General features: G+C 42.4%; 64 protein-coding genes and 1 pseudogene (2 of these 65 only partly in view). 43 read left to right on the plus strand and 22 right to left on the minus strand.

Features of this window, described 5'->3' with window-relative positions:
• Positions 1-2,057, minus strand: partial view of a S8 family peptidase gene (locus GPA07_RS02415; RefSeq protein ID WP_157291971.1) — the 5' portion only. It extends 370 nt beyond the left edge of the window; the window shows 2,057 of its 2,427 coding nt (coding positions 1-2,057); it begins with the start codon at positions 2,055-2,057; its stop codon lies beyond the left edge, outside the window.
• 492 nt (positions 2,058-2,549) lie between these two features.
• On the opposite strand from GPA07_RS02415, the gene GPA07_RS02420 reads away from it, so the two are divergent.
• The 6 genes from GPA07_RS02420 to GPA07_RS02445 all read left to right on the plus strand — a co-directional run bounded on the left by GPA07_RS02420 (position 2,550) and on the right by GPA07_RS02445 (position 8,520).
• Entirely contained in the window at positions 2,550-2,828 is a 279-nt protein-coding gene (locus GPA07_RS02420) for a hypothetical protein (RefSeq protein WP_008359603.1), read from the plus strand.
• Positions 2,829-2,880: 52 nt separating this feature from the next.
• Entirely contained in the window at positions 2,881-3,714 is an 834-nt protein-coding gene (locus GPA07_RS02425; protein ID WP_157291972.1) for a PRD domain-containing protein, read from the plus strand.
• 254 nt (positions 3,715-3,968) lie between these two features.
• The gene (locus GPA07_RS02430) at positions 3,969-5,357 is read left to right on the plus strand and encodes a sucrose-specific PTS transporter subunit IIBC (RefSeq protein ID WP_008359600.1); all 1,389 of its coding nucleotides are present in this window, start codon (positions 3,969-3,971) and stop codon (positions 5,355-5,357) included.
• Positions 5,358-5,376: 19 nt separating this feature from the next.
• Positions 5,377-6,834, plus strand: coding sequence for a glycoside hydrolase family 32 protein (locus tag GPA07_RS02435; protein ID WP_157291973.1), 1,458 nt, complete (start codon positions 5,377-5,379; stop codon positions 6,832-6,834).
• A 199-nt stretch (positions 6,835-7,033) separates the two neighbouring features.
• A complete protein-coding gene (locus tag GPA07_RS02440) occupies positions 7,034-7,288 on the plus strand; it encodes a hypothetical protein (protein WP_008359596.1) in 255 nt (84 codons plus the stop codon).
• A 155-nt stretch (positions 7,289-7,443) separates the two neighbouring features.
• Complete coding sequence (locus tag GPA07_RS02445) at positions 7,444-8,520, plus strand: chitobiase/beta-hexosaminidase C-terminal domain-containing protein (RefSeq protein ID WP_071168392.1); 1,077 nt, start codon at positions 7,444-7,446, stop codon at positions 8,518-8,520.
• Positions 8,521-8,567: 47 nt separating this feature from the next.
• Here GPA07_RS02445 and GPA07_RS02450 read toward each other — a convergent pair whose 3' ends face one another.
• Complete coding sequence (locus GPA07_RS02450; RefSeq protein WP_008359592.1) at positions 8,568-9,377, minus strand: bifunctional hydroxymethylpyrimidine kinase/phosphomethylpyrimidine kinase; 810 nt, start codon at positions 9,375-9,377, stop codon at positions 8,568-8,570.
• 116 nt (positions 9,378-9,493) lie between these two features.
• Entirely contained in the window at positions 9,494-9,799 is a 306-nt protein-coding gene (locus GPA07_RS02455) for a general stress protein (RefSeq protein ID WP_008360980.1), read from the minus strand.
• A gap of 127 nt (positions 9,800-9,926) precedes the next feature.
• Between GPA07_RS02455 and GPA07_RS02460 the strand changes: the two genes are divergently transcribed.
• Positions 9,927-10,757, plus strand: a complete 831-nt coding sequence (locus tag GPA07_RS02460; protein ID WP_157291974.1) for a glycosyltransferase family 2 protein — start codon at positions 9,927-9,929, stop codon at positions 10,755-10,757.
• On the plus strand, positions 10,754-11,434 hold the full coding sequence (locus tag GPA07_RS02465) for a uracil-DNA glycosylase (protein WP_008360976.1): 681 nt from the start codon (positions 10,754-10,756) through the stop codon (positions 11,432-11,434). The genes GPA07_RS02460 and GPA07_RS02465 overlap by 4 nt, the downstream gene beginning before the upstream one ends.
• A 33-nt stretch (positions 11,435-11,467) precedes the next feature.
• Here the strand turns inward: GPA07_RS02465 and GPA07_RS02470 are convergent, their stop codons facing one another.
• A complete protein-coding gene (locus GPA07_RS02470) occupies positions 11,468-12,826 on the minus strand; it encodes an aldehyde dehydrogenase (RefSeq protein WP_071168393.1) in 1,359 nt (452 codons plus the stop codon).
• Between the two features lie 170 nt (positions 12,827-12,996).
• On the opposite strand from GPA07_RS02470, the gene GPA07_RS02475 reads away from it, so the two are divergent.
• The 3 genes from GPA07_RS02475 (at position 12,997) to GPA07_RS02485 (ending at position 15,112) form a co-directional block, all read left to right on the plus strand.
• The gene (locus tag GPA07_RS02475) at positions 12,997-13,329 is read left to right on the plus strand and encodes a YwdI family protein (protein WP_071168394.1); all 333 of its coding nucleotides are present in this window, start codon (positions 12,997-12,999) and stop codon (positions 13,327-13,329) included.
• Positions 13,330-13,362: 33 nt separating this feature from the next.
• Positions 13,363-14,670, plus strand: coding sequence for a purine/pyrimidine permease (locus GPA07_RS02480; RefSeq protein WP_157291975.1), 1,308 nt, complete (start codon positions 13,363-13,365; stop codon positions 14,668-14,670).
• Between the two features lie 70 nt (positions 14,671-14,740).
• On the plus strand, positions 14,741-15,112 hold the full coding sequence (locus GPA07_RS02485; RefSeq protein ID WP_008360968.1) for a DUF423 domain-containing protein: 372 nt from the start codon (positions 14,741-14,743) through the stop codon (positions 15,110-15,112).
• Between the two features lie 41 nt (positions 15,113-15,153).
• Here GPA07_RS02485 and GPA07_RS02490 read toward each other — a convergent pair whose 3' ends face one another.
• From GPA07_RS02490 to GPA07_RS02500, 3 genes are all read right to left on the minus strand, one after another.
• Positions 15,154-15,771, minus strand: coding sequence for a cupin domain-containing protein (locus GPA07_RS02490; protein WP_071168396.1), 618 nt, complete (start codon positions 15,769-15,771; stop codon positions 15,154-15,156).
• A 131-nt stretch (positions 15,772-15,902) separates the two neighbouring features.
• Positions 15,903-16,433: a spore coat protein GerQ gene (gene gerQ / locus GPA07_RS02495; RefSeq protein WP_008360964.1), complete on the minus strand. Its 531-nt coding sequence runs from the start codon at positions 16,431-16,433 to the stop codon at positions 15,903-15,905.
• 151 nt (positions 16,434-16,584) lie between these two features.
• The gene (locus GPA07_RS02500; protein WP_008360962.1) at positions 16,585-17,259 is read right to left on the minus strand and encodes a hypothetical protein; all 675 of its coding nucleotides are present in this window, start codon (positions 17,257-17,259) and stop codon (positions 16,585-16,587) included.
• A 176-nt stretch (positions 17,260-17,435) separates the two neighbouring features.
• Between GPA07_RS02500 and GPA07_RS02505 the strand changes: the two genes are divergently transcribed.
• The 11 genes from GPA07_RS02505 to GPA07_RS02555 are packed head-to-tail and all read left to right on the plus strand — an operon-like array spanning position 17,436 to position 27,589.
• The gene (locus tag GPA07_RS02505) at positions 17,436-18,206 is read left to right on the plus strand and encodes a glycosyltransferase family 2 protein (RefSeq protein WP_071169213.1); all 771 of its coding nucleotides are present in this window, start codon (positions 17,436-17,438) and stop codon (positions 18,204-18,206) included.
• A gap of 6 nt (positions 18,207-18,212) precedes the next feature.
• On the plus strand, positions 18,213-19,625 hold the full coding sequence (locus GPA07_RS02510; protein ID WP_008360958.1) for a capsular polysaccharide export protein, LipB/KpsS family: 1,413 nt from the start codon (positions 18,213-18,215) through the stop codon (positions 19,623-19,625).
• Positions 19,626-19,646: 21 nt separating this feature from the next.
• Positions 19,647-20,825: a DegT/DnrJ/EryC1/StrS family aminotransferase gene (locus tag GPA07_RS02515; protein WP_157291976.1), complete on the plus strand. Its 1,179-nt coding sequence runs from the start codon at positions 19,647-19,649 to the stop codon at positions 20,823-20,825.
• Positions 20,822-21,697 carry a GNAT family N-acetyltransferase gene (locus tag GPA07_RS02520; RefSeq protein ID WP_071168398.1) on the plus strand — a complete coding sequence of 292 codons (876 nt, stop codon included), beginning with the start codon at positions 20,822-20,824 and terminating at the stop codon, positions 21,695-21,697. The genes GPA07_RS02515 and GPA07_RS02520 overlap by 4 nt, the downstream gene beginning before the upstream one ends.
• Before the next feature lies 1 nt (position 21,698).
• A complete protein-coding gene (locus tag GPA07_RS02525) occupies positions 21,699-22,823 on the plus strand; it encodes an N-acetylneuraminate synthase family protein (protein ID WP_157291977.1) in 1,125 nt (374 codons plus the stop codon).
• Complete coding sequence (locus tag GPA07_RS02530) at positions 22,813-23,553, plus strand: cytidylyltransferase domain-containing protein (protein ID WP_157291978.1); 741 nt, start codon at positions 22,813-22,815, stop codon at positions 23,551-23,553. The genes GPA07_RS02525 and GPA07_RS02530 overlap by 11 nt, the downstream gene beginning before the upstream one ends.
• Positions 23,550-24,578 carry a PseG/SpsG family protein gene (locus GPA07_RS02535; RefSeq protein ID WP_157291979.1) on the plus strand — a complete coding sequence of 343 codons (1,029 nt, stop codon included), beginning with the start codon at positions 23,550-23,552 and terminating at the stop codon, positions 24,576-24,578. The genes GPA07_RS02530 and GPA07_RS02535 overlap by 4 nt, the downstream gene beginning before the upstream one ends.
• A gap of 2 nt (positions 24,579-24,580) precedes the next feature.
• A complete protein-coding gene (locus tag GPA07_RS02540) occupies positions 24,581-25,321 on the plus strand; it encodes a sugar phosphate nucleotidyltransferase (RefSeq protein WP_071168402.1) in 741 nt (246 codons plus the stop codon).
• Positions 25,318-26,283 (plus strand): dTDP-glucose 4,6-dehydratase, encoded by a 966-nt coding sequence (gene rfbB, locus GPA07_RS02545; protein ID WP_071168403.1) that lies wholly within the window; start codon positions 25,318-25,320, stop codon positions 26,281-26,283. Before GPA07_RS02540 ends, rfbB begins: the two co-directional genes overlap by 4 nt.
• Positions 26,284-26,286: 3 nt before the next feature.
• Positions 26,287-27,141, plus strand: a complete 855-nt coding sequence (gene rfbD / locus GPA07_RS02550) for a dTDP-4-dehydrorhamnose reductase (RefSeq protein ID WP_157291980.1) — start codon at positions 26,287-26,289, stop codon at positions 27,139-27,141.
• On the plus strand, positions 27,134-27,589 hold the full coding sequence (locus GPA07_RS02555) for a dTDP-4-dehydrorhamnose 3,5-epimerase family protein (protein WP_008360938.1): 456 nt from the start codon (positions 27,134-27,136) through the stop codon (positions 27,587-27,589). The genes rfbD and GPA07_RS02555 overlap by 8 nt, the downstream gene beginning before the upstream one ends.
• 58 nt (positions 27,590-27,647) lie before the next feature.
• Here the strand turns inward: GPA07_RS02555 and GPA07_RS02560 are convergent, their stop codons facing one another.
• Complete coding sequence (locus GPA07_RS02560; protein ID WP_157291981.1) at positions 27,648-28,868, minus strand: MFS transporter; 1,221 nt, start codon at positions 28,866-28,868, stop codon at positions 27,648-27,650.
• Positions 28,869-29,013: 145 nt separating this feature from the next.
• Between GPA07_RS02560 and GPA07_RS02565 the strand changes: the two genes are divergently transcribed.
• Positions 29,014-29,493 carry an Lrp/AsnC family transcriptional regulator gene (locus GPA07_RS02565; RefSeq protein WP_157291982.1) on the plus strand — a complete coding sequence of 160 codons (480 nt, stop codon included), beginning with the start codon at positions 29,014-29,016 and terminating at the stop codon, positions 29,491-29,493.
• 15 nt (positions 29,494-29,508) lie between these two features.
• On the opposite strand, the gene GPA07_RS02570 is transcribed toward GPA07_RS02565, so the two are convergent.
• Positions 29,509-30,669 (minus strand): MFS transporter, encoded by a 1,161-nt coding sequence (locus tag GPA07_RS02570; RefSeq protein WP_157291983.1) that lies wholly within the window; start codon positions 30,667-30,669, stop codon positions 29,509-29,511.
• 71 nt (positions 30,670-30,740) lie between these two features.
• Positions 30,741-31,511 carry a hydrogen peroxide-dependent heme synthase gene (hemQ, locus tag GPA07_RS02575; RefSeq protein ID WP_008362086.1) on the minus strand — a complete coding sequence of 257 codons (771 nt, stop codon included), beginning with the start codon at positions 31,509-31,511 and terminating at the stop codon, positions 30,741-30,743.
• 240 nt (positions 31,512-31,751) lie between these two features.
• Here hemQ and pta point away from each other — a divergent pair, with 240 nt between their 5' ends.
• The 12 genes and pseudogenes from pta (at position 31,752) to GPA07_RS02635 (ending at position 39,932) form a co-directional block, all read left to right on the plus strand.
• Entirely contained in the window at positions 31,752-32,723 is a 972-nt protein-coding gene (pta, locus tag GPA07_RS02580) for a phosphate acetyltransferase (RefSeq protein ID WP_008362084.1), read from the plus strand.
• Between the two features lie 171 nt (positions 32,724-32,894).
• Entirely contained in the window at positions 32,895-33,305 is a 411-nt protein-coding gene (locus GPA07_RS02585; RefSeq protein WP_406566798.1) for a YwqH-like family protein, read from the plus strand.
• 1 nt (position 33,306) lies between these two features.
• Complete coding sequence (locus tag GPA07_RS02590) at positions 33,307-33,585, plus strand: YwqI/YxiC family protein (RefSeq protein ID WP_071168407.1); 279 nt, start codon at positions 33,307-33,309, stop codon at positions 33,583-33,585.
• 11 nt (positions 33,586-33,596) lie between these two features.
• Positions 33,597-35,405, plus strand: coding sequence for a T7SS effector LXG polymorphic toxin (locus tag GPA07_RS02595; RefSeq protein WP_157291984.1), 1,809 nt, complete (start codon positions 33,597-33,599; stop codon positions 35,403-35,405).
• A gap of 15 nt (positions 35,406-35,420) precedes the next feature.
• Positions 35,421-35,789 carry a ribonuclease toxin immunity protein CdiI gene (gene cdiI / locus GPA07_RS02600; RefSeq protein ID WP_008362291.1) on the plus strand — a complete coding sequence of 123 codons (369 nt, stop codon included), beginning with the start codon at positions 35,421-35,423 and terminating at the stop codon, positions 35,787-35,789.
• A gap of 203 nt (positions 35,790-35,992) precedes the next feature.
• Positions 35,993-36,661, plus strand: a pseudogene (locus tag GPA07_RS02605) (pre-toxin TG domain-containing protein); the annotation flags it as partial.
• An 8-nt stretch (positions 36,662-36,669) separates the two neighbouring features.
• Entirely contained in the window at positions 36,670-37,107 is a 438-nt protein-coding gene (locus tag GPA07_RS02610) for an SMI1/KNR4 family protein (RefSeq protein ID WP_008355101.1), read from the plus strand.
• 255 nt (positions 37,108-37,362) lie between these two features.
• A complete protein-coding gene (locus GPA07_RS02615; RefSeq protein ID WP_157291985.1) occupies positions 37,363-37,638 on the plus strand; it encodes a hypothetical protein in 276 nt (91 codons plus the stop codon).
• 33 nt (positions 37,639-37,671) lie between these two features.
• Positions 37,672-38,067 (plus strand): SMI1/KNR4 family protein, encoded by a 396-nt coding sequence (locus GPA07_RS02620; protein ID WP_157291986.1) that lies wholly within the window; start codon positions 37,672-37,674, stop codon positions 38,065-38,067.
• A 216-nt stretch (positions 38,068-38,283) separates the two neighbouring features.
• Positions 38,284-39,129 (plus strand): octanoyl-[GcvH]:protein N-octanoyltransferase, encoded by an 846-nt coding sequence (locus GPA07_RS02625; RefSeq protein ID WP_008355094.1) that lies wholly within the window; start codon positions 38,284-38,286, stop codon positions 39,127-39,129.
• 42 nt (positions 39,130-39,171) lie between these two features.
• Positions 39,172-39,657 (plus strand): tetratricopeptide repeat protein, encoded by a 486-nt coding sequence (locus GPA07_RS02630; protein WP_157291987.1) that lies wholly within the window; start codon positions 39,172-39,174, stop codon positions 39,655-39,657.
• A 41-nt stretch (positions 39,658-39,698) separates the two neighbouring features.
• Positions 39,699-39,932 (plus strand): DUF5970 family protein, encoded by a 234-nt coding sequence (locus GPA07_RS02635; protein ID WP_008355090.1) that lies wholly within the window; start codon positions 39,699-39,701, stop codon positions 39,930-39,932.
• Positions 39,933-39,966: 34 nt separating this feature from the next.
• Here GPA07_RS02635 and GPA07_RS02640 read toward each other — a convergent pair whose 3' ends face one another.
• Entirely contained in the window at positions 39,967-40,767 is an 801-nt protein-coding gene (locus GPA07_RS02640; RefSeq protein WP_071168413.1) for an RsfA family transcriptional regulator, read from the minus strand.
• A gap of 242 nt (positions 40,768-41,009) precedes the next feature.
• Between GPA07_RS02640 and GPA07_RS02645 the strand changes: the two genes are divergently transcribed.
• From GPA07_RS02645 to GPA07_RS02655, 3 genes are all read left to right on the plus strand, one after another.
• Positions 41,010-41,231: a YuzB family protein gene (locus tag GPA07_RS02645; RefSeq protein ID WP_003215259.1), complete on the plus strand. Its 222-nt coding sequence runs from the start codon at positions 41,010-41,012 to the stop codon at positions 41,229-41,231.
• A 168-nt stretch (positions 41,232-41,399) separates the two neighbouring features.
• A complete protein-coding gene (locus tag GPA07_RS02650) occupies positions 41,400-42,701 on the plus strand; it encodes an HD domain-containing protein (protein ID WP_008355085.1) in 1,302 nt (433 codons plus the stop codon).
• A 30-nt stretch (positions 42,702-42,731) separates the two neighbouring features.
• The gene (locus GPA07_RS02655; protein ID WP_008355083.1) at positions 42,732-43,232 is read left to right on the plus strand and encodes a YwgA family protein; all 501 of its coding nucleotides are present in this window, start codon (positions 42,732-42,734) and stop codon (positions 43,230-43,232) included.
• 92 nt (positions 43,233-43,324) lie between these two features.
• Here GPA07_RS02655 and GPA07_RS02660 read toward each other — a convergent pair whose 3' ends face one another.
• The 8 genes from GPA07_RS02660 to ssuE are packed head-to-tail and all read right to left on the minus strand — an operon-like array spanning position 43,325 to position 48,842.
• Positions 43,325-44,068, minus strand: a complete 744-nt coding sequence (locus GPA07_RS02660; RefSeq protein ID WP_157291988.1) for an amino acid ABC transporter ATP-binding protein — start codon at positions 44,066-44,068, stop codon at positions 43,325-43,327.
• Positions 44,065-44,775: an ABC transporter permease subunit gene (locus GPA07_RS02665; RefSeq protein ID WP_071168415.1), complete on the minus strand. Its 711-nt coding sequence runs from the start codon at positions 44,773-44,775 to the stop codon at positions 44,065-44,067. Before GPA07_RS02665 ends, GPA07_RS02660 begins: the two co-directional genes overlap by 4 nt.
• A gap of 16 nt (positions 44,776-44,791) precedes the next feature.
• Positions 44,792-45,634 carry a transporter substrate-binding domain-containing protein gene (locus GPA07_RS02670; protein ID WP_071168416.1) on the minus strand — a complete coding sequence of 281 codons (843 nt, stop codon included), beginning with the start codon at positions 45,632-45,634 and terminating at the stop codon, positions 44,792-44,794.
• Between the two features lie 17 nt (positions 45,635-45,651).
• Complete coding sequence (locus tag GPA07_RS02675) at positions 45,652-46,416, minus strand: amino acid ABC transporter permease (RefSeq protein ID WP_008355076.1); 765 nt, start codon at positions 46,414-46,416, stop codon at positions 45,652-45,654.
• Positions 46,417-46,428: 12 nt separating this feature from the next.
• On the minus strand, positions 46,429-46,992 hold the full coding sequence (locus tag GPA07_RS02680; RefSeq protein ID WP_008355075.1) for a GNAT family N-acetyltransferase: 564 nt from the start codon (positions 46,990-46,992) through the stop codon (positions 46,429-46,431).
• Between the two features lie 35 nt (positions 46,993-47,027).
• Positions 47,028-47,282: a glutaredoxin family protein gene (locus tag GPA07_RS02685; protein ID WP_008355073.1), complete on the minus strand. Its 255-nt coding sequence runs from the start codon at positions 47,280-47,282 to the stop codon at positions 47,028-47,030.
• Positions 47,282-48,307, minus strand: coding sequence for an LLM class flavin-dependent oxidoreductase (locus tag GPA07_RS02690; protein WP_008355070.1), 1,026 nt, complete (start codon positions 48,305-48,307; stop codon positions 47,282-47,284). Before GPA07_RS02690 ends, GPA07_RS02685 begins: the two co-directional genes overlap by 1 nt.
• Positions 48,291-48,842: an NADPH-dependent FMN reductase gene (gene ssuE, locus GPA07_RS02695; protein ID WP_008355067.1), complete on the minus strand. Its 552-nt coding sequence runs from the start codon at positions 48,840-48,842 to the stop codon at positions 48,291-48,293. The genes GPA07_RS02690 and ssuE overlap by 17 nt, the downstream gene beginning before the upstream one ends.
• 150 nt (positions 48,843-48,992) lie before the next feature.
• Between ssuE and GPA07_RS02700 the strand changes: the two genes are divergently transcribed.
• Positions 48,993-49,874 (plus strand): LysR family transcriptional regulator, encoded by an 882-nt coding sequence (locus GPA07_RS02700; protein ID WP_008355065.1) that lies wholly within the window; start codon positions 48,993-48,995, stop codon positions 49,872-49,874.
• 42 nt (positions 49,875-49,916) lie between these two features.
• Here the strand turns inward: GPA07_RS02700 and GPA07_RS02705 are convergent, their stop codons facing one another.
• Positions 49,917-51,245 (minus strand): LLM class flavin-dependent oxidoreductase, encoded by a 1,329-nt coding sequence (locus GPA07_RS02705; protein ID WP_008355062.1) that lies wholly within the window; start codon positions 51,243-51,245, stop codon positions 49,917-49,919.
• Between the two features lie 374 nt (positions 51,246-51,619).
• Here GPA07_RS02705 and GPA07_RS02710 point away from each other — a divergent pair, with 374 nt between their 5' ends.
• Complete coding sequence (locus GPA07_RS02710; protein ID WP_008355060.1) at positions 51,620-52,432, plus strand: zinc-dependent metalloprotease; 813 nt, start codon at positions 51,620-51,622, stop codon at positions 52,430-52,432.
• A gap of 52 nt (positions 52,433-52,484) precedes the next feature.
• On the opposite strand, the gene GPA07_RS02715 is transcribed toward GPA07_RS02710, so the two are convergent.
• Positions 52,485-52,670, minus strand: a complete 186-nt coding sequence (locus GPA07_RS02715) for a 2-hydroxymuconate tautomerase (protein ID WP_003214939.1) — start codon at positions 52,668-52,670, stop codon at positions 52,485-52,487.
• A 113-nt stretch (positions 52,671-52,783) separates the two neighbouring features.
• On the opposite strand from GPA07_RS02715, the gene GPA07_RS02720 reads away from it, so the two are divergent.
• Both GPA07_RS02720 and GPA07_RS02725 read left to right on the plus strand, forming a co-directional pair.
• Positions 52,784-53,440, plus strand: a complete 657-nt coding sequence (locus GPA07_RS02720; RefSeq protein WP_198303834.1) for a site-2 protease family protein — start codon at positions 52,784-52,786, stop codon at positions 53,438-53,440.
• 12 nt (positions 53,441-53,452) lie between these two features.
• The gene (locus tag GPA07_RS02725) at positions 53,453-53,971 is read left to right on the plus strand and encodes a YwhD family protein (RefSeq protein ID WP_007497712.1); all 519 of its coding nucleotides are present in this window, start codon (positions 53,453-53,455) and stop codon (positions 53,969-53,971) included.
• A 125-nt stretch (positions 53,972-54,096) separates the two neighbouring features.
• Here GPA07_RS02725 and GPA07_RS02730 read toward each other — a convergent pair whose 3' ends face one another.
• A complete protein-coding gene (locus GPA07_RS02730) occupies positions 54,097-56,166 on the minus strand; it encodes a transglycosylase domain-containing protein (RefSeq protein ID WP_157291990.1) in 2,070 nt (689 codons plus the stop codon).
• Positions 56,167-56,382: 216 nt separating this feature from the next.
• Between GPA07_RS02730 and speE the strand changes: the two genes are divergently transcribed.
• Positions 56,383-56,898, plus strand: the 5' portion of a protein-coding gene (speE, locus tag GPA07_RS02735; RefSeq protein ID WP_008355040.1) for a spermidine synthase. The gene runs 315 nt beyond the window's last position; 516 of the gene's 831 nt are visible here — the first part of the coding sequence; the start codon lies at positions 56,383-56,385; its stop codon lies beyond the right edge, outside the window.

Here is a 56,898-nt window from a genome sequence, read left to right on the forward strand (position 1 = left end):
ATTGTGATACTGCCTTGATACGTTCCTTTTTTCGTTTTTCCATAATTCACTTGTACCGCGGAAGTAAAGGAGCCAGTGGAATTGCCTTTGACTGTGATTTTTTTCGTTCCGTTTGTGCTGATGCCGGTGCCATCGAATGTGTAATCAATGGTATAGGTTTTCGGTGCTTTTGAAAGGTTTTGTACCTTGAATGTCTTCGTTTTGATTTGAACGCCTTTTTCTTTTAAGAAAGTGCCGTACGAATAGCTGGCATCAGAAACGATAGAAGACGCTTGGAGTGATTCGATGATTCGAACACTGCCTGTTCCCTGAGTGTTATGAGGGAACGGGCTGCCATTTGGGTCAAACAGTTTTTCCGCTGTATTCATCATCAATGCTTTGATTTGTTCCGTAGAATACGATGGTTTTGCTTGTTTGATAATCGCTGCCACTCCTGCCACATGTGGAGATGCCATGCTTGTTCCTTGCTTAGAACCATATCCGTATGGCTGAGAAGGATCGTGTGTCGGAATTGTACTGACAATACTCACGCCAGGTGCTGAGAGATCTGGTTTGATCATCCAAGTATCCACAACAGGTCCACGGGATGAGAAGTCGGCTACCTGCTCACTTAGTTCTTTCACAAATTGAATGGAGAACGTCGTTGTATTGTTTCCAGCCTCAATGGCTTTAACAAGCGCTGTTCCTTCCGCTTTTGAAAGCTTAATCGTAGGTAGAGCAAGACCTGGTACATCCACAGGAATTTCTCCATCTACATTGTTATACATCACAACGCCGATCGCACCAGCGGCTTTTGCATTGTCCACTTTATCCACAAAGGCGATGGCTCCACGTTCAATCACCGCAACCTTTCCTTTGACATCGATGTTTTCAAATGCTTTTTCGTCACCGATTCCTGCTGGGACAAGTGTGACTTGCTTTTGATCAAGTGCCTTTAAATCACTTTCTTGATAGTAGCCCATGATTTTTGCCGTTGAATAGTTCGGGAATTTTACATTGTATAGACTGTACGGAAGCTGAGTTGCTCCGACAGAAATAGCATCTCTTGATGTTCCAGGAGAGCCAACCGTCCAGCTGTTCGGCCCGCTGTTTCCATTTGATGTAACAGCGACAACGCCTTCAGACATAGCCCAATCAAGTGCAATGCTTGTTGCATAATCAGGGTTATTCACACTGTTTCCAAGAGACAGGTTCATGACATCTGCTCCGTCAGTGACAGCCCGGTCGATGCCTGCAAGGACGTTTTCAGTTGTTCCTGATCCGCCTGGTCCAAGTACACGGTATGCAAGGAGGGTGGCATCTTTTGCGACACCTTTCATTTTCCCGTTTGCTGCAATCGTTCCTGCAACGTGTGTGCCGTGATCTGTAGATTCGCCTCTAGGATCTCCTTTAGGTGTTTCTTGTGGAGAATAATCATGATCGACAAAGTCATAGCCTTTGTATAAACCGAAGTTTCCTTTTAAATCAGGGTGGGTATAGTCTACTCCAGTATCAATAACAGCGACTTTTACCCCTTTTCCAGAGTAACCGGCATCCCAAGCTTTTGGTGCACCGATAAATGGAGCGCTTTTATCCATCAGTGGAGAGACATCTTCATTTGGAAGCTGGACGCTTTCCTTTTTCACTTCATCTGTTTTATATGTAACATCCGGGTAAACGGCTTTCACTCCATCCACTGCGAGCAGCTTCGGAATTTCGTTTGCAGGAAGTTTCATCGAAAAACCAGAGAAGACTTTTTCATATTCTTGACGAACACTCGCTTTATCTAGCTTTTTGAGTGCTGCATTCTTAACTTTTGTTCGAGATTTTTTAAGAGAGGCTTTCGTTTGTGCTTCGCCTTCTTGTTTGGCTTCAACTAAGGATTTTTCTTTTAATTCAACAATGACAGTGGTTTGTTTTCTAGAGTTGACATTGATTTCGCCGAAGATTTCTGCTTTTTCCAGTTCCACCTGTTTGTTTGATGGAGCGGCAGCAGCCTGTTGACCTGAAAAGAATGTGGATAAGGTAAAAATAGTGGAGAACAATAGAACAGAAGAACGAGAGATTACTTTTTTCAATTAATTTTCCCCTTTCTAGCTGTGTATTTAGGGAGATAGCCTTTCTTTTTGTGGATAAATAGGAAAGATTCACTGCCCGTTATTAAGTATTCAATATGATGAACCCAATCCCTTTACTAAAATGGTCTTATTTTACATAGTCATAAAGAACTATTTTGTTTATAAAGTCTCACTTATACACAATGATCTGTTGATAACTTGATTATTCGGATATATATATGGAATATAAAAAAATCACATACACAAAATCTAGTGAGAGGGTGTTGATATGTGGATAAACCCTGTTGATAAGATGTGTTTATCTTTGGGATAGTGTGTGCATAATATTTTCATTGGAACATGATGATCTTCTGCACTTTTCAACAAAACTTCTGAAAACTAGTTCGTTTTTTCACCCAGATTGTGACAAACCTCTCTCTTTTCTCGGGATATGATAGGAGCAGTTATTTTGCTAGAGCTGCTAGATTCTAAGAAAAGTGGAGGGAATGTTCAGTGAAGAAATGGAAGAACTGGTTCAGTGTATGGTTTGGTTTCATGATGAATGTGCTTGTGAATCCTGGTGTCATGATGAAGCAGCAAGGATGTAAAGTAGCCGCTGTGGATGTGGGATTCTTTCAAACGGTGAGAGGGAGACAGCAAGAGAAACTGGCAGAGGAAAACAAGAAGAAGCGCAGGATCGAGCGGAAGTTTCAGGAAAGTCTGATGATGCTTTATGAAAAGACAACGAGAGAGGCGCGTGCTGGTCCGCTCTTACCTTTACAGAAAAGTTGAAACAGGGTAAAATCCCACATAAGAAACGTTATCTGGTGGGAGAGGATACCCCTTGAAGATATATAAAATCTTGAATAATAATGCAGTGGTTGTAAAGGAGGGTGATCAGGAGAAAATTGTGATGGGACCCGGAATTGCATTTCAGAAGGGGAAAAATGACGTCGTTCCCGTTCAAAAAATAGAGAAAATTTTTGTTGTGCGTGAAGAAAATGAGAAATTTAAGCAAATTCTTGCGACATTGCCAGAAGCGCATATTGAGGTGGCAGAGCATATTATCAGTTATGCAGAGGGTGAACTCATGATGCCGCTCAGTGATCATATCCACATATCACTGACAGATCATTTATCCTTTGCCATTGAACGCGTTCAAAAAGGCATTGTCTTATATAATAAATTGCTTGGTGAGATCAAAGTCTTATATAAGCAGGAATATGAGATTGGAAAGTATGCGATTCGTTATGTAAAGGAGCGGCTTGGGGTTGACCTGCCGGACGATGAGGCAGGATATGTGGCTCTTCATATTCATACGGCCAAAATGAATACGGAGTCCATGAAGAAGACGGTTAAATACACAACGATGATCAAAGAAATGATCGAGTATATTGAGCGCGATTTTGAGCGCTCGATTGATGAAGACAGTATTTCTTATCAGCGGCTTGTGACACATTTGAGGTATGCGTTAGGCAGGTTGGAATCGAATGAAGCATTTCAAATCATGGACGATGATATGCTGATGTTTATCCAAACAAAGTATGATTCAGCTTACCAGTGTGCGCTTGGACTTGCTGATTTTCTGAAAAATGAATATGGACTTCATCTCCCTGAATCGGAGATCGGCTACATCACGCTGCATGTCCAGCGTCTGCAGGATGCCGAATTGGTTTAATGGTTGTGCCTGTCCGCAGGCTTTTTTTTATGCACACTACTCTTCTTAGTGTATATGGGTCATTTGATTCGGAAAAATAGGTTGACGAAGGTCGTACTCTTATACTATGATGAAAGCGTAATCAAAATTCAATATCGTGGGATTGTGACTGTCAGGCAGGCAAGACCTAAAATTTGCGTAACGAGGGGACGTGTATGTCCTTTGATCGTTGGTGAATTTTAGGTCTTTTTTGATTTTAAAAAGGGGGAGACAACATGGATTATCAAAAAACAGCCAAAGAATTAACAACATTATTAGGTGGAAAAGAAAATATCATCAGTGCAACGCATTGTGCCACACGACTCAGATTGGTGATGAAAGATGAGGATTTGATCGACAAAGAGGCCATTGAAGAGCTTGATGGTGTGAAGGGTGCCTTCTCAAGCTCGGGTCAATTCCAGATTATATTTGGAACTGGATCTGTCAACAAGGTATATGAGCCATTTGCTCGTGAGACCGGTCTTGAGACAGACGACGAGAATCAAAAGCCTGTCAGCCATGATGAAGCAGTGAAACAAAAAATGAATCCACTTGCACGTTTTGCTAAGACGCTATCGAATATTTTTGTGCCGATCATTCCGGCAATTGTTGCAAGCGGTCTATTAATGGGTCTTTTAGGCATGATGAAAGCCTTCAACTGGGCTGATCCAAGCTCCGCGATCTTCCAAATGCTTGATATGTTTTCAAGTGCTGCCTTTATCATATTACCGATTTTAATTGGGGTCAGTGCAGCGAAAGAGTTTGGTGGAAACCCATATTTAGGGGCTGTCATTGGGGGAATCATGATTCACCCGAACCTGCTGAACCCATGGGGACTGACAGAGGCGAAACCAGAATATATGCATTTATTCAATTTTGATATTGCGCTTCTTGGTTATCAAGGAACAGTCATTCCAGTGTTGTTGACTGTGTATATCATGTGTCTGATTGAAAAGAATTTGAGAAAAGTAGTGCCAAACAGTATTGATTTACTGGTGACTCCGTTTGTGACGGTGATTGTGACTGGATTTGTGACGTTTATTGCTGTGGGACCGCTAGGAAGAATACTCGGTACTGGAATCTCGAATGCCCTCACATATGTTTATGATCATGCAGGATTTTTAGCAGGACTCATTTTCGGAGGAACCTACTCGTTAATTGTACTGACAGGGGTTCACCACAGTTTCCATGCCATTGAGGCAGGACTGCTGAATGATATCGGACGTAACTATTTGCTACCGATTTGGGCAATGTCCAACGTTGCTCAAGGCGGGGCAGGATTAGCTGTCTTTTTCTTAGCAAAGCGTGCGAAAACGAAAGAAATTGCGCTCCCAGCAGCATTTTCTGCTTTCTTAGGTATTACGGAGCCAGTCATATTCGGTGTGAACCTTCGCTATCGTAAGCCGTTTATTGCGGCAATGATTGGAGGCGCATTAGGTGGAGCGTTTGTCGTCTTTACGAAAGTCGCAGCCAACGCTTATGGCTTAACGGGTATTCCGATGATTGCGATTGCAGCTCCATTAGGTTTGCAAAATGTGGTAAATTATGTTATTGGTATGTTAATAGCTGTTGCTGTTTCATTTATTCTTACCATCATCTTTAAAGTAAAAGAAGTCGAAAAATGATCAAGGAGTGGTCACAGTCATGACAACTACTGACGCAGCACTTCGTCAAAAGGTAGCAGACCGTATTCGAAACTATGAGCATTTGGTGAAAAAAGACGTGTACCGCCAGCATTTTCATTTGATGCCGCCAGTCGGTCTTTTAAATGACCCGAATGGATTGATTCAGTGGAAGGGAGTCTACCATGTGTTTTATCAGTGGCAGCCATTTAAAACAGGTCACGGTGCAAAATTTTGGGGTCACTACACATCTACCGATCTAGTGAATTGGAAGCATGAAGAAGCTGCTCTCACGCCAAGTGATTGGTTTGATCAAAATGGCTGTTATTCTGGAAGTGCAGTCATTGATGATGGACGTATGTATGTGATGTATACCGGAAATGTGCGTGATGAGCAAGGGAATCGTGAGACCTATCAATGTTTAGCTGTTTCAGAGGATGGGATTCATTTTCACAAAAAGGGTGTCGTGGCGACTTTGCCAGAAGGATTTACCGCACATTTTCGTGACCCGAAGGTGTGGAAGAGAAATGGTCAGTGGTTTATGGTCCTGGGTGCACAAAGCGAAGACCTTAAAGGACATCTTGTATTATTCACAGCTGATACATTAGACAATTGGACGTTTCAGGGCATTATTGCAGGCAGTGGAAAGAACGGATTAGGCAATTTCGGATATATGTGGGAATGCCCAGATTTGTTTGAATTAGACGGCCGGGATGTATTGATCGTGTCACCACAGGGACTGGAGCCTGACGGATTAAAATACCACAATACACATCAATCTGGTTATTTTGTTGGTACATTAGATGATAGCTCCTACCAATATACACATGGAGCGTTTGAGGAGCTGGATCGCGGCTTTGACTTTTATGCGCAGCAGACCTTTCAAGATGAATCAGGCAGGCGTATTTTAATGGGATGGATGGGTGTGCCCGATCAAGGAGAAGAGCATCATCCGACAATCTCTTATCAATGGATCCATTGCTTAACGATTCCAAGAGAGCTTCGTTTAGATGATGAGGGACGTCTAATTCAAAAGCCAGTAAGTGAACTTCAATCCATGCGGACAAATGAACAAGAACATGTTTTTCACATTAAGCGTTCCGTTCATTCCATTCCTGTACAAGATATTACGAGAGCCGAGATATTGATTGATCAGATTGAAACACAAAAAGGATTTGAATGCTGTATTCGTGCAGCTGCCCGTATCATTTATGATAAAGATGAGGGGAAACTGACGTTAGAGAGAGATCGATTTGAAGATCGAACAAAGGAAGTTCGTGAAGTAGAAATGAAGGAATTACGGGATCTGCATATCTTTATTGATGCATCATCCATTGAGATTTTTGTAAACGGAGGACGGGAAGTATTTACCTCACGTTACTTTCCTTCCCCGGGAAATAAATCAATCTCGATAAGTGGCAGAAATGAAACGAAGCTTAAACTGAAGACGTGGCATTTACAAACAAAAGCAGGTCATTGATCTGCTTTTTTCTAGTGAGATCAGCCTGAATCTTAGAACCTATAGAGTGTTAAATCAAGGGCTCACTCCGGTGACGGGGAGCGGTTTGATGACGTTTTACATATATGATAACAGGTTGAATTATGATATCATTTTAAAATATATACAGCTGAGGCTGACGTTTATCCAAATGCGGTAGGACAAAAAAGGGGTTGTTTACTTGAATTCAAAACAGCAGCCGACGACTAGAAAACGCTTGGAGACAATGGCAGATCATGTTGAAGATAAACGTGAAGAATATAAAGAATTGCTGATTCAAGTCCAATCTATTCTCGGTGAACCTTCTCTAGAGCAGGAAGAATTAAAAGAGAAGCTGTCAGATACGTATAAACAAATGAAAGAATATGCCTTATTTGTTGAATCCATTGAAGCCTTTATTCGAAAAATGGCGAAAGAATCCGATCAGCAAAAGTAGGGATTGATGTATCGTAAAAGAGTGTACTCGTAAGCGAGTATGCTTTTTTATTTTAGTCCGAGGATTCAGGAAAATAAATGAAAGCGTTGACATTTCTTTTGATATCGTACAAAATAAATAAAAATTCGTATGAGCACATACAGGAGGACCATAAAATGAATCATACAACGAAGAAATATCTGATCACCTTTATTATTTTCCTATTTTCAATGAGTTTTCTCTATCCTTCCGTTTCATCTGCCCGAACTCAACACACGTCATTTTTTAAACCTACTGCCTCAGTACCGTCTGGTGAATATTATCGGTCACAAGAGGTGACTCTGCATTCTCCAGTGCGAAAGGCTTCTCTTTATTACACAACAGATGGTAGCCAGCCGACAGCCCAAAGTCAGTTATATAATAAGCCTATTCATATAGATAGCGATACGACTTTGAAGGTAAGCGTTTATAAAAATAAAAAACACCTTGCCACGTCTACGTACAATTATCGTTTTGTCACACGAGAGGACATTGCCTCATCTTTTTTATCTTTTGAATATGAAGGAATGCCTTATCGACTGTATATTCCGAAAGACCGTAAGCAGGGTAAATCCTATCCTCTCGTTCTGTTCTTACATGGAGGCGGGGAGAGAGGAACAGATAATCAAAAGCAGTTACTTGCAAATGATGGTGCAGTTTTATGGGCTTCTCCTGAAGTCCAAAGGAAACATCCTTCGTACGTACTAGCACCCCAGGCGCGAAATGCTGTCGATGGAGGATTTGCATTAACAAGAAATTCACAAAATGAAATCGATCTGACAAATGTGTTTCAATTCTCACCAGATTTACGCAAAGCTTATGAAGTTCTTCAGCACGTGATAGCTTCTTATCGGATTGATCAAAAAAGGATTTATTCGACTGGTTTATCACAGGGCGGATTTGGCTCGTATCAGTTGAACATCACATATCCTCGTTTGTTTGCAGCGATGATTCCGATTGCTGGAGGTGCAGATCCAAGCAAGGCTGGAATTCTAGCGCACAAGCCAATATGGGCATTTCATGCAGAAGATGATTCCATTATACCTGTCAGTTATGCAAGAAACACAATCCAAGCCATTCAAAAAGCTGGTGGTCATCCGCTTTACACGGAGTATGCCAGCAAGTATGGATATGATCATGCATCATGGACGCCTGCATATGAAACGCCAGGCTTAACAGATTGGTTATTTGCACAGCGACTAAGCTTTCGATAAACAAAAAAAACCGATTCACCCAACAAGGCGAATCGGTTTTTGCTGTTTTATTTGTCAAAACGATGTGCGGAATGTTTCGTCGGTCCGATGTATTCGTTTAGTTGGAAAGAGCCCTTGATGGCAGCTGTGATGAATTCTTTTGCTGCATAAATGGCTTCTTTCACGTCTGAACCGTTCGCTAGTTCAGCTGTGACTGCTGCTGAGAATGTGCAGCCTGCGCCGTGTGTGTACTCTGTGTCGATCTTATCAGATTCAAGGCGTTCGAAGGTTTGTCCATCATAAAGCAAATCAATCGCTTTATCTTGGCTTAGCTTACCGCCGCCAGTGATGACCACATACTTTGCACCAAGTTCATGGATTCGTTTTGCTGCTTCTTCCATTTGTTCAATCGTTTTGATTTCACCGATTCCACTTAATTGACCTGCTTCGAAAAGGTTCGGTGTGATGACGGTTGCCAGTGGGGCGAGCATTTCGCGCAGTGCTTCAGCGTGCTCAGGGTACAGGACTTCGTTCGCACCCTTACAAACCATGACAGGATCAATGACGACATTTTTTAAATCATATTTTTTGATCGTTTCAGCTGCAAGTTCAATGACGTCAACCGTTGGCAGCATGCCTGTTTTCAGCGCATCTACACCAATGCCTTCTACAATGGTAGAAAGCTGCGCACGAATGGTTGCCGTATCGATTGGAAACACCTGATGATCCCAATTGTGATGAGGATCCATGGCAACGACAACGGTTAAAGCTGTCATCCCGTAGACGTTTTTTTCTTGAAACGTTTTTAAATCTGCTTGGATACCTGCACCGCCGCTTGAATCCGAACCTGCGATGGTGAGAGCTTTATTCATAGACATAGTTGCTGAACCTCCAATGTGATGTGTAACAGTTACTGTACTAACCCTTATTATAATCAGCTTTTCCATTTATCACAATGAAACGGCATAAAAAAGCGATCCACTCTTCGAGGAACTTATCTTTTACAAATCACCAATTTCCCTTTTTTCAGCTCCTCTAAAAGTGTTAAGGCTAACTCCTGATCGGCGCCGGTCGACATCATTTTGGCCATGAGCTCATCATCCCGGGTGCGAATGACATTGGCGATTTGATCTAAAATCCCTTGATCGACAGCTGTCATGCTTTTGGCATCTGTATATTCTGTTACGGTATCAGAGCGTTCTGGATCGTACGCAAAGACAAAGACATCGTCCTTTGCTGACTGTATATGTTCGATGATCTGTTTTGCTTCTTGACTATTCTCAACCGTGAAATATTCCATCGTCATCACTCCTTTTCATCAAAAATTCCCATTTTCTCGTCAAATCAAACCGCCTTTTATATCATGAGAAGAAAGCCGATTTATGTTTTAATGAAAAAGACGAATCTATTAAAGGAGTTAGGCCGATATGAAGATTTCTTTATTAATTGTGACACATAACCGGCTGGGCGCATTGTGTGAGCTGCTTGAATCCATCTCGAGACAAAGCGTACAGCCTTTTGAAATTGTCGTTGTAAATGATGCAGGAGAGCGGGTGGATGTCATTCAAGAACTCTATCCAGAGCTGCCAATCCGCTTGATTCATTTAGATGAGAATGTCCAGCATGTGAACGCAAGAAATGTTGGAGTGCGGGAGCTGACAGGTGACGTCATTATGCTGAGTGACGACGATGATTATTTTACACCTTGTCATATTGAACGTATGAGCAAGGCGCTGGAAGACGCCGATTTTGTTTTTTCTGATGCAGAAATTGTTTCGTTTGAAGAAAGAGGGGCGACCCGTTTTCCGGTATCAAGACGTTTGTTTGCTTATACAGCGGATATTGAGGATATGCGTGTCTTTTCTACATATGTCCCTTCTGGCAGTATGTATAAACGCCGCATCCATGATGAAATCGGTTATTTTGATCCAGCCATGCATCATTACTGGGATTGGGACTTTTTCTTGCGGGTCACGCAGCATGCACGAGTCAAACGGGTGCCTGTAGCGAGTGTAATCTATGCGTTCTTTGATGGGGGTGGCAATCAGTCTAGTGATCTCGGTGAAACAAGAAAGAACTACTTAGATGACTTGAGTGAAAAGCACCAGTTGGGTGATCTGCCGACAGCGAACTTTGCTGTCCTATTAGAAGAACCAGCGATGAAAAAAAGAGAATCAGAGAGTGACATAGTATGGGATGGAAAACCGATGATCTCAAGACTGGCACAGCTTCAGACAGAAGGAGGAGAACCGCAATGAAGCCTTTTTTAAATGATAGCTGGTGGACTTTGATGAAGAGTGAGTTTGAACAGCCGTACTATCAGCAATTACGTGAGTGGGTGAAGCATGAATATCGCACACAGACGGTCTTTCCAAAGCCAGATGACATTTATCGTGCCCTTCATTTGACGCCATATGAAGACGTGAAGGTGGTGATTTTGGGACAAGACCCTTATCATGGCCCAGGACAGGCCCATGGATTAAGCTTTTCTGTTCAGCCTGGAGTCAAACACCCGCCATCTTTGAGAAATATTTTTCAGGAGCTAAAGGATGATCTCGGCTGCCCTGTTCCAAACCATGGCTCACTTGTCAGCTGGGCAGAGCAGGGTGTACTGCTGTTAAACACTGTGTTAACTGTCAGAAAAGGTGAAGCGAATTCGCATAAAGGCAAGGGCTGGGAACGTGTGACAGACCGTGTCATTGATGTGCTGAATGAGCGAGATCAGCCAGTCGTCTTTGTCTTATGGGGCAGACATGCTCAAAATAAAAAAGAACGCATTGATCAAGGCAAGCATTACATCATTGAATCACCTCATCCAAGTCCTTTTTCTGCGAGAAACGGATTTTTTGGCAGCCGGCCTTTTTCACAAGCAAATGCGTATTTAAAGCAAATAGGGCTTGATGAGATCAACTGGTGTATCAAGGATATCGAATGAAAATAGGACGAGGGGAGAGCCCCTTCGTCCTGTTTATTTTAAAAATTTGCGGACAATCTCGAGTCCGTTTTTCGCATTTGGATAACGGAAGGAAAAATCGAAGCGATTGGTCTGGCGCAGGACACTTTTTTCATGCGTAAAGGTGAAAAAGCTTTCCTTTCCATGATATCGTCCCATGCCGCTTTCACCGACGCCTCCAAATGGCAAGTAAGGGGTGGCCACATGCATCAGCGTGTCATTGATGCAGCCTCCGCCAAACGAGAGGTTGTCTAGGACATATGCTTCTGTTTCTTTACTTGTTGTAAATAAGTAAAGGGCGAGCGGCTTTGGTCTAGCCTTGACCATGTCAGTGGCCTCATGCAGGGAATCAAATGTCATGACAGGCAAAATAGGTCCGAAAATTTCCTCCTGCATCACGGGGTCTTCCCATGTGATGTGATCTAAAATGGTCGGTGCGATTTTAAGCTCTTGTTCATTGCGCTGTCCACCCGTCACAATCGTACCATTTGAAAGAAATTGTGAGAGCCTGTCAAAATGACGCTGGGTGACATTTTTTCCAAAGTGCGGATTTGTTTCGGGTTGTTCACCGTAAAAGTCACGGATACAGGTGACCATCTCCCGCAGAAGGTCCTCTTTGATGGATTCATGAACAAGTAAATAGTCTGGTGCAATGCATGTTTGACCAGCATTGGTGAATTTGCCAAACGTGATTCGCTTGGCAGCGAGCTTGATGTCTGCATCAGGCATGACAATGCAAGGACTTTTTCCGCCAAGCTCAAGTGTCACAGGTGTTAGATGCTTTGCGGCGGCTTCCATGACGACTTTGCCGACCGCCACACTGCCGGTGAAGAAAATATAATCAAAGGGCAGCTTCAGCAGCTCTGTACTGACATCCACACCGCCTTCAACAACCGCTGCAAGATCTTCTTTAAACACACGTTCCACAATTGTACCAATCACTTTGGAAACTTGCGGCGTTAATTCTGATGGTTTTAATGTGACGGCATTACCCGCAGAAATGGCTCCAACTAATGGAGAAAGGGCCAATTGGAAAGGATAGTTCCAAGGGGCAATAATGAGAACACTTCCGTACGGTTCCTTGATGATCATGCTTTTCGATCCAATATGGGTCAGAGGTGTTTTCGCTCGGGATGGCTTGGCCCACTTGTGCAGATGTTTGACGGTATGATTGATTTCTTCATATACCATTCCAATCTCTGTTGTGTATGCTTCCTGTTCGGATTTATGTAAATCATGGGCTAAGGCTTGTAATATGTCCTTTTCATGATGTTTAATGGCTGTTTTCAAATCGTGAAGAAGGCGGATTCGTTCTTGGACCGCTGGCTTTTGAACGTTTTTTTGTTTGTGAAGGAGTTCAGTGAATTTGCTCATGTGTCAGTCCTTTCAGAGTCAATGTTATTTCTTTTATTATGTGTGAATCACTGGAACTGGTCAAATAAGATGTTCAGAAGCACACGGCTTTGAAAAAATGAGCCCATTCGGTTTGTTCATTTGATAAAATAATGTTGGCAAACGAATTTTTTAGATTGGAGGGTCTACCCTTGAATATTCATATATCAAGTCTGCTTCAAAAAATGGAGGAAGCCATTCAAAAAGCTAAACAAAGTGGAAATGATGAAGAGGTGAAACGTCAAGTGGCAGTGATTTCGTCACTATGTGATGTCATTCTCGATGCACCATCACAGCAGCAAATGCCGCCGGCTTCGGTCATTTCACCACCTCCGTCGCTACAGACACCGTCTGCACCATCTGTGTCTACGGATCAAGCCATGCTAGAGAAGCTGATGGGCACTAGCGGTGCAAAAAAATTCCAGCATCAAGAAGAGGGTCAAAAAGAGAAGGACGGAAACGGCGACTCTATCTTTGATTTTTAATGGTCGTGTCACGACAAAGGGAAGGTGATCGGGTTGAAACTATTTTTGGGCGCCATTCAGTGGATGGCATTTTTTATCGCAGCTTCTATTGCAGTACCGATTGCGATTGCACAAGCATTTGAATTGAATCAAGTGCAGTCGGCAGAGCTGATTCAGAGTACATTCTTTTCACTTGGACTTGTGGCAATGGTGCAGTGTTTATGCGGCCATATGCTGCCGATCAATGAAAGTCCAGCAGGGCTGTGGTGGGGTGTATATACCCTTTATTCAGGCATGACAGGGACGATTTTTGCTACATATCCTGAAACCTTGCAAGCATTACAAGGGGCTTTAATCTTTAGTGCTGCGTTCTTTTTTATTTTTAGTCTATTTAAAATCATTAATTGGCTCGCGTCTTTATTTACGCCAGTCGTCACAGGCATTTACCTGCTGCTGCTTGTTGTGCAGTTAAGTCAGCCGATCATGAAAGGTCTGATGGGCATCGGCTATCGGGGAAATCAGGTGGACGGGCTTGTCTTTTGTCTATCAATCTTGATTATTGTCATCACCTTCATGATCAGCCGTTCAAGGTGGCATTACTTAAAACAGTTTTCTGTGTTATTCGCACTTGCAGGCGGCTGGCTGTTATTCGCTTTACTCGGATTGGCCAAGCCCGTTCGAATTCCTGAGCATATCATCGAGTTTCCGAAGCTGTTCCCATTTGGTATGCCGGTCTTTGACAGTGGATTGCTGGTCACGTCCTTTTTTATTACGATCTTACTTATTGTGAATATGCTGGCAAGTATTCGCATTGTGGAAAGCTCAGTGAAGGCATTTGGTGATCTGCGTGAGCGGAAAAGAGCCAGGCCTGCTGGTTTTGTCGCAGCCTTTGGTCATTTGATGAGCGGACTGATTGGAGCGATTGCGCCTGTACCGATTTCGGGGGCAGCGGGTTTTATACAAACAACAAAAATTCCTTCGAGAAAGCCGTTTTTTCTCGGAAGTCTGCTCATTGTCCTCATTAGTTTATTTCCGTTATTGATGAGCTTTTTCTCTGCATTGCCGTCGCCTGTGGGGCTTGCTGTGAACTTTGTGGTGTTCTCTTCTATGATTGGGATTGCCATGTCTGAATTTGATCAGTATGAAAAAGAAGACATCCCGCGCATTCGCTTTGTGCTGGGCGTTGCTGTTTTAGCAGGCGTAGGGGCTATGTTTGTGCCTCAGGGAGCATTGAAAGGCATGCATCCTGTGCTGATTTCTTTATTAAGCAATGGTCTTGTTCTAGGCACGCTCATTGCGATTGTGGTCGATCAAGTGCTGCTGCGAAAGAAGAAGAAATCCGACAATCTCGTGTCAGTGTAAAAGGAAAGTTGAATGTCGGATGTGACCCGCGCTATGATAAACATAATTGACGAGATAAGGAGAATGACGAATGAAACTATTTTTCATATTAGGTGCCATTAACGCCATGCTTGCTGTTGGACTTGGAGCCTTCGGTGCACATGGATTGGAAGGGAAAATCCCTGAAAAGTATATTGAGATATGGAATAAAGGGGTTCAATATCAGATGTTCCATGCGATTGGCCTATTTATTGTCGCCTTTCTTGCAGATAAGCTGTCAGGTGTTTCGCTAGTGCCGACCGCTGGCTGGGTGATGCTTGCAGGCATCCTTTTCTTCTCAGGAAGCCTTTATGTGCTTGCCTTGACTCAGGTGAAGATTCTTGGTGCTATTACACCAATTGGCGGAGTCGCCTTTATTGCTTCTTGGATCATGCTAGTGGTGGCAGCTGCAAAAAATTTATAAGCCAAAAAACCGATGCTCTGATAGGGGGCATCGGTTTTTTCTTAACTCCAATAAGGGGAATAGTTGGGTGGTGCTTGATAATAAGGGACATAGTGAGATGGAGGGACAGGGTGCGTTTGGGCTTCTTCGTCTCGGTGGCAGAAAGGTCCGATAAACATACCTGGCTTTACAGGCTGCGTTGCCTGCTTCCACTGCGTTTCGTTCATGCAATAAGTATGTGCCATAATGTGAGAAGGGGTGAGGGTGAGTAAGTCTGAGCCAAGGATGACTTCTGGCGTCGATGCGTTAAAGATGGCTAACAAATGAGTTTTGTCTTGCAAGGCAACTTCATAGTGCCACCAGCCTTGGGGCACATTTGCGACCTGCCCGGGGGTAATGGTATAGGTGTGCAGTTTTTTTGTAAATGGGTTCAGCATTGATACAGCAGCAGAACCGGCTATACAATAAACAAGCTCTGCAGCATTTTGATGATAATGAGGCTCTACTACTTTGCTTTTACTCAAATAAATATCCAGCAGAGATACTTGATCGAGCGAATTTAATTGCTTTTTTCCTAAAACATTAATGCGATTGTACTCATCATATTTCACAAGGGGGCTTTGGTTCAGATCAAATGAATATTTGACATTCGGCGATGTATAATCCAGCTCAACAGTCATAGATGTCACCTCTAGGCTTTTGATAAAAACTACTAGGCATCTTATGAACAGTGCCCGTAAGGTGTGTCAAAAACCTAGTCAAAAGGAAAAAAGCAAGGGCGTCTGCACCTTGCTGCTGTCATGTCTTGAAGTTATCTTGGAGAATACGTTGACATCGAGTATGGATAGTCATATTGAATTTCCCCATCAAACGTAATGTAATCAAGGTAGATCGTTAACAGTAAGTATCGTGTCCCTGTTTTGTTATCACTGATGATAATGTGGTCACGTCCTGCGGCTTCAATGACCCCTCTAAAAATCTTCGAATTCCATTCTTTACTCGCCTCAAACGTCATATAGATCGTGGCTACCTTGCCGCGGTTCAATCGTAAAATATTCTCAATATAGGACTGCTCAATCGGCAGCTGGCCGGTGACATTTTGCTGATAAATGGGTCCAGAAGGAATTTGATATGGCTGTCCGCCGCTCTGTGTGCCTTGGCCTCCTTGTGAAGTGCCAGTAGACGGCATTGGGGAATACCCTTGCTGCATTTGACCCTGCGTTTGGGGAGGGACTGAATAACCCATCTGCTGCGCAGGATACGGATTTGCTCCATATTGTTGCTGGCGAAAATCTTGACCTTCGAAACCCGAACCCTGCCCAAATTGATTTTTCAATTTCATAACGTTCCTCCTCTTTTCTCATGGTGTTCTAAACAGAAGACGTATCAGCGCCTGTTGTTTCCATAGCATTCTTTTTCTCTTTCACACTATGAAACAGGAGGGAAGAATATGTACATTGAACGAAAAAAAGAAACTTCTTACCGAAGTTCCTTTACATTATCCAGTTCATCGCACGTTGGACATCAAATAGAAGGGTCATGATTAGAAAAGATGCGGCTAGCGGTGTGATGACAATGATAAAGGCTTGCCATACTCTTAGCTTCATCACAGCGACAATGCCTAAAACAGCCATACCGAAAATCCATGTTTTTGCATATGTTTCAGTCAGTGTCCATAGATCGAGATAATACCATATTTCATAATGTTGATCTAAATAGGGTGAGATCTTCACAAATGTATATGGACCGAGCAATCCCACAGTGAAAATCCAAGTGAGTGCAAATAATGCGGAAGGAAAAATGACCGTCAGCGTGCAAGCTTTGAGCACATCTCGATACGCCGTTTTTATGCCAAAAAACAGCCGTCCTAACCATTGTAAAATGAATGAACCGCAAAATAGAATCAGATTGCCTGCTAAAATACCAAAACCCGTCCCATGTAACAGAATAAAAGGATATGGAATATGATTGCCCATATACTCACTAAAATACCCCTCGTAAATCCAGCTCGTCCCAGCGATACTTGCCAGAAGCAGCATGAGCCAAATGGGAATAGAGGAATGTTGATATGAGCGAATAATCGTCTTTGTCGCAACAAAAATTTTAAAGAACCGAAAAAAACCTTTTGCTTCTTCTTCTGGGGAGAGATCACTCTTCATAGCTTCCAATATTCTTTACTCCTTTAATACACACAAATGATTACTTATATTACCAAAAAATTTTGCGTTTTTCAAAGATAGATCAATAAAAAAATACAATTTTATTAAAAATAGGTCATTCTACAGTCTCTTTAAGAGGAGACACATATGATAACCATAGTTTGAAAGAGACCGAGGTGAAAAAATTGACAAAAGTAACTGTCATTATGACGAGCTACAACAAGGCGGCTTACGTTGGCAGATCGATTGAAGCGGTCCTACAGCAGACTTTATCAAACCTTGAACTGTTTATCATGGATGATGGATCAAATGAAAAGACACTTGCTGCTATTGAGCCTTTTCGCAAAGATCCGCGCGTTCATTTTATCCAAAGCGGGGTCAAAACGCTGGAGGAAAGAACGGCGAAAACACGCTATGCCGTACTCATTAATCAAGCATTAGAACAGGCGAAGGGTGAGTATATTTCCTATGCCACAGATGACAATGTTTATGCACCTGATCGTTTAGAGAAGCTCACGAATTATTTAGATGCCCGCCCGAATGAAGATATTGTCTATTCTGGTTCAAAAGTTATCTATTTAAATAGCGAAAAAGAACCAGTAAAGGAAACGACACGACCTGCACAAACGGTTCAATGGAATGCACCCTGTGCCATTGATCACTGCTCAGTCGTTCATCGTGCGTCCATTTTAACAAGAATTCATGCTGAATTTGGGTCCTACTGGGATGAGAGTCCTCACTTTTATCGAATAGGGGATGCCCGGTTCTTTTTTAGATTAAATCACTTCTATCCGTTCTATCCTTTTGATGAAGTATTAGATACAAATTACATCACAGAACAGTCGATTCATTATCAGCTGGCAGAAGAAGAGAAAAGTGAATTTATTCAAGCACTTCCTCCTCAGTCTACCTGCCGGGAGCTCCGTCATATATTAAAACAAAGACATGGGAGGTGACCTTAAGTGTCACATTATATTCATCATTATTGGCAGGTATATTTTGAGTATGTGAATTTGATGAAAGACTTATCTTATCGCCAAATTCCTCTTGGGTTAATCAGTAATTTTTATCAATATATCAGCCCTGAAGTGAGAGAACGTATGGAAGATGAAGCATTTGGTCAGGAGCTGACAACCACTTGTCCATTGCCGCAAGACATCCAGCCATTTTTTGATCAGCATAAACAGCAGATGAAGCGCATAGCTTATCGTCCGAACAATGGAAAGGTGCTGCTTCACTTTGAACACCTGCGTTTTACTGAACAAAATTATCTGCGGTTCCATCCGAACCAAACGGTGGTGCTTGCGCGCTGGAAAAAGGCTGATTATTTTGGATTACCAGTCATCAGCAAGCCGGATTTAGCAGGAGAGGTTAATAAAGAGGCCCATGCTGAATATATTGAAAAAGCAAATGCTCTACTCAAGCCTTACGCACAGCACCCTGTCTTTGGCAATGCCTTTTTTAGAGAAAAACTTCAGAAGGACATTGTGCAATTTATTGATGTGATTGACCAGATAGAAACACTATTTGACATGCAGCCTATTGCAGCTGTCATTGTCGGTACGACGGAGGATGTTTACAGCCGTGTACTTGCGCTGCAAACAGTGAAACGCCACCTCACCAGTATCTGTCTCCAGCACGGCGCACTCATGGGAGACGAAGCCTTTTTGCCGATCTTCACCACCTATCATGGGGTGTTTGGAAAGTATGAAAAGGATTGGTATGTAGACAAAGGCTGTCAGCCTGAACAGGTGGAGATCACAGGTCACCCGAGATTTGACTTGGTGCAGGATCGAACGCCGCTTCAAAAGGACATGGTATTTCGTAAATTGAACTTCAGTCCAGCCAAAAAGACTGTGCTTGTGGCTACGCAGCCATTTTCAGAAGCCTTTTATGGTGATGTTCTTAAAACGATTGCAAAACGGAAAGACATTCAGCTGATTATGAAGCCGCATCCGTGGGAAATCGCTCGAAATCGTTTAAGTGACTATACAGCAATTGAGCGTGCGGGGAACCATGTGAGATTAATTAAAAAAGAGATCGAATTGTATGACCTTCTGCCTTATGTGGATATAGTTATTACGCTCACATCAACAGTTGGTTTAGAAGCGATGCTTTTTGAAAAGAGTGTGCTGATTGGCAAAATGAAAGAAGGCAGAAGATACCCTTATTACGAGTCGCTTGGCAGCTGCCACATGGAAAACCCTGTTGAATTGGCTGAGAAAGCGATCCGTATTTTGTCGGATGAACAAGAGATGAAGCTGGCGAAGCAGCAAGGAGCCCGTTTCATTCAAGAACATTATCCGCATGCGCGATCGACTGATGCTCTGCTTTCTCTGCTTAAAACAAAAACAGGTGTGGATTTTCAAAGATGACGATAGGGGTGTGCAAGCGATATGGAACAAAAGAGAGCACAATTTCTTCCTTATGCACTGCCTTTGATTGAACAGGAAGAAATTGATGAAGTCATTGGAACATTAAAGTCCGGATGGCTGTCCACCGGACCAAAAGTGAGGCAGTTTGAAGAAGAGTTTAGGCAACTGACCGGTGCAAAACACGCGATAGCCGTCAATTCATGTACAGCTGCTTTAATTTTAGCGTTAAAGGCAAGAGGCATTGGGACTGGTGATGAAGTCATCACAACACCTCTAACGTTCTGCGCGACAGCCAATACGATCATTCATACGGGGGCAGCCCCTGTTTTCGTGGATATTGATCCGAAGACACTCAATCTGGATGCAGAGAAAGTAGAAGATGCGATCACACCACATACAAAAGCGATTGTCCCTGTCCATTTTGCTGGTCAGTCGTGCGATATGGACCGGATTTTAGCCATTGCCAAAAAGTATGATTTGTTTGTGCTAGAAGATGCCGCCCATGCCCTCTATACGACTTATCATGATCAGCCTATCGGATCAATTGGTGATGCGGCTGCCTTTAGTTTTTATGCAACAAAAAATATATCAACTGGTGAAGGCGGTATGCTGACGACAAATGATGATGCACTTGCAGCTCGAATCAGAAGGTTAGCGCTCCACGGCATGAGCAAGGGAGCGTGGAATCGTTATGGAGAAAAGGGAACGTGGTATTACGAGGTCGAGGAACCTGGCTATAAAATGAACATGTTTGATGTGCAAGCATCGTTAGGGCTTGTTCAGCTAAGCAGGCTGAATGACATGCAGACCCGTAGAGAACAGATTGCGAAGGCATACAACGAGGCGTTTCAAAAAGAAGCGGGGCTGATCTTACCGCCCGTTCACGAGGATGGACGACATGCGTGGCATTTGTATGTGCTGCAAGTTGATCCAAAAGAAGCATTCATCACACGTGATGACATGATTGATCAGCTGCAAAAGGAATACAAGATCGGCACGAGTGTTCACTTTATCCCTGTCCACTTGCATCCATATTATCAGCAAACCTACAACTATTCGCCAGAGGATTTCCCTGAATCCATTACTTATTACAAACGGACGCTCTCACTCCCGCTTTATCCAAGTATGACAGATGAAGATGTGCAGGATGTCATCACTGCGGTCGTGTCTATTTTAAAAGACAAGAAGGCATCTTCATGAAGGTCGTTCATGCAATAGATGATCAGGTGCTGGCAGCTTGGCTGAAAACATATGATCATGAAGTAAAGCACATGGCAGGCTTCAAGCAGTTTGCTCTTGTCAGCGGGGCCCAGCTCAAAGCGGTGCTGTTATACGACTGGTCCAAGTGGGAGAGCGGTATTTTTGATCAACATATATTTCATGTGAAGTTTGTGGAAGCTGAATCACCGCAGCTCTTCAAAGAATTGATGGAGCGGTTTATCAATTGGATGAGAACAGAAAAATGTGATTTCTTCTTTTTACGTCTTGAAGCAGCTGATGTTGAAAAAAACCGCATTGTCCAAAAGCTGTCACATGTGTACTATGTCGGCGGTCTCACTAGACTTGAGGTGCCGTCTGCTCAAATGGAGACACCATTATCAGGTCAAGATGTGGTGATTGGGCTGCCAGATGAGAAGGAATATGATGAGGCGGTCTCACTTTGTGATCAGGCTTTTGTGAAAAGTCGTTATGCACTTGATCCATTTTTAGACCAGCGTGTTGTTCAGCATTTCTATCAGGAATGGATGAGGAATAACTTATTCGGACGCGCAGATGTCAACCTTGTGGCAAAGCTGAACGGTGAAGTGGCTGGCCTGATTCAAGGGATGACAAAGGGCAATGAGATGGCGCTTGAGCTTTTTGTAATTAGACCGGATGTGCAAGGAAAAGGGATCGGAAAAAAGCTGTTTATTGAGATGATGAAGGTTTCTCATGACAGAGGGCATCAGTTCATTTCTGCCGGGACACAGCTTCATAACACGACAGCCATCCAGCTGTATGAAAAGATGGGGTGTAGGACAACAAATGCCTTTTTGTATTACCATGTGTGGCCGAAAAAAGGAGAGAGGTAAGATGGCGCATTTCTATATCGGAGATCGCAAAGTGGGCGATGGTGCGCCTGTCTTTATCATTGCAGAGGCAGGCATTAACCATGATGGGAAGCTGGATCAGGCACTTGCTTTAATTGATGTGGCAAAAGAAGCAGGGGCTGATGCGGTGAAGTTTCAAATATTTCAGGCTGATCGGATGTATCAAAAGGAACCGGGGCTGTACAAAACGGCTAAAGGAGAAGAAGTGTCTATTTTTTCTTTAGTGGAACAAATGGAGCTGCCGCCAGAATGGCTGCCTGTTTTATTGACGCGTTGTGAGGAAAAAGGACTGATGTTCTTAAGCACGGTGTGTGACGAAGAATCTGCGGATCTTTTGAATCAAACAGATCCACCTGCCTTTAAACTGGCTTCTTATGAAATCAATCATCTGCCTCTTTTGCGTCACACAGCTTCATTTCAAAAGCCGATCATTTTTTCAACAGCTGGGGCAACCATTGCAGATGTTCATGAAGCATACGAAACAATTACGAGCCAGCAAAATAAACAAGTGGCTATCATGCATTGTGTGGCAAAATATCCAGCACCTAGAGCGTACACGAACCTGCGAGTGATACAAACCTTAACTTCAGCTTTTCCAGAGGCAGTCATTGGCTTTTCAGATCATAGTGAGCACCCAACTGAGGCGCCAGTTGCCGCTGTGAAGCTCGGAGCAGCGATGATTGAGAAGCATTTTACAGTGGATAAAATGTTACCTGGAGCCGATCATTCCTTTGCACTTGATCCTGAAGAATTGAAGGAAATGGTTCAGCACATTCGAGCAGCAGAAAAGCAGCGTAATCAAGCAGGAGCAGACGTTCATTCTTTGCCAGAGGAGCTTCTTGGCAGTTCTTATAAAACGACAACAGCCATCGAAGGTCAGATTCGAGAGTTTGCGTATCGAGGGATTTTTACGACAACAGGCATTGCAAAGGGAGAGACCCTCACTTCAGAAAATATAGCTGTCCTGCGCCCAGGACAAAAAAGTCAGGGCCTGCATCCCCGATATATGACGGTTTTACTTGGCACGAAGGCTGCGAAAGACATCCCGGCTCATACAGGCGTTTCGTGGAAAGACGTGCTCATGCAGGAGTCTCAAGATGATCAATGATGTGCTCTTTGTCATTCAAGCGAGGATGGGTTCAACAAGACTGCCAAAAAAGGTGATGAAACCGATCGGCGGCATGGCGCTGATCGATTTGATTGTGGAGCGGGTGAAGCAATCAGAGGCTTATCATCACAAAACGCAAAACCTCATGATCGCCACAACGGTCGAGGCAGAAGATGACTATTTGGCTCAGTATTGCTTATCAAAGGGCTATAAAGTGTTTCGGGGCAGTGAGACGGATGTGCTACAGCGGTTTGCACAAATTGTCCGCCAGTTCGAACCACAAACTGTTGTACGTTTAACAGGAGATAATCCATTTATCGACCCTTCCCTTTTGTCGAAAATGCTTGAAAAACATAGACAGGAGAAGGCTGATTACACATACACGAACGGAACACCACTCGGTATTTCCGGGGAAATGATTGAAGCCGCTATTTTAAGTCAAATCGACAAATTTCCCCTCACCCAGTCAGAGCGTGAGCATGTCACGCTGTATATCAGAAAGAATCCAGAGCAGTTTCACCTTCAATTATTCACACCGCCCAAAGAACTTGCATATCCTGCTTATCGATTCACGATTGATACAGAAGAAGATTATGTGTTTGCCACCCGTTTACTAGAGAAAGCTGGTGGTTCTATTGCTGTGCCAACGGCTGAGCTCATATCTATCTGTGAACAAGAGCCAGACATTGTTCGTTTAAATCAGTCTGTGAGACAGAAGGATGCTGAATGAATCATAAAGTCATGATTGTTGTTTATGGTGGTTTTTTTAGAGGCATGGGGCATGTGGTCAGAATGAAACGGTTAGCAAAAGAACTGCTTCAAGAAGGATTCGACTTGTTTTTCTATACAAATGAGCAGATTTGTGTAGAAATGCTAGCGCATCCAGCGTGGGACGTACACTTGGTGCAGGAGTCGAATGCACCTTTTCAAATGAAGCAAGAGTTAAAAGAGTTGAAGCCTGATCTTCTGCTGATAGATGTCCTTGATGGTGATCTTCAATTTCTTCGAACGCTCAAGAATGCCTGCGGCAATGCAAGGTTGGTCTTATTCGAGGAGAAAAGAGAGGAAGCCTGTCAGCTTGCGGATGTTGTAGTGAATGGCATTTATGGAGGTCTGGACGGGCAGCACAAGCTAGTAAATGGAACGGCCTATTTTGATGGAACACCTTATTTATTGTTAGATCACGAGATTGGTCGATTAAAAGACACATATGAGGTTCGAAAAGAATGCAAAAAGGTGGTCATCAGCCTCGGAGGAAGTGATCCGCGCGGATTGTTTTCAAAGGCTGTATCAGCACTTCTTGAAGCAAAGCATTTACACATTCTAGCGGTAGCAGGAAAAGCCTCTCACCTCAAAGAGCAAAGAGAGGCGGAGCATATTCAATTGATTCACCATACAAATCAACTACCAGTCCTTTTATCAGAAGCTGATTTGGCCATCGTTGCAGGCGGCATGACACTATACGAGGCAGTTTGTATTGGTGTGCCGAGCATTGTCCTTTCGCAAGTAGACCACCAAGCAGTGACAGCGAGCAGATTTGCGCAAAAGGGAGCTTGTCTTCACCTTGGATTAGGTGATCTTGTGGAAGAAATAGATGTATTGCGTGCTGTTCAAAGGCTGTCTGACAGCTATTTTCTCCGCAGGAGCATCCATCTCAATGGACGTACACTCATTGACGGGAAAGGACTAGAGCGAGTGAAAAACATTCTTATACACCTCATGAATCCCCACCAAAAAGAACATAAGGATGTGTAGATGTGAAGGGAGTTATTTTAGCAGGAGGAAAGGGATCACGGCTGGCGCCTTTAACGAAAATTTTCAATAAACATTTATTGCCGGTTGGTCCATACCCGATGATTTATTGGTCACTGTTCAAACTAAAAGAAGCAGGCATCTTAGATGTTATGCTGATTTCACAGGAAAAACAGATCCCATTGTTTCAAAAAGTGCTTGAAGATGATCACGAACTTGGGATGAACATAGTCTATCAAGTCCAGCCAGAGGCGTCTGGTATTTCAGATGGTTTGTCCTACGCAAAGCCCTTTGTAAAAGAGGAGAAGTTTGTGCTCATGCTAGGTGATAATGTATTTGAGGATTCGTTAAGCCCTTTTGTCGATGCCTTTCAGCAGCAAGAAGGCGGCGCCAAGGTTTTATTGAAAGAGGTGGCAGATCCAAAGCGATTTGGCATTGCAGAAATTGATACCGCACATCACCGGATTTTATCAATAGAAGAAAAGCCGGAGCACCCGCGTTCATCCTACTGCGTCACGGGCATTTATTTTTATGATCAAGAAGTCTTTCAATATATTGAGAAAATCTCACCGTCAGAACGAGGCGAATTGGAGATTACAGACGTCAATAATCTCTATATCTCAAATAGTCAGCTGACCTATGATATGTTAAAAGGGTGGTGGATTGATGCGGGAACACATGAATCTCTCCACCAAGCATCTGCGAAAATGTTTGAAACGATGAAGAAAAAAGAGGGATACGAATGACGAAGTCTTATTTAATAACAGGTGGAGCGGGATTTATTGGACTAAATTTTGTGAAGCTGCTGCTTCAGGAATCGGATGTCCGAATCACCGTATTTGATAAATTAACGTATGCCAGTCATCCAGAGGTAATGGATCAATTGTCAAAGCTGTCTCATTTCCGTTTTATTCAAGGGGATATCACGCTGCAAGACGAACTGGATCAAGTATTTGATGAAGCTTATGATGCCATTATTCATTTCGCAGCAGAATCGCATGTCGATCGCAGTATTGAGTCGGCAGAGCCCTTTATTCAAACAAACGTCCTCGGTACCTATCGAATGCTGGAAGCGGTCTTAAAGGGAAAGGCAAAAAAATTCATTCATATTTCAACAGATGAAGTATATGGGGATTTAGAGCTGGATGATCCTGCTTTCACAGAACAAACACCACTTTCACCGAATAATCCTTATTCAGCAAGCAAGGCAAGTTCAGACCTGCTTGTGAAATCCTATATCCACACCCACCAATTACCCGCAATGATCACCAGATGCAGCAACAACTACGGACCCTATCAGCATGAGGAAAAATTAATCCCAACCATTATTAGAAAAGCGGTTCATGGAGAAAAGATTCCGATTTATGGGGACGGCCAGCAGATTCGTGATTGGCTGTATGTAGAGGATCATGCGAGAGCTGTAAAGCAGGTATTAGAAAACGGAACAGCCGGGCAGGTGTACAATATTGGCGGCTGCAACGAGAAAACAAATCTTGAATTAACCAAAACCATTCTCACACATCTCGGCATCAGTCATGACCAAATTGCGTTTATCCAAGACCGAAAAGGGCATGACAGACGGTATGCCATTGATGCCAGTAAGCTAAAAGAAGAGCTTGGATGGGTGCAGGCAACTTCATTCGAAGAAGGTATCGAAAAAACGATCAATTGGTATCGAGCCAAATACGATCAGAGCGAAGAAGGGTGACGGATGAAAGTTTTAATCACCGGTGCAGGCGGCCAATTAGGAAAAGAATTGACGAAACAGCTCAAAGAAAAAGACATGACCGTCATTGCTTTAACAAGGAGCATGCTGAATATCGCAGATCAACAGGCAGTCAGACATGCAATGAGACATTTTCGGCCTGATATTGTTGTCAGTGCAGCGGCATATACATCTGTTGATCAATGTGAAACAGAAACGGAAAAAGCCTATCTTGTGAATGGAATTGGCGCCTACTATACGGCATTGGAAGCAAAAAACGTAGGGGCGGATGTGTTACATGTCAGTACAGATTATGTGTTTGACGGGCAAGCGGATGTCCCTTATCAAGTCGATGCACAAGCAGATCCCCAGACGATTTATGGAAAGAGTAAAAAACTTGGGGAAGAATTGATTCATCTCGTGTCAGATGAAGTGAAAATCATTCGGACATCGTGGCTCTATGGACATGAAGGGCATAATTTTGTGAATACCATTCTTCGGCTGGCTGAAACGAAGGATCATTTGCGCATCGTAAATGATCAAATAGGGTCTCCCACTTATACAAAGGATGTCGCACAAGCTTTGATTCACTTATTTGACCAGAAAGCAGGCATTTATCACGTCAGTAACCGAGCGAGCTGTTCCTGGTTTGAATTTGCGTCAGAAATTGTGGCAGCAAGCGGCCTGACTACAACGATTGAGCCCATTTCAACAGAAGAGTACGGCTTTCAAACACCTCGTCCAGCCTATTCGGTTTTAGACCTGCAAGCGATTGAAGCGACAGGCTGGCAGCCAAGGCATTGGAAGGATGCACTTCACGAATATTTGCAGAAAGAAGGGAGATGGCATCAGCATGATTGATGGTGTACAAACGAAAAAACTCATGAAACATTGTGATGACCGCGGCTTTTTTGCAGAGCTTATTCGAGATGACGAACCGATGCTGAAGCGCTTTGGGCAGGCGTCGTGGTCGAAAAGTTTTCCAGGAGTGATCAAAGCCTTTCATTATCATGAAAAACAAGACGATGTTTGGTTTTTCCCAGCAGGTCATGCACAGGTCGTTTTATACGATTTGAGAGAGGATTCTCCGACAAAGGGTCAAACCGATGTATATTATATGGGAGAAGACAATCCAATGCTCCTTCTCATTCCAAAGGGAGTCGCCCATGGTTACCGTGTATTAGGCGAGACACCGCTGCAAATTGTTTATTTTACAACAGAATCCTATGATCCGAAAAACCCGGATGAAAAGAGAATCGCGTGGAATGATGAAGCGATCGGATTTCATTGGGAAACGACATTTAAATAAAGAAAAGAGGCCTTTCGCAGGAGAAAGGTCTTTTTTGTTTTCATTCAGGGGGAATAAACTAGACAGCTTTACATTTCTGAATAGAACGTTCACGTTTATAGCTGCTGAAGCTGATGATAAAACCAACAAGTGTCATCAGTGCACATACCAGCCCTACAGTATGATATCCGAATTGGACATAAATAGGGCCCATAAGTGCTGAACCGAGCATAACGGCAAAATTAGACGCAAGACTGTAAAAAGCCATCACGTTGCCTCGGTGAGTTTGGGTGCAGCCGCTCAGAACGGTGCTCAAAAGCGTGACCGATAAACTTTGCAATGCCCCCCAAATAAACAAAGCCACAATCAGCACGATCCATGAGAATGGCGCATAAGGAAGTAAGGCTAGAACGAGCGTGATGCCACCCAGCACCCAAAAAAGGGAGCGCATTTTCCCAAACCCGTCTGCTAATTTTCCAGTAAACATACTCATAGAAAAGCCAATCCCATAAGCCATGATGAGAAGCCCAGCCGCTGATTGTCTGCCATCAAACAGGCTCTGCAGGTAAGCACCTAAAAACGAGTACATGCCGTAAAATCCAAGCATATTACAAAAGGTCACAGTCAAATAGACCGGCACACGATCAATTTTCAAAACACCCCATAAAGAGCCTGTTTTCTCTCTAGCTTGTCGTGTCTCCAGATCAGCTGCTGCCACTTGTTTTCTTAATTCAACCATGACGAGCAGCAGCACAATAAGGCTCATTATAGCGAAGAGCCAAAATGTCCAGCGCCAGTTTACACTTTGGGCGATAAAGGCGCCAATTGGTACACCAAGAACAAGGGAAAGAGACCAGCTTGATACAATAAGGCCCATCACTTTGCCTCGATATTCATAAGGGACTCGGTCGCCCACAAGCGCATAGGCTGTTGGGACAAATACACCGGCCGCCAGTCCAGAGGCGGCACGTCCGGCAAAAAACACCGCCAAATTCGGAGCAGCAGCACACATGACGGTTCCAATGAAGAAAAAGGAAAGTCCGATGATCAAACACAGTTCTCTTGAATAACGATCCCCTAAAGGAACGAGTAACGGTGCTCCGGCCAATACGGCTAATCCGTAAATGCTGATGGAAAGAGCGAGAATATCAAGAGATTGCTGAAAAGAGTTTGATAAATCAGGCAAAAGTGGTGAAATCACCAGTTCTTCCGATCCCGCCGCAAAAACGCCAAGTGCGAGTGCAATGGCAAGTGTGATGGGAAATGTTTTAGAAGCCTGGCTGTCTAAAGATTCTTTCATCAAGTGATCCCTCCATACTTGCTTTTTCATTCCATTACGTTAAAATAAATTCTACCATTATTTAGTTTTATTTAACATTTCGTATCATAAGTATCATCATAAAATACTTTTCAAATGGAACGATTTTGGGATAGGAGCGTAACGAATGAAAATCACCGATGTGGATGTGCATATTTTAAACGAATTGAGAGAAGATGCCCGCTTATCAATGAGGGAATTGTCCAAACGAGTGAATTTATCACCGCCTGCGGTAGCAGAAAGAGTGCGGAAATTAGAAGATGCAGGGATTATTGAAGGTTACTCTGTACAGGTCAATTATAAGAAGCTGGGTCTGATGATAGACTGTTTACTGGAAGTCACCGTATTAAATGGGGAGTATCAGCGGTTTGTGACATTTATGAAGCAGCATCCACGTGCGTTCTTTGCTTATCGGGTGGCAGGACAGTCCTGTTTTTTCATTAAGCTGTCTGTTGCTTCACTTGAAGAGATTGAAGCGTTTATTCAAGACGTGTCTGGCTTTACAAAAACGGTCTCTCATATTGTCTTATCAGAACATTCCTTTACCCATCCCATTCAGGAACGTGTGAAACAAATAGAAGAGCCAGAAATGACCGTGGTGAAATAGAAAAAGGACCTGCCCTCAGGTCCTTTTGATTCGTTTATCTGACTGATAGCTCATGATCGTAATGATCAATCCAATGAATGTTACACCTGCCGCAAAGAGCGGGACAAGCTGTAAATGTGTAATGTTGATAGCAAGGCCGCCAAGTGCTGCACCGCCGGCATTCCCAATATTAAAGGCAGAATGACTGAGCGTCGATGCGAGTGTCGGCGCTTCATGTGCCATGTTCATCGTGCGGTATTGCAAGGTAGGAACGAGAATAAATGAAATGATTCCCCAAACAAAAATCGTCAGCACGGCCGGTACCTTGAAGGCGGATGTGTACGTGAATAATAATAGGACGGCCATCAGCATGATGAGTGTCACGATGATACTCGGCATGAGTTTCCAGTCGGCAAGCTTTCCGCCAACTAAATTCCCGATGGTTACCCCAAGCCCAAAAAGGACAAGGATGAGAGTGACCCCATTTTCCTGAAAGCCTGTGACTTGCAGCAAGATAGGGCTGATATACGTAAAGGCGGTAAACACACCAGCAAAACCAAAAATCGTCATCGCAAAGGAGACGAGTACTTGCGGCTTTTTCAAAACCGATACTTCATTTCGAATATCTAATACTTCTTCCTTCGATTGGTTTGGTACTAAGCTGATGATACCGATTAAAGAAATAAGTCCAATGACAGCAATGACAAGAAAAGACATGCGCCAGCCGAATTGGTTTCCGATAAACGTACCAAATGGCACACCAAGTACATTGGCTACCGTAAGTCCTGTAAACATGAAGCTGATCGCACTTGCGCTTCTCTCCTTAGGAACAAGCCGTGCAGCCATAATGGCTCCAACACCAAAGAAGGTACCATGAGCAAAAGACGTTAAAATACGTGCAGCCATCAACAGACCATAAGAAGTCGATACAGCGGCGACAGCATTTCCTGTCACGAAAAGAATCATTAATAGGATAAGAAGACGTTTCCTCGACATTTTTCCAGTTGATAACGTTAAAATAGGTCCGCCAACTGCGACACCGAGTGCATATCCAGTAATCAGCTGACCTGAAACAGAGATGGATACATGGAGATCATTTGCAACGTTTGGCAAAAGTCCCATGATGACAAATTCAGTCATGCCAATCGAAAACGCACCGAGCGTTAACGCAAAAATAGCAATGGGGAAGTTTTTCATGATGAGATCACCTTTCTAAACAAATACATACATAAAAAAGCTTCGGAGAGATCCGAAGCCTTAAGAGTTTATCATACATGGAAATAAGACGCCAGCTGCTCGTTTGCTAATCGGTTTCCAACAAAGAAGGAACCAAATTCGCCGTAGCGTGCACTCACTTCATCGAAGCGCATTTCGTAAACCAATTTTTTAAATTGAAGAACATCGTCTGAGAAAAGGGTGACGCCCCACTCATAATCATCAAAGCCAACAGATCCTGTAATGATCTGTTTTACTTTCCCAGCATAGCTTCTGCCAATTAAGCCGTGGCTTCTCATTAGGGATTTACGCTCATCCATTGAAAGCATGTACCAGTTATCATTGCCAGAACGTCTTTTATCCATTGGATAGAAGCAGACATATTGAGAAGAAGGAAGCTCAGGATATAGACGCGCACGTACATGCGGGTTCTCGTAAGGGTCTCCGCCATCTCCGCCTCCTGCTAAGTAGTTGCTCAGTTCAACAACTGACACGTACGAATAGGCTGGAATCGTAAATTCTGCTAGTCGTGACTTGTTGAATTCAAGCTCGATTTCACCCAGTTCTTCCATTGTTGGACGTAAAATCATGAGCATAATATCTGCTTTTTGGCCGACAATACTATAGATTGTTTGGCTTCCAGCCTGATTGTGCTCCGCTGTTTTCCATTTTTCTAATAGACCTGTGAACTCATGAAGAATCGCTTGACGCTCATCACTTGTTAACAGCTTCCAAGCTGTCCAGTCGATCGTTCTAAAATCATGCAGCGCATACCAGCCGTCTAGTGTTTGAGCTGCTTCATTTGTTGTATGTTGTTCGCTCATTTCTTTCACTCCTATTTACAGTTTTCCATCTGTTCCAACTATAACATAGTTTGTCCCAATGGAGATGTGATCAAAACTTGAACGAGGGAAACAGCTTTTATGGAAATTGATTAAATTAGTTTGAAAAATAAGAATTTAATTTGTAAGCGCTATAATGTAAGTTGGTAGTTTGAATTTATGTAGAAGAAGAGTATGCTTAAAAGAGAACGCTTTTTTTGTAAAATCAAGGAGGGTATTGAAGTGGCAGATATTTTTTCAACAGTTCAGGAAAAGGTTGCAGGTAAAGGCGTTAAGATCGTTTTTCCTGAGGGAATGGACGAACGCATTCTAACGGCCGTTCAAAAACTAGCAGATGGCAAAGTATTGCAGCCGATTGTTGTAGGCAAGCAGCAAGAAGTGGAAGCAAAAGCAAAAGAATTAGGTCTTACACTTGATGGTGTTGACGTGTATGATCCTCATACATATGAAGGTTTTGAAGAGCTTGTACAGGCTTTCGTTGAAAGACGTAAAGGTAAAGCAACAGAAGAACAAGCAAGAAAAGCATTACTGGATGAAAACTATTTCGGTACGATGCTTGTGTATAAAGGTCTTGCAGACGGACTTGTGAGTGGTGCAGCACACTCAACGGCTGATACAGTGCGCCCAGCACTTCAAATCATTAAAACAAAAGAAGGCGTAAAGAAAACATCTGGCGTCTTCATTATGGCTCGCGGAGACGAGCAATATGTGTTTGCTGATTGTGCGATCAACATTGCACCAGACAGCCAAGATTTAGCTGAAATTGCGATCGAAAGTGCAAACACAGCAAAAATGTTTGACATTGAACCACGTGTGGCAATGCTTAGCTTCTCAACAAAAGGCTCAGCAAAATCAGACGAAACGGAAAAAGTGTCTGAAGCGGTTCGCATTGCAAAAGAAAAAGCACCTGAGCTTGTACTTGATGGAGAGTTCCAATTCGATGCAGCTTTCGTTCCTTCAGTAGCAGCGAAAAAAGCACCAGATTCTGTCATCAAGGGCGATGCCAGCGTATTTGTTTTCCCTAGCCTCGAAGCAGGAAACATCGGCTACAAAATTGCACAGCGCTTAGGTAACTTTGAAGCAGTAGGTCCAATCCTGCAAGGTCTAAACCAACCAGTAAACGATCTTTCAAGAGGCTGTAATGCCGAAGACGTTTACAACCTTGCGCTTATCACAGCAGCTCAAGCACTATAAGATAATCATCCAAGAAGCTAGCTTCGTGTCAAAACGAAGCTAGCTTTTTTTATGTGGATTAGGTATAAAAACCCAATACATACGATTCATTTTTAAGTGAATTCGTTTTCAATCATATGCCTCTTGTGCTAGTAAATGGTAACATAACGGAGGACTATTTGAGGAATAGGGGTGTTGACGATATCTGGAACCATGATCGGATATAAAACGGCCTTGTATTCGTTAAAGGCAGATATATCCATAAAAAAAGAACAAATCACAGAACTGAGCATATGCCGAAAAGAAGTGAAAGAGGCAAAAACGGCCATGTCAGATGCGAGCAAGAACATCATGCGTCCGAACCTTACGTCACATACATGGTTTGGCCATTTGGCTGATACGTTTGATCGCCTTAGGGAAGAGATGGAATCGGCCAGTCAAGAAATAAAGGATGCACAGCTCACCAATCTATTGAATCGAATTGATGAAAAAATTAATGACCTGACAGCAGATATCCATTCATTAGAACGTGATATTCATACAGTTGAAAGAAAAATAGAAAAAGAGAAGCAAAAACAACTGGAAGAAAAACGAGGAAAATAAAATGAGCAAAGAAATCAAAATAGATGCCAGTGAGGCGAAAAAAGCATTAAAACATGCAAAACAAGCAGGCGCTCATGTCCATTCAACACTTCCAAAAACCATCAAAGGGACAAATGAGCTTTCCACCACAGAACAGATAGAAAAGATCAACCAGCAATTGAATAAACTAACTACATCCTATATAGAAATACTTCAGAAACAGCTTGTACAAACAGAACAAGCCGTGAGCACCATGGTTGAAACGGACAAAGCGCTTGCTTCTAGTCATAAAAGAAAATAAAGGAGAACGGAATGAAAACCCTTGACGCCTTTGCGCTAATCAATGGAATTGACCAAACACTGAATTCGTTAAAGCAGCAGTCACATAATATCAGCGCACTAGAAAAACAAATCGACCACATCATCTCCCTTGATGACGCACTAAAGGGAGAGGCAGGTAAGGCCATCCGAGCATTTTATACAGAATGCCATATTCCTTTCTTGCAATTCTTTCAGGTTGTCATTGAGGAATACAGCTCTGCGCTCAAAAAAACAAAGCAGGCACTTCATGCCCTTGAATCAAATCAACATGGTTTTATTTCACAAACATTCATCGAACACGAACTTGATTCAGGTTTAAAAAAAGCGGAGCGAGCGATTTCTGACATCGTAACAGATGTAAACCAGGCGATCGGCAGGGTCAGTCATATCGTTCATTTGCCTCATGTAGATGAGTCAGCTTTTCAACAGAGCTATCAAAAAGCATGGCTTGAGACCTCCAGAACCATTGGACTGCTCCATGCCTTTGACAGAGAACAAACAAGTGCTATGAATGAAACAACAAGTGCACTACAAACAATGAAGCAATACATAGACACCTTAAGCACCATGTTCACCGGCCCAAAAATCGAGATCACCAGCTATCAAAAGGGATCTATTTTCAAAGACACAAAAGAAGAAAAAGTAAGCAGCACGATCAATGGATTGAATAACAAAATAGACAACCAGAAGGACCATCCGATGATGATCATGCTGAAGAAATTGAGTGAGAAAGAACAGGCGAATGTGGAGACGGTGGTTCATAGAGACACCCTCCGAAACGTCAACAAGCAAGTCAAAGAAAGCGATCCATTGCTTACGACATTACAAAAAGAAGCTGTGAGCGGGAAAAGTAAGATTCATAGAGACATCAGGGTCGTAAATGGTAAACTATATAACGTAAAAGGCATCAAAAAGCTAAAAGAATTCGACATCGCTGATGAAGTCGTCACGAACCCGTCGGATATTGATTTTATTGGCGGGAGATACACCGTTTACGCCAATAAACAAATCATTCGAACATATATTGCAAACGGCGAAGTAAGAATAGAAGAAGTTGACAACATCCCAGAAAGCCGCAGCCGCGGAAATGCCAAACGCATACTAGACGGTGAAGTCGTCTCAACCGCCGAAAACATCATTTTAGAATACAGCGGCATCTACGATGGCTACCGAGCCATCACTGGCAAAGACCCCGAAACCAGCCAAACCATCAGCAGCACCGACCAAGCCCTATCCGCAGCCTCTATTATCCCATTTATGAAAATCATGAAAGGCGGGAAATATGTCTTTAAGATTGATCAAGGGAAGAATATGGTGAAGAGGGTTGAGAAGACGGGGAAGAATAAAGCTACTACATTTAAAATGGGGTATAAAAAACACCTAAAAGAAGTAGAAGCTGTTGTTAGAAAGAAAAACAAAGGCATTGTTGGTGGTCATAATTTGAAAGAATTTGAAAAAGTATTTATTGATAATGGTTGGGATATACAAAAATGTATTATATCTAAAAAGCCGCATTCTAAGTTTAAAGGAATATATGAGGTTGAATACGGTTTACCTGCTCTAAATAGAGAAGGTAATATTATCCCTGGTGAACTAAAAAAAGTTCGTACCCCAAAGACAGTTTATGATCCAAGGTTGATTTCAGATAAGAAAATGTTACAGTGGGGCGAAGAAGCGATGAAGAATGGAAAGATTGAAGGTAGGAAAATTACTGGAACTTCTAAGAACGGACTGAAGTTTGAAGGTTATATTGATGAAGCTACAGGAGAAATCACAAACTTCTTCCCAACATTGAGGTAATGGAGAGTGAAAACATTGAAAAATAAAAATAAAGAGCTTGTAAAATACTTCTTTCAAGTAATGGGGGACGAAAGGTTCCTAACAATTATGGATAAATTTTCAAAAAAAGAGGGGTATGGTATCGAACATGTATGGTGTGTTTTTGCAGACGATTATGAAGAATGGGAAGAAGATTATTTCGGTGAAGAAGGAATAGCTTTTTATTTCGATTATCCTGCCGTACAAGAAGACGAGGAAGTAATATTAGATTATGAAACTTTATATGAATATCTAGATGAAATTGTAGAATTCTATTTAGTTAGACATCCAGAAAATAAGTTAGAAATAGATAACTATATGAAGAAAATTAAACTGAAATATAATATAAAACAATCAAGAAAATGAATTGAATTCCCTAAAAAGCAAAAGAGCTACACTATATAATCTTTGTTCATGAGAAATTAAAAGTAACATATTTTATTTTGAGGTACTTTGATGCTATTGAGTATCAAAGTACCTTTTATTATGTATGACGATTGAACAAAATAAAGTGAGCTTATGTGCAGGTATTTGGAAGCGTGAAAACGTCAAACCCATAATTACACTGCGAAGTTGTCTCAACCGCCGAGAACATCATCCTAGAATACAGCGGAATCTACGACGGCTACCGAGCAGTTACTGGTAAAGACCCAGAAACCAGCAAAAATATCAGCAGCACCGACCAAGCCCTATCCGCAGCCTCTATTATCCCATTTATGAAAATCATGAAAGGCGGAAAATATGTCTTTAAGATTGATCAAGGGAAGAATGTGGTGAAAAGGGTTGAGAAGACGGGTAAAGGTGCGGGTGAACTTAATAAAGATTTAGCAAAAGCTTATCTTAGGGATATAGAGGCTAAAACTGGACGTAAGGTTAATAAAGATCAAATTCATCTGATTAAAGAAGCCTTAAGAAACAAAAACTATGAAAAATTGACACCAAAAGAGACTGCTAAGCATAGAAGCAAATTTACATCAAGCTTGAAAGATAAATTAATTGCAGAGTGGGAAGAAAAAACCAAACAAAAGTGGCCAAGATATACAGAAGAAGTACTTGATAAGAATGGAGAGGTTGCTCGGAGGGTTGGTCAACCGTATGATGCTCATCATATCATAGAGAACAACTTTGGTGGCGCTCATGAGTGGTGGAATATTCATCCGGCTAAATATCCTAACGAACATCAATCAGGGATACATGGAAAGGGAGCTCCATCAGGTAAACTATTTCCAAGGAGGTAAAATAGAATATGGCTAATTTTAAATTTATTAATGAACTAGAAAATAAAACTTATAAGGTATCTGAAGATGATATTTTAAAAGCTGAACAAAGAATGGATATAAGTTTTCCAAATGATTTAAGACAGTTATATTTAGAAATTGGCTATGGTTTTATTAAAGGTCAAAGTGCTAACTCAATAAATAGAATTATGGGACCAGGGACAGTAGCAGATATTAGATTAAGAGAAGGTGTTTTTGAATTTGATCCAGATTTAGATGAACTTTTTGATGATGAAAATAAACTTATTTTTTTTGAAGTAAACGAAGGTGTTTATATTTCATTAGATTTAAAATTAGTTAATAACCCAGTATATTATTTTGATACTCAAATAGCTGAATCGTTAGAGGATTTTTTCAAAAAGTTTCTCAATAATAATGAATATTATCTAGATTTAATTGAGGATTAGACTTAATCGGAATAAATAATGAAAATCAATAGACCTTGAATGGCTATTACTTGCTTTTCAAGGTTTTTTACTTTATTTTAATCAACTACTTTATGCGAAATAATATCACTTTGTATGCCAAATAAATAAAGAACTGTTGCCATAGATAGAATTGCTGCCTATTGTTCTAGAAAGTGGTAAAATTGGTATGATATCTAGAGGAATAAGGAAATATCAAGTTTTGTAGTAGGTAGTCAAACAGGGAAAGGAATGCATATGGAACATAAACAACACAAAAACAAAAAAACAGTCAATTGGCTATTAAGCATCAGTGTTCTTCTCGTCATTGGGACAGCTTTTATGAGAGGGGTTTATGTCCCACATGCCGGTTCGAATTATCGAGGTTTTCCCATTGATTGGCTCGTCCTGCATTCAAATTATGGTGTTGAATTTCTATTTTTTGGTTTTATAATTGATGTCATCATTTTCTATTTTCTATTAAAAGTGCTCCTGCGGGTGTATAAAAGGATCATGACAAAATCAGCTGAATAAACGCTAGTTCAACCCTTTAGGAGGCTTTCCAACATGATGAATTTTTCTCAAATTCCAAATCTGCATATGAACAAACCAGCAAGTGACAAACATATCAAAGAGACAGAATCCCAGCTAAACATGCTGCTGCCCCATGCTGATAAGGTCTTACTAAAACAATCAAATGGATGTTCCATTGGAGGCGACCTGCTTCTATACGGAACTAAGGACATGGTGGAACGCAATGCAACGTGGGAGGTTCAGCAATATGCCAGCGGCTTTGTAGCCATTGGCGACGATGGCGGCGGGCGAGTAATTCTCATGCGGCAGGGAGAAGGTGAGAAAACAGTGTGGATCGTCGATGCCGGTGTGATGGACCCTCAGCATGCGGAATTGGTGGCTGAAGACTTGTTAAGCTGGGTAAGTGACGGCTGTATCTTAGAAGTGTAATCCATCCATAAAATCGCTGTCGGTCCCGTCGTTGTGGTACTTCCTGTCATGTTGTTCGTCACTGTGAATGTCTTCGTGAAAGGCAAGAAAACATCTTGCTGAAAAGCTCTGTGACGTCTAGGTTCATAGAGCTTTTTTGCATGCACCCCTCCATTCATCCCATGTTCCTTCCATGTTATAATAAACACAGTTTATGAACGAGAGGATATGCAGGAGATGAAAAATGAACCTATTGAGTTACTGACACAGCCGACATGGCGAATCATAGATCAGTCGAGCCTGGGTCTTTATGTAGACCCGAAGCAATCTTTTGCGATGGATGATACGCTTTGTGCATCGGTTGGGAAGGGGCTTTCACCAGCGACTGCCCGTTCTTGGGTGCATCACAATACGATTGTTCTTGGGATTCAGGATACAAGACTTCCATTTCTTGAAGATGGTGTGAAACTGCTTGAGGAAGAGGGGTATCGCGTCATTGTGCGCAATTCAGGCGGTCTTGCTGTGGTGCTGGATGAAGGTGTACTGAATGTGTCTTTAATCTTCGCGGAACAAAAGAAGGGTATTGATATTGACCGAGGATATGATGCGATGGTGGAATTGATCCGCCGAATGCTGGCGATGTATGAAGTGGAGATCGAAGCCTATGAAATTGTCGGCTCTTACTGTCCGGGCAGTTACGATTTAAGCATCAATGGAAAGAAATTTGCAGGCATTTCTCAGCGCAGATTACGCGGAGGGGTCGCTGTGCAAATTTATTTGTGTGCAGATGGAAGTGGTCGTGATCGTGCGGATGTGATTCGCCGTTTTTATGAGGCGGCGTTAAAGGATAAACGACAAGAGGTCAAGGCGGTATTTCCTGATATACAGCCTGATACAATGGCATCTCTATCAGAATTAATAGGACAACCAATTGACTGTCCGCTTCTCATGAGGCTTTTACTGGAAGAACTTCAAAAACTGAGCGAACAATTAACAGCTTCAGGACTCACCAACGAGGAGCAGCTGGAGTTTGAGAAAAACATGACGCGGATGATTGAGCGGAATAAGAAGGTGTTTTCGTAAGCACATCATTCCTTCCGTCTTGAAAAACATAGGGGTGAAGTAATGGAAACAAAACTTTTGAAAGCCATTGAACTTCGAGAAAGTGGACACCTTCAAGAATCCAATGACATGCTCACCCGTCTTGTGGAAGAGTATCCAGACCATGCCACCATTCACTATCAATGTGCATGGAGTTATGATGTATTAGGAAAGGAAAAACAAGCTGTCTTTTTTTATGAAAAGGCTATCGAGCTAGGGTTGTCTTCAGAAGAACGAGAAGATGCTTTTCTAGGGTTAGGAAGTACATACAGAACCTTAGGAGAATATGAAAAGTCAAAACAGATATTCCTAAACGCGATGGAAGCTTATCCGAAAAACAAAGCCATTCACACGTTTTATGCCATGACTTTGTATAATTTGAATGAACATCACAAAGCGATGGAGATTTTGCTGAACTGTTTAACTGAGACGACAAACGATCCTGATATTTTAAGTTATCGAAAGGCGATTGAATTTTATTCAAATCAGTTAGATACATTGTGGAAATAAATTGGTTTATGTGATCAGCCTAATAGAAAGGAAGGATTCGGGTGAAATCCCAAAACGGCAGTTACCTCTATTTACTATGGCTTCCTGTCATCATAGGAGCCGGCTACGGCATTTCGCTTTTCGTGCCGTTTCTTCAGCCTGTACTGACGCTTGGTGTCGCAGGGCTTTATATGTTTATCTTTGGTGGTTTTCAGGTGAGGCAAGTCAGGTTTATTTTTATGTTCGTGTTTTTAATCAATGTTCTTTTTAGTGTGATGCTATTTTTGGATATTTAAAAAAGTGCTTCCCGCAGGTGGGGAGCACTTTTTGTTATTCTGCCATTTTTTCAAGGTTGCCGTTACGGTCCATTTTAAAGGTTGGTGCGGCATTGTCGTCTTCTTCAAACAAAACTAGTTTTCTTGCACGGTTCATGATTTTGACGAGTGTTTCATAATCTTCTTGAATCGTGAGCTGGTCCTTTTCAAGCTTTTTCACTTCAGCTTCTAGCTGCGAGATTTTATGTGTCAGTTCATTGTTTTCTCGTTTTAACCGGCTGTTTTCCATCCGTAAGGCAGAGGATTGCTGTCCATTCCCTTCATAGCGGCGTAAGAAATCAATGATATCCTCCATTGTTAACTCCTGACGCTGCTGAAATGGATTGGTTTCTGGCTTCTTCTCTACAACGTGAGAAGCCTGGGATAATAGGTGTGATAAACTAGCTAACTCTTCATTGTAGCTTTGATCCACAAACTGAAGCTGTTCTGCTGTTTCGGCAGCAGGTGCGAACGTTTCTTCCTGCGCTGGTTCCAGCTCCTGAGAGAATTCCTCCTGCGGGACTGTTTCTTCTACTTGTGGCTGATAGAGTAAGCGTTTTTTCGCAGGCTGTCCATTGCCGAGTGCGCGCATGCGTTGTTTTCGCTGTTTTTTGGCAAGTGCCAACGCTTTTTCATATTGATGCCTGACGACAGCATTCCATCTGAATCCGCATGCCGCTGAAGTGCGGTTCAGCTTGTCTCCAACTTCTTCAAACGCATTCAGTTGTGTACTGCCCTCTCTGACGTGACGTAAGACGGTTTCTGCCAATAGGAGATCATTTTCCTCTGACCAAGCATCTTGTCTTTGTTTTGACATGTGTTTAAACCCCCATATGATTTGATGGTATTAGATTAGCCAAGTTCCAGAAGGTTTATACAAGTTTGCTAAAAGGATAGTGGGAAATACTAGCTTTTATGTGAATGAGTCTTTGCGCTGACAATGCGTCTTGCAAGTCCAGACGCTTCGATGTACAATGTTGGGTGGTATATTATTCACTCTTGGTTGTCCAACTGTTTCATATAGAATAAAGTATCATCATTGAAAGGAAGCGTAAGACCATGGCTAATGAGTTTCGCGTATGTGACGATTGTGATGCGACGAACCTAAAGACGTTATTGCCTCGACTCAAATCGGTTGACCCTGATGCAAAAATTGAGATCGGCTGTCAATCATATTGCGGTCCAGGAAGAAAAAAGGCCTTTGCGTTTGTGAACAATCGCCCATTATCTGCACCAACAGAAGATGAGTTACTCGAAAAGGTTCAAAAAAAAGTCAAATAAATGTCACTGATGTGTTCAGTCGACCTAAAAAGAGGTCCGTCCCTGTCAGGTCGGGCTTTTTACGTCCACTCAATCTTCGAGAACACATTCACCAGCAAATTCAAGGATGTTTTCGGGAAAAGTTACCCGATATAATAGAAATACGTCTTAAAAAAGAGGGACGAAACGATGGCGTATCCAAAAGGGAAATTATCTGAAGAAAAGGTATTTAAAGATCCTGTACACCGCTATGTTCACGTACGGGACGCATTAATATGGGATTTAATCGGAACAAGAGAGTTTCAGCGCCTGCGACGAATTAAACAGCTAGGAACCACTTACTTGACGTTTCATGGGGCAGAACACAGCCGTTTTAACCATTCGCTTGGTGTATACGAGATTGTGAGACGGATTGTGGATGATGTGTTTAAAGGAAGACCAGAATGGGATGAAGGGGAGCGCGAACTTGTACTCAGTGCCGCCTTGCTTCATGACCTTGGACATGGTCCGTTTTCTCATTCCTTTGAAAAGGTCTTCCATCTAGATCATGAATCGTTTACAAGAGATATCATTTTAGGGCAAACGGAAGTAAATGAAGTGCTTCGCCGGGTCAGTGATGATTTTCCGAAGCATGTAGCAGAAGTCATTGCCAAAACCTATCAAAACAAACAGGTGGTCAGTTTGATCTCAAGTCAAATTGATGCCGACCGAATGGACTACTTGCAGCGTGATGCCTACTATACAGGCGTCAGCTATGGCCACTTTGATATGGAACGTATTTTGCGTGTGATGCGTCCAAGAGAAGATCAAATTGTGATGAAGCAGAGCGGGATGCATGCCGTTGAGGATTATATTATGAGCCGCTATCAAATGTACTGGCAAGTCTATTTCCACCCAGTGACACGCAGTGCGGAAGTCATTTTAACAAAAATCCTCCATCGTGCAAAAGAGCTGCATGAAACGGGCTATATATTTACACATGCCCCTGTTCATTTTTATTCGATTTTTGAAGGGAATGTCACCACAGAGGACTATATTAAGCTGGATGAATCCATTGTCTTATTTTATTTTCAGGCGTGGGAAGACGAAGAAGATCACGTGCTGGCTGATTTGTGCCGCCGTTTTATGAACCGCCGATTATTCCAATATACAGAGTTTAATCCAAACGAAGAAATGACGAAATATTTCAAGCTGACCGCCTTGTTCAAAGAGGCAGGAATTGATCCTGACTATTATTTAGTGGTCGACTCTTCCTCTGATTTGCCTTATGACTTCTATAGACCGGGCGAAGAAGAAGAACGGCTGCCAATCCACCTCTTGACGCAAAGTGGTCATATTAAAGAACTGTCGAGACAGTCAGATATAGTTGATGCCATTTCCGGTAAACGAAGAACCGATCATAAACTTTATTTCCCGATGGACTTAATTGTAGATATGTCGGAAAACGCTGAAGCAAAGAAGGCGATCATGAAGCTGCTTGGATTGGGATAAGGAAGTACTGAAAAAGGAGATGTCGGGAATTTGTTGAAAGAGCATGCAAAGTTGATGAAGGTGTTCTCTGAATCTGGGGAAATCGTGGGACGGAAGAAGCTGCAAAAAATGATTTACATAGCAAAAAAGCTAGATTTGCCTTTTTATGAGAAATACGATTTTCATTTTTATGGCCCCTATTCAGAGGAGTTGACGCTCAGAATTGAAGAGCTGTGCAACCTTGGATTCTTGGACGAAATGAAGGAAAAAAAGGGTGGATACTATCAATATCGTTATTCGCTGACGGACAATGGGAAAGAGTTTCTCGATCAGTGTGAAGTGGACATGCCTGACCTCAAAGTGCTGACGCAGCAGATGAATGAGCAATCGTCTCGTTTTCTAGAGCTTGTCTCAACGATTTTATACTTTGATGATCTGCCAAAAGATGAGGTAAAGGAAAAGGTATTCACCATTAAAAGCAAGCAGCGCTATACGGACGAAGAATTTGAGGCAGCCCTTGCTTATATTGATCAGTTGAAGGAACTGCACTAGAAAAACCATTATGTGCTGGCTATTTGCTAGAACAGACGGGCATATAAGAAACAGAAAAAACAAGTCGATCTCCTTGGAACGACTTGTTTTTTTTATGAATGGTTATAAGAAAATCTTGCTAAAAATTGTTTTGTGCGTTCTTCTTTAGTATGTTCAAAGACTTCTTCTGGTGTGCCTGATTCAACGATCACGCCATCCTCCATGAAAATCACTCTGTCGGCAATGTCATAGGCAAAGCTCATCTCGTGCGTGACGATGATCATCGTGACCCCAGTTTGTGCTACTTGTTTAATGACTTCAAGTGTTTCACCTACAAGCTCGGGATCTAAGGCGGAGGTTGGCTCATCAAACAAAATGACTTCTGGATTCAATGCAAGTGCTCTTGCAATGCCTACTCGCTGCTGCTGCCCGCCGGATAATTGATGCGGATAGGCATCCTTTTTTTCTAGTAGCCCTACTTTTGTGAGCAAATGGAGGGCTGTGTCATAGGCTTGATTTTTCGGATGCTTACGGGCAATGACTAAGCCTTCCATGACATTCTCAAGAGCTGTCTTATGAATAAACAAATCGTATTGCTGAAAGACCATCGCTGTTTTTCTGCGAAGTGCCAGAATGTCTTTAGGCCTTGCTTGATTGAACTTGACGGTCGTGTGATCAATGCTGATTTCTCCTTGATCCGCACGCTCAAGAAAATTCAAGCATCGCAGAAAGGTTGATTTCCCAGAACCACTCGGACCTAAAATGACGACCACTTCGCCTCTTTCTACCGTTAAATCAATTCCTCTCAGAATCTGGTTTTTACCGAACGCTTTATGCACCTGTTTAATGTCAATCATGCCAATCGTCTCCTTTTGCTTTTGAGTACATATGTCTCATATGCGGCTGTGATGGCTTCGATAGAGGCACACAGAGCCCAGTAAATCAGGGCAACAGCGATGTATGCTTCAAGATAACGATAGTTCACATTGGCTTTGATTAAAGCACCGTTTAAAATATCGACCACAGACACCATAGAGACGAGAGAAGAGGCTTTGATTAAACTGATCAGCATGTTGTTCAGTAAAGGAAGGGAGATGGGAAAGACCTGTGGAATGATGACCCTTCGCAAAACCTGTTTCCCTGTAAAACCAATGGATCGAGCGGCATCAAATTGACCTTTTGGAATGGACGCAAGAGAGCTTCGAAATATTTCTGAAAGCCCGCTGATGGCATATAAGGTGAGGGAGAAAATCGCAATCCACCTTCTATCCATATCACTAAAACGAATCGGCAGCGAAAGAGATGCAGCCAAGTGATCAAGCGAATCGGAAAACATCAGATAAGAAACGAGCAAGATTAATACAACCGGAATGGCTTTAAATATGGCCACAAACCATTTGAACACTTGAGACAATACAGGCACTTGATAAAAACGAATAAGGGCAATGCCAAAGCCAAAGACGGAGCCAAATAATAGCGGGAGAAAGCCTAATAGCAGAGTCGTTGGCAAATAATGAAGTGCAGCTAGAAAGGCCTGAAACATAAAAGCAACATCAAAATCCATTCTGACGGCTCCTTTCTTATGATTGAGTAAAATCTCCGCCCAATATTTTCTTAGACAGTTCAGCGAGCTTTCCGTTATCGATCAGCTTTTGTAATGCTTGATCAATGTCTTTTTGAAGTGTCGTATTGTTTTTTTGATAAAGATAATACGTTTTAGATACGTTCACAGGCTTTCCAGAGGTGACAAGGTTGGCATTGAATTGTTTGTTTAGCTTATTGACATCATACTTTGTGAGCAAGGCCGCATCGACTGTGCCATTCTGCAAGTTTTTGACCAGTATTTCGTTTCCTCCATCCCCATAGACAATGTCAATTTTCCGGTCATGCTTTTGGTTATATTGCTCTAGAAGATAAGCAAAGTTACTTCCAGTGGACGCATGCACCTTGTGCCCAGCCAAGTCGTTCAGGCTTTGAAAGTCATGACCGGACGCCTTATCAACAACCACATAGCTTGTATAATCGGTGTAGCCCACTTTTCCAAATAGATATTTCTTCTGACGCTCATCATTGATTTCATATTGATGGGCAGCGAGATCTACTTTACCAGCATCTAATGCAGGTAAAATATTTTTAAACTCAAAGGATTCATATTTAAATGTGTATTGTGGAAGCAGCTGATCGACTTCATCTAATACAGCCTTCTCATAGCCTGTTAATTTTCCATTTTCGTCTAAGTAAACAAAGGGCTGGTAAGCGTTCCCTGTTCCAATGATGATTTCTTTAGCATCGGGATGATTATTCGCTGCTTCTGCTTTGACTTCATTAGATTGTTCATCATTACCGCAGGCAGCAAGGAGCAATGACCCAAGTGCAAGCAGACCAATGATGGAATGTTTTTTGAATAGTTTGTGATTTTTCATGTGAAATCCTCCTCTTTTTACTTCGCACGTTTTTCTAAAGTAGTGAAGGCCGTGTCGGCTCTTTTTAAGGAAATGAATGTTGTCTGACGCTGTTTTCTTGTTTTCGGTGTACTGACTCGCTTTTCCAATAGGTCAAACGCTTTTTCTAGCAGCAGACTTAACACGATAAAAATGACGGCAGCAATAAAGTATCCTTCTAATACGCGGTAGTATAGAGCCCCTAATGTTTGCACCTTTCCTATAATGTCCATCACGCCGAGTGTAAAGGCGAGAGAGGTATTTTGTAATAAGTTGACGATGGCCACGCCAATATTCGGGAGAGCGATTTTTCCTGCTTGAGGAATGAGCGTTCTTCTATAAATCTGCCATTTCGTCATCCCGATGGAGGCAGCCGCTTCATATTGAGATAATGGGACACTCGATAAAGCAGACCGATATATTTCTGAAAAATAGGCTGCTGTATTGAGTCCATATGTAATGTAAAGAAAGATCAATTTGTTCCACATGGAGATATCAAGTCCAATTGTTGCAAGCACACCTGGCAGGCCATAAAAGACAATAAACATTTGGACAAGGATAGGTGTGCCGCGAATAAATGAGACATAGATTGCACTGAGTTGATGCAGGACGGGGATGCGCTCGATTCGAAAATAAGCAAGAATGAATCCAAGAAAACTGCCAATCAATGTGGCAAATAACACAATCAGCAAGGTTGTCGGAAGAGCCGACAATACTTTAGGGAAGAGCGTCACCACATACTCCCATTTGAAAAACTCACCCATGTTAATTACCTCCTATATAGAAGTCGTTTCGACTTTTTCTTCTGCGGGCGGTGCTCCTAGTATGGCGGCATCGAAACGTTCAGGGATGAGCACTTTATACATCAATACACCTAAGTCGCCATTATCGGCTTCACGTTCAATATATTTTGTATATCCTTTTCGTTCGTACATTTTTAAAAGCCAAGGATGCTTTCGGCCAGAAGTGCCCAGTGTATATGCTGGCGCTTTATATGTCTGGCGGAGCAAGGTGTTTTCCACATAATCGAGCAGCTTATTTCCAATCCCTTGACCTGCTAAATCAGGAGCTGTAGCAAACCACCAAACAAATGGATATCCTGAAACCGGTTGAGTGCTCTCCCAAGGAAAACGTATGGTGATGGTTGATATGAGCCGCCCGTCTCGTTCTAACACAACAGCAACGGACTGTCTGATGTTTTCTGTGACCATTTCAAGTGTGGCGCTTGTGGATGGCCAATCAATGCCCATTTCAGCAAGTGGTTGAAATGCACTGGTCAGCAATTCTAGAAAAGCTGGCGCATCTTCTTCGGTAGCGATGCGAAAAGTATCTCGACTCATGACAAACCTCCATTCAAAAGTGTAAATATGTACTGTCAGATCAACGCTTTTCGTAAATCATTGATATCTGGATTCAGCAATGCTTGATACACATGGGGATCACGGCTGATCTCTACTACAGGCACATAACGCACGCCATATTTTTCTTCTAAAATATTTCTGTAATGATCATGTTCCGTTACATCAATCGTTGCATAAGAAATGTGCTGTTCGTTGAAGTAGGACTGAATTTCCTTACAATAATTGCATCCATTTTTGCTCCATAAAATGATTTTTTGTTTGTTTGACATTAGACGTTCACCTCTTGATTGATTTGCTTTTTAGCTGTTTGTTCATGATCAAATGCTTCTTTTAATAATGTGATAGACGCTATTCTTGCATCAATGTCTACAATCGGAGATAGCACGATGAATTCATTGATATCATAAGACTCGGCTAGCTCAGTCAGCCGATGATGAACGGTTTCTTTTGTGCCAGCGGTATAGCCTGCTTTTTGAATGTGGATGTTGTAGTGTTCCTTCTTTGTTCCTGTCACGAGCTTTTCTGCATCTTCTAGTGATGTCACATTGAGCTTTCTTCCATCGGAAAAGGAGACCTTCACTGTTTCCTTTTGTTTGATGTACGAGAGAGCTTGTTCATGGTCTTCAGCTACAGATACGGTGATGGCGAGAAGGAATTGTTGATGAGTGTCCTCTTTCTGATATTTTTTGAAGGTCTCCCTTGCTTCTTTTAATAAGGCATCATCCCCGTTAATAAAATAGGCAAAAACAAAGGAGATTCCTAGTTTTGCTGCCAATTCAGCGCTCTCAGTACTTCCGCCTAGAAGGAACATATCGGGTGATACGCTGGGGATTGGCTGAGCATTTAATTCATTTGCTTGTTCAGTGAGATACGTTTTGAGTTCCACTAATTTTTGAGAAAAATCTTTCCGTGACGCTTGATCATTTTCCTGAAGTGCTTGTGTCGATAGATTAAGTCCTCCCGGTGCTTTCCCAACACCTAAATCGACTCTGCCAGGCGCTAATGATGCCAGTACGTGGAAGGTTTCAGCCACCTTAAACGGACTGTAATGCTGAAGCATGACACCGCCAGAGCCAATTCGTAAGGTGTTCGTTTTTGCTAAAAGATAGCCGGCAAGTGCTTCAGGGGAAGAACCAGCGACTTGAGGATTATTGTGATGTTCAGATACCCAAAACCTGTGATAACCCAGTTGATCTGCTGCTTCAGCTAGTTTGACGGTATGCTGAATGCCCGTCTCTGCTTTCTCATTTTCACTGACGAGGCTTTGATCAAGAATACTAAGGGTGAGCGACATGGGCGGTTCCTCCTATTAGACTTTGATATTGAGATAGTGCGAGGTTTAATCTGTTGGTGGCATCTAGATCAAGCACATAGCTGTCTGAATCCTGCTTTGTGACCTGATGATCCACCACATAAACGCCAGATTGAACAGCGGTTGCACCGAGTTGATGAATGATGGGTTTAAGTGCATATTCAATGACGAGCAAGTGACCATAGGTTCCTCCTAAAACACAAGGGAGGACGGGTTTCCCTTGGAATGCTTTCTGGGGAAGTAAATCTAAAAAAGTTTTTAAGATACCGGAAAAAGACGCTTTGTAGACGGGTGTTAACACAATGACACCGTCGCTCTCATTCACAAGACCAATGGCTTTGACAATGTCTTCGTTTGAAAAATCTGCTCCGATTAAGGCGTCGCTAGGGAGCTGGTGGACTTGAATGATATGAACATCAATCCCATTTAACGTTAAACGATGCTTCACATGCTGCAGGACACCGGTTAGTCGAGATTGGACGGAATGTCCGCCTGCTATAATGGTTACTTTCGTCAATTCGTCTCCTCCATTTCTTATAATTCCTTCTAAACAGCTTGGAATAGTTGATAATATAAATTATAATAAGGCAAACCAATAGAAAAGTATAATTAGTAATCATAAATACACGATTTAGTTATTTAAAATATAGGGAAAAGAGGGGTTTTCATGGAGATTCGTGCAATCCGCACCTTTGCGACAATTGTGAAATACGGGAATTTTTTAAAAGCAGCAGAAGCGCTGAATTATTCTCAGCCAACCATTACCTTGCACATTAAGCATTTAGAAGAGGAAATTGGAGAGAAACTTCTAGAAAGAGGGAAGACCTTAAAGTTAACAGCATCAGGGCAGCTTTTTTATGAAAGAGCCAATTCTTTACTCAATGAATATGAGAAATTGACGAAAACACTCCAAGATTTAGAGGTGGGCATTGCGGGATTCATTCGCATCGGTGTTTCGGAGCCTACAGCCAGCTTAGAATTTCCTGCACTTATTGCAGAATTCAAGGAAAGGTTTCCGAATGTAGAGTTTTCTGTGCAAGTAGCGGATGCGAATACATTGAGTTCCTTACTTTCTCATGATGAGATTGATTTTGCGATTTGCGGAGCACCAGAAGCTTCGATGGACAATAGTTATAAGCCCCTTTTTCAAGATGATATCGTTCTGCTCGTTCCCTCTTCCCATCGATTGGCAGAGAAAGATGTAGTCGAGATAGCAGATTTAAAGGATGAGACGATTTTATTTACGCCCCATAATTGCCCTATCCGCATTCAAATTGAACAACAAATTGTTAATGTCATTGGGACAAATTACAATAAATTAGAGATTACGAGCAGCATGTCCCATAAACACTATGTTCAGGCAGGCTTAGGAGTATCTCTTTTTACACGAACTGCTCATTCTTTTACACTTCCCGGCACCAAGGTATTAGAAATAAAGGGAATTCATGTTTCTCCGCCAGTTGGTCTATTGAGGAAAACAAATGATTCACCAGGAAGAGCCGTCCTTCAATTCATTGATCTCATTGAAAATCGATTGCATCAGGCATGAGAAAAAGAGGGGAGAGCCTTTGAGCTCACCCCTCTTTCATGTTTATTTCACTGTTTGTTTGAGAAACTGATTCTTCTTGATAGGCAGACCCAAATTTTCACGAAGGGTATGAGCTGGATAATTTGGGTCGTAATATCCTTTTTCTACTAATATCGGAATGACGTGCTCCGTCCATTCAGATAAACCGCTTGGTAGAATAGGAGCACCAAAAATAAACCCATCTGCGGCGTCTTCTTCAATCCATTGGATCAGCTGGTCTGCCACTTGTTCGTAAGTTCCGAAAAAAGCACTTTTTGGGGTCGTCACTTGTAAAGCGACTTCTCTTAAGGTCAATTTTTGTTCTTTGGCCATTTTTTTAATGGATTCTGTTGTGGATTGAAAGCTGTTGGAACCGGCATCACCTATATCGGGAAATGGCTCATCAAGTGGAAATTGACTGAAGTCTAAGTGATCAAAGAACCTGCCAAGGTAATGAAGGGCTTCTTCAATAGAGACCAAATGCTGAATGGCTTCATACTTTTCTTCTGCTTCTTCGATGGTTTTCCCTGTAATCGGATGGATGCCAGGAAATATTTTGATATCAGATGGCTTTCTTCCCAGCGCTGTGGCTCTATTTTTTACATCCTGGTAATATGCTTTTGCCTTTTCAAGTGAATCTGCATTCGTAAATACGGCGTCTGCTTCTTTTGCGGCTAAATCCTTTCCTGCCTCTGACGCGCCTGCTTGGAAAATGACGGGCTGCCCTTGATCAGATCGTTCGATATTTAAAGGCCCTTTGACAGAAAAGTGCTTGCCATGATGGTTTAATGTGTGCAGTTTATCTCGATCAAAGAAAACACCAGTGGATCGATCCCTTATAAAAGCATCTTCTTCCCAAGAGCTCCAAAGACCGTTCACTACTTGTAAGTATTCTTCTGCAATTTCATATCGAAGTGAATGGCTTGGATGCGAACGGATGATGTGGTTTTCGGCAGAGCCTTCTAGTGGAGAAGTCACAACATTCCATCCGGCCCGGCCTTTACTTAATTTATCTAGGGATGCAAATTGACGTGCAATGGTAAAGGGCTCACTGTAGGAAGTTGATACAGTGCCCACAAGTCCAATCTGTGTGGTGACCGTGGCAAGTGCAGATAAAATGGTCAATGGCTCAAATCGGTTCAAGAAATGTGGAATGGAATGCTCATGAATATATAAGCCATCTGCGACAAAGACAAAACGGAATCCCGCTGATTCTGCCTTTTTTGTGATCGCTTGATAATAATCAATATTAACACTCGCATCTGCTGGAACCGATTCATCCTTCCATGCATTCATGTGGCCTCCTGGACCATGTAACATTAATCCAAATTGTATGTGCTTTTTCCCAGACATGCGGATCGTCCCTTCTGTTTTGAAGTAGCATTGTTTTTATGTTTTTCATCATAAGGGAGATTTGCAGAGAAGTATAATTGGTATCAGTAAAGTCTGACTTTATCTTTTCTAATATCAATTTTTTCAACCTTATATGGTGTGGCTGGGTCTATGACATCATTTTAGAAAAAGGCGGATGATTACCATGTAAATGACCCAGACCAAAAGTGCTGTTTTTTGATGAAATGTGTGTCGAAATATCCGAAAAATTAGTGAAAATGACATGATTCGACTTTCTTCCTGTATATCAAATTCCCTGTTTTTGACTGAATAGAAGGAAAATGGTGAATTTTCAGTGAATATATAACCTTGTGAAAAACAAAGGAGGGATAGGAATGAAAAAGCGTTCAGTCTTTTTGTCATTTTTATTGGTAGGTAGTTTGTTACCGGGGGTAAGTTCAGCTTCAGCACCAGTTGCAATTGCAGGTCATGGGCATGATCATGGTCATGCACCGTTCGAAACACATATTAGTGAAGGGTTGCCAAAGGCAAATGATTTTAAAGATTTGACGACGGCACCTCCAATTGAGCGAGATGTAACAACAAAAATTTTAGACGAGTCTGGTAAACAGGTAGGGTCTAGAACATTTAAAGCAAATACAGGAGATTCGATTTCAACAAAAGCTAGTACAGGCAGTCAGAAAGTGACCGTCTATGCAGTAGCTGATGCACAGTATCGCGCGAAATATAGTGATTGGCAGACGCGCATTGTCAGTATCATTGAGCAGGCGGACGTGACATTTAACCGCGATCATGATGTGGACTTTGTCGTACAAGCCGTAGGGTCTTGGACGTCTTCGGGATCAAATGCATCACAAATTCTGTCTAACCTTCAGCGCAACTTTGATGGCAGAGGATACGATTTTGTCACAGGATTTACAGCAAATCCAAACTTTGATGCTGGCGGAATTGCTTATGTTTACAATAGTGCACCGAGCGGAAGTGCATTCAGTGTCAACCTTGATCAAGGAACAGCGAATACGGCAAAAGCGGCTACGCATGAATACGGCCATAACTTTGGTTTGCCGCATGACCCTCAGGGTAGCGGAATTGTCTGCTTAATGAATTATGATTATTCCTACACTGTCGATTTCTTCGATGCAGCTCATAAAAATCAAGTGAACCGTAATAAAGCTTGGTACAGATAAGATAGGAGACAAAAGGACAAACACCGAAAAAGTGTTTGTCCTTTTTATATGCTTACAGGTCGCTCATTCGCTTTCCTGCTACGGCATAATGTTCTTTTTTCATTTCTTCAATAATGACAGAGACTTTCTCTGCACCAGCGCCTGTTGTTTCAACAACGGCATCCGTCACTTTCTCCACAAGAGCTCTTTTCTGCTCGTCTGTTCTTCCTTCAAGCATTTGAACGGTGACAATCGGCATGATGACAACCTCCTTTTTCCTGTAGTGCTACGCTTCCCTTTAGTTTAAGGGACTTCTTATAGTATACTGAATGAAGTAAATCATTGTATAGAAAGAAAGAGGGATTCGGGCCTTTGAACCAATTTTTTGTGTATCCATTAGAACTTATTCCATATGTCGCTATTACGCTTGTTGTGGCTTTTACGATGCACGAGCTGGCGCATGCATATGTTGCGTATCGTTTTGGAGATCCGACAGCTAAAAATCAAGGGAGACTGACGCTCAATCCATTGAAGCACCTTGATATTTTCGGGACGATCTTGATCTTTGTAGCTGGGTTTGGCTGGGCGAGGCCTGTACCTGTGAATCGGTACCATTTTAAAAACCCACGTCTCGCAGGGATATGTGTGTCGATCGCAGGACCTTTAAGTAATTTGGTTTTGGCATTTTTGGGCTTTTGTGTGTATGCGCTTCTTCAGAAATTTGGCGGGGAGTCGCTCATGCGCTTTGAGCCGGGGGTCGATTATTTCTTCCAAATCTTTATTAACTTGAACGTGATTTTGTTCCTATTTAACTTGTTGCCGCTCCCGCCGCTGGACGGGTATCGTATTATTGAGGACGTTGTCAGTCCCGGCATTCGCGCGAAAATGACGCAATTTGAACAGTATGGGATCATCATTTTCCTCATATTTGTCATCACACCGCTAGGTCAGTTTATTTTTGTTCCATTGATCGGTATGAGAGATCAAATGATTGACTGGTTTAATCTTATTTTGAAGCCGCTGCTTTAGGAGGTCTAATGAATGGAAGGTAAAAAGAAGAAACCAATTGGTTTTAATATCATTAAAAAAACAGATGCAACGGATGGGCATGGAGGTTTTGGGGCAGGTGCCCTCAGCCTTGATAATATCTCGCCGGTGATCATTGATGTAGAGGAAAAGGAAGCTGTCATTGATATTGGTGCAATGCATGCAAGAAGTGCCGTCGAAAAAGGAATTAAGTTTTTAAAAACCAAAGAAGAAGTACCTAATGGAAAGCCTTATTGGCTCGTATGGGTAACGATTGACCGTAGAGAAGAAGGCCCTTATTATGCAGGTGTGACGGCCTGTGAAATGACCGTTGACCGCTCGATCCGCAGAGGGTATAAGTCACTTCCTGAGCATGTGAATTTAATGGATAAATCGATGAAGCGTAAAATCGTTGTCAGCCATATGGATGATGGATCGAAAAAGGTGCTTGCTGATTTCTTGAAAAGTCACAATGAGGCGTTATGGGAAGCATCCACAGATGAATTAAAAGAAGGATTGGCTGTTCCTGAGTAATTGTGAAATTTTTGTGAAGAATGATGAATGGATACCAATTCTAGACGTTTTTTCAGTAAACTGGTGTTAAAGCTAGGACATGGAGAATCCCGAGATGCAGATCTCGGGGTTTTTCATGTCCTTTTTTAACGTTTCAGCCACTTTTCCCACCATTTTTTTGGCTGTTGATCCTGAACCGGGTCTTCTTCAGATGCTTTTTCCTCGGCACCGTAGCAGACACCTGTCGGCTCGGTTCCTTCTATAAAATAGGTGAATACCTTTGATTCACATCCAGGGCCTGAGAGATCGCCGGTTTTTGGATTGATATATACCCCTTTTACACCGTCTGGTGGCATGAAGGAGGAGGCGGGCTGGTTCGAGAGGGCTGATTCCATAAAGGAAGCCCATATTTTTTTCGCATAGGCGGTTTCTTCGACTGAGTCAATGGTGCGCCCTTTATCATAGCCGGTCCACACACCTGTGACGAGCTGGGGAGAGAAGCCAATCATCCAGCTGTCAGCACCTGTCGTCCCCGATTTCCCCCCGTATGTTCGTGTGAGGTCTTTTGTAATCGTACGCCCAGTGACACTTGTATAGCCATTTAATTGATCATTGAACATGCCTGACATCATGTCAGTGGTGACAAATGTTGCTTTTTCATCTAGTACCTGCTCTCGTTTTTGTTTCTCCTCAAAGAGTACGTTGCCTTTAGCGTCGGTCACTTTCGTAATGAAAGTAGGTTTGACGTGTTTGCCTCCATTGACCAGCATAGCGTACGCATTGGTCATTTCGATTGGTTTCACAGGAGACGTACCGAGCGCAAGTGAAGGCACTTGCTCTAGTTTTTCGCTGATCCCAAACAGCTTGCCAGCTCTTACAAGCTGCTCCATTCCTAAAAACAGGTGGGTTTTGACCGCGTAAATATTATCAGATAGAGCCAAAGCTTGAAGCATTGTAATGCCGTCATTGGCGTAATAGCCGTGATAGTTGCTTGGCGAATAAGCTGCTCCGCTTCCTTGACCATCCAGTTCAAAAACGGTTTCCTCACTGCGCATGACGGTTGCGGGTGTAAACCCATTTTGCAAGGCCATGTAATAGAGAAGAGGTTTCATTGTGGAACCAGGTTGTCTTTTCGCTTGTGTGACCCGGTTGAATGGACTTTTCTCATAATCTCTTCCCCCAACTAAGGCAAGTACATGACCTGTTTGGGGATGGATGGCGGTAAAGCCAATTTGAATGTCTGATGTTGAATCCATTATGTTTTTTACCGTTTTTTCTGCGATTTTTTGTAATTCAGGTTGTAAGGTCGTCTGGATATGAAGCCCATAGGTTTCTATTTGTTCCTCTGTTAAGCCCAACGTTTGTTTCAGTTCTCGAATCACATCATCATAAAAATACGGGGCTTGCTTTGCTTGCAGCTGCTTCTGTTGTAAGGGGCGATAGGTCAGTTTTTCCTTGGCTGCGGCAGCAGCTGCTTTCTTCGTAATCATGCCATCTTCTTGCATTTGCCTAAGAATCATATGTCTTCTTGCTTCGGCTTTCTCCTCGTTCACATAAGGGGAATAGAGAGAAGGACCCTTTGGGATACCAGCAAGCAAAGCAGATTCGGCTAAGGTTAAATTCTTCGCTTTTTTCCCAAAATAAAGACGGGATGCCGCTTCCACACCGTATGCGCCGTGGCCATAATAAATGGTGTTCAAGTATCCTTCTAAAATCTCATCTTTTGTATAATTTTGCTCTAAGCGGATGGTGTAAAAGGCTTCATTCCACTTCCGCTTCCATGTTTTATCATGATCTAAATATAGATTTCTTGCATATTGTTGGGTGATGGTGCTGGCCCCTTGCACCTTTGCCATTGCACGAATATCAGCTATCGCAGCACCCGCCATTCGTTTCACATCAAAGCCATGATGCTGATAAAACGTTTTATCTTCAACCGCTACGACTGCCTGTCTCATATGAGGGGACATGTCTGTTAGCGGAACCCAGTATCGCTTTTCTCCAAAGTTCGATTCGCCAAGTTTTGACCCATCTGCTGCATAAATGGTTGTGGATTGGGGAACTTGAACAGAAGGAGCGCCTTGCCACTTGGCAAGGATAAGAATCGTCAAAAAGACTGTGCCGGCAAATAGGAAAGCGAGCAAGCCGATAAAAAAACAGGCTCGAATCGTTTTCACGGTCATGCGGATTTTTTTATTACTCATGATTGTGTCCATGCAAAGCCCCCATTTTGACGGTTTTTTATCAGTATGGAACAAAGAAAACCGTTTTAAACAAGCGATTGGCTTTGAACATGGAGATATATCAAGCGGTTCTTTACAATTTGATATGAATCCACTATACTTTTTTCTTGGACAATCGATATCGTCATAGCCGATAAATGGCGCTAACAATAGATGTTTGTTTATTATTGGATGAGAGGAAGATGAACAATGAGCGAACTTTGGTATACAGAGAAGCAAACGAAGAATTTTGGCATTACGTTGAAGGTGAAGAAAACCCTTCATACAGAACAAACAGACTTTCAGCATTTAGAAATGGTGGAAACAGAAGAGTTTGGCAATATGCTGTTTTTAGACGGCATGGTGATGACATCAGAGAAAGATGAGTTTGTATACCACGAAATGGTGGCACATGTTCCTCTTTTCACTCATCCAAACCCGGAAAATGTCCTTGTTGTAGGCGGAGGAGACGGCGGTGTTATTCGTGAAATCCTGAAGCACCCAAGTGTGAAAAAGGCGACACTGGTTGATATTGATGGCAAGGTCATCGAATACTCGAAGAAATTTCTCCCTTCAATTGCTGGTAAGCTAGACGATCCACGTGTGGATGTCAAAGTCGGAGACGGCTTTATGCACATTGCCGAAGCGGACAACGAATATGATGTCATCATGGTTGACTCAACTGAGCCAGTCGGACCAGCTGTGAACCTGTTTTCTAAAGGATTC

Origin of the sequence: Bacillus sp. ms-22, from assembly GCF_009759805.1 — a bacterium.
Classification (GTDB): Bacteria; Bacillota; Bacilli; order Bacillales; family Bacillaceae; genus Bacillus; species Bacillus xiamenensis.

Excerpts from the sequence above, each read along its gene's own strand:
- GPA07_RS02430 (WP_008359600.1), top strand. The coding sequence starts at position 3,969 with ATGGATTATCAAAAAACAGCCAAAGAATTAACAACATTATTAGGTGGA.
- GPA07_RS02435 (WP_157291973.1), top strand. The coding sequence starts at position 5,377 with ATGACAACTACTGACGCAGCACTTCGTCAAAAGGTAGCAGACCGTATT.
- GPA07_RS02445 (WP_071168392.1), top strand. The coding sequence starts at position 7,444 with ATGAATCATACAACGAAGAAATATCTGATCACCTTTATTATTTTCCTA.
- GPA07_RS02450 (WP_008359592.1), bottom strand. The coding sequence starts at position 9,377 with ATGTCTATGAATAAAGCTCTCACCATCGCAGGTTCGGATTCAAGCGGC.
- GPA07_RS02455 (WP_008360980.1), bottom strand. The coding sequence starts at position 9,799 with ATGGAATATTTCACGGTTGAGAATAGTCAAGAAGCAAAACAGATCATC.
- GPA07_RS02460 (WP_157291974.1), top strand. The coding sequence starts at position 9,927 with ATGAAGATTTCTTTATTAATTGTGACACATAACCGGCTGGGCGCATTG.
- GPA07_RS02465 (WP_008360976.1), top strand. The coding sequence starts at position 10,754 with ATGAAGCCTTTTTTAAATGATAGCTGGTGGACTTTGATGAAGAGTGAG.
- GPA07_RS02470 (WP_071168393.1), bottom strand. The coding sequence starts at position 12,826 with ATGAGCAAATTCACTGAACTCCTTCACAAACAAAAAAACGTTCAAAAG.
- GPA07_RS02485 (WP_008360968.1), top strand. The coding sequence starts at position 14,741 with ATGAAACTATTTTTCATATTAGGTGCCATTAACGCCATGCTTGCTGTT.
- GPA07_RS02490 (WP_071168396.1), bottom strand. The coding sequence starts at position 15,771 with ATGACTGTTGAGCTGGATTATACATCGCCGAATGTCAAATATTCATTT.
- gerQ (WP_008360964.1), bottom strand. The coding sequence starts at position 16,433 with ATGAAATTGAAAAATCAATTTGGGCAGGGTTCGGGTTTCGAAGGTCAA.
- GPA07_RS02515 (WP_157291976.1), top strand. The coding sequence starts at position 19,647 with ATGGAACAAAAGAGAGCACAATTTCTTCCTTATGCACTGCCTTTGATT.
- GPA07_RS02520 (WP_071168398.1), top strand. The coding sequence starts at position 20,822 with ATGAAGGTCGTTCATGCAATAGATGATCAGGTGCTGGCAGCTTGGCTG.
- GPA07_RS02525 (WP_157291977.1), top strand. The coding sequence starts at position 21,699 with ATGGCGCATTTCTATATCGGAGATCGCAAAGTGGGCGATGGTGCGCCT.
- GPA07_RS02530 (WP_157291978.1), top strand. The coding sequence starts at position 22,813 with ATGATCAATGATGTGCTCTTTGTCATTCAAGCGAGGATGGGTTCAACA.
- GPA07_RS02535 (WP_157291979.1), top strand. The coding sequence starts at position 23,550 with ATGAATCATAAAGTCATGATTGTTGTTTATGGTGGTTTTTTTAGAGGC.
- rfbB (WP_071168403.1), top strand. The coding sequence starts at position 25,318 with ATGACGAAGTCTTATTTAATAACAGGTGGAGCGGGATTTATTGGACTA.
- rfbD (WP_157291980.1), top strand. The coding sequence starts at position 26,287 with ATGAAAGTTTTAATCACCGGTGCAGGCGGCCAATTAGGAAAAGAATTG.
- GPA07_RS02555 (WP_008360938.1), top strand. The coding sequence starts at position 27,134 with ATGATTGATGGTGTACAAACGAAAAAACTCATGAAACATTGTGATGAC.
- GPA07_RS02560 (WP_157291981.1), bottom strand. The coding sequence starts at position 28,868 with ATGAAAGAATCTTTAGACAGCCAGGCTTCTAAAACATTTCCCATCACA.
- GPA07_RS02565 (WP_157291982.1), top strand. The coding sequence starts at position 29,014 with ATGAAAATCACCGATGTGGATGTGCATATTTTAAACGAATTGAGAGAA.
- GPA07_RS02570 (WP_157291983.1), bottom strand. The coding sequence starts at position 30,669 with ATGAAAAACTTCCCCATTGCTATTTTTGCGTTAACGCTCGGTGCGTTT.
- hemQ (WP_008362086.1), bottom strand. The coding sequence starts at position 31,511 with ATGAGCGAACAACATACAACAAATGAAGCAGCTCAAACACTAGACGGC.
- GPA07_RS02590 (WP_071168407.1), top strand. The coding sequence starts at position 33,307 with ATGAGCAAAGAAATCAAAATAGATGCCAGTGAGGCGAAAAAAGCATTA.
- GPA07_RS02595 (WP_157291984.1), top strand. The coding sequence starts at position 33,597 with ATGAAAACCCTTGACGCCTTTGCGCTAATCAATGGAATTGACCAAACA.
- GPA07_RS02610 (WP_008355101.1), top strand. The coding sequence starts at position 36,670 with ATGGCTAATTTTAAATTTATTAATGAACTAGAAAATAAAACTTATAAG.
- GPA07_RS02615 (WP_157291985.1), top strand. The coding sequence starts at position 37,363 with ATGGAACATAAACAACACAAAAACAAAAAAACAGTCAATTGGCTATTA.
- GPA07_RS02620 (WP_157291986.1), top strand. The coding sequence starts at position 37,672 with ATGATGAATTTTTCTCAAATTCCAAATCTGCATATGAACAAACCAGCA.
- GPA07_RS02625 (WP_008355094.1), top strand. The coding sequence starts at position 38,284 with ATGAAAAATGAACCTATTGAGTTACTGACACAGCCGACATGGCGAATC.
- GPA07_RS02630 (WP_157291987.1), top strand. The coding sequence starts at position 39,172 with ATGGAAACAAAACTTTTGAAAGCCATTGAACTTCGAGAAAGTGGACAC.
- GPA07_RS02640 (WP_071168413.1), bottom strand. The coding sequence starts at position 40,767 with ATGTCAAAACAAAGACAAGATGCTTGGTCAGAGGAAAATGATCTCCTA.
- GPA07_RS02645 (WP_003215259.1), top strand. The coding sequence starts at position 41,010 with ATGGCTAATGAGTTTCGCGTATGTGACGATTGTGATGCGACGAACCTA.
- GPA07_RS02650 (WP_008355085.1), top strand. The coding sequence starts at position 41,400 with ATGGCGTATCCAAAAGGGAAATTATCTGAAGAAAAGGTATTTAAAGAT.
- GPA07_RS02660 (WP_157291988.1), bottom strand. The coding sequence starts at position 44,068 with ATGATTGACATTAAACAGGTGCATAAAGCGTTCGGTAAAAACCAGATT.
- GPA07_RS02665 (WP_071168415.1), bottom strand. The coding sequence starts at position 44,775 with ATGGATTTTGATGTTGCTTTTATGTTTCAGGCCTTTCTAGCTGCACTT.
- GPA07_RS02670 (WP_071168416.1), bottom strand. The coding sequence starts at position 45,634 with ATGAAAAATCACAAACTATTCAAAAAACATTCCATCATTGGTCTGCTT.
- GPA07_RS02675 (WP_008355076.1), bottom strand. The coding sequence starts at position 46,416 with ATGGGTGAGTTTTTCAAATGGGAGTATGTGGTGACGCTCTTCCCTAAA.
- GPA07_RS02680 (WP_008355075.1), bottom strand. The coding sequence starts at position 46,992 with ATGAGTCGAGATACTTTTCGCATCGCTACCGAAGAAGATGCGCCAGCT.
- GPA07_RS02685 (WP_008355073.1), bottom strand. The coding sequence starts at position 47,282 with ATGTCAAACAAACAAAAAATCATTTTATGGAGCAAAAATGGATGCAAT.
- GPA07_RS02690 (WP_008355070.1), bottom strand. The coding sequence starts at position 48,307 with ATGTCGCTCACCCTTAGTATTCTTGATCAAAGCCTCGTCAGTGAAAAT.
- GPA07_RS02700 (WP_008355065.1), top strand. The coding sequence starts at position 48,993 with ATGGAGATTCGTGCAATCCGCACCTTTGCGACAATTGTGAAATACGGG.
- GPA07_RS02705 (WP_008355062.1), bottom strand. The coding sequence starts at position 51,245 with ATGTCTGGGAAAAAGCACATACAATTTGGATTAATGTTACATGGTCCA.
- GPA07_RS02710 (WP_008355060.1), top strand. The coding sequence starts at position 51,620 with ATGAAAAAGCGTTCAGTCTTTTTGTCATTTTTATTGGTAGGTAGTTTG.
- GPA07_RS02715 (WP_003214939.1), bottom strand. The coding sequence starts at position 52,670 with ATGCCGATTGTCACCGTTCAAATGCTTGAAGGAAGAACAGACGAGCAG.
- GPA07_RS02725 (WP_007497712.1), top strand. The coding sequence starts at position 53,453 with ATGGAAGGTAAAAAGAAGAAACCAATTGGTTTTAATATCATTAAAAAA.
- GPA07_RS02730 (WP_157291990.1), bottom strand. The coding sequence starts at position 56,166 with ATGGACACAATCATGAGTAATAAAAAAATCCGCATGACCGTGAAAACG.